This window comes from Geodermatophilus sp. SYSU D00697 (assembly GCF_054050175.1).
In genome coordinates, this window is record NZ_JBJGYV010000008.1 from 57046 (window position 1) to 114716 (window position 57671).

Here is a 57671-nt window from a genome sequence, read left to right on the forward strand (position 1 = left end):
CCTTCGTCAAGCACCGCTACTCGGCCTTCGCCTTCACGCCCCTCGAGCTCGTGCTCAGCGCCCAGGCCCGCCCGACGCTGGTCCTCGTCGGGCTCACCTCCGACGTCTGCGTCCGGGCGACCGGCGTCGACGCGGTGTCCCGCGGCTACCGGCCGGTGCTGGTGGGCGACGCGACCGCGACGGTGGGGGTGGTCCCCCAGGCCACGGCCTGCGCGGAGTTCGCCGCCACGATCGGCCCGGTGGTGACCACCGAGGACCTGCTCTCCTCCTGGGCCGTCCGGACCGGCTGAGCGCCGGCGCTCCCTAGACTCCACCCGTGGCGACCGGCGACGAGACCGTGGCCCAGACCGGGGCCCAGACCGTGGCGCCGCACCTCGCCCGCCTGCCCGGCCACCTCATCCGCCGGGCCGGCCAGGTCCACAACGAGATGTGGACGCGCCACGTCTCGGGCTCGGTGTCGTCGGTCCAGTACGCGGTGCTGTCCACGCTCGGCCGGCACGAGCCGCTCGACCAGGCCAGCGTCGCCCGGCTCGTCGCCCTCGACCCGGCCAGCACGCACGCCGTCGTCCACCGGTTGAAGGCCGCCGGGTACCTGACCATGGATCGGTCGGCCCAGGACGGCCGCCGGGTGGAGCTGCGACTCACCGCGGCCGGCCACGCGCTGCGCGACGACCTCGAGCCGCGGGTCGAGCAGCTGCGCCAGGCCTTCGAGGCGCGCCTCCCGCCGGAGAAGACGACCGTCTTCCTCCGGCTCCTCGAGGAGTTCGTCACCGCCGACTGAGGCCTCTCCCGCCTGCCGGGATGGTTTCTTGACGAACTAACCATCGGCCCTTTCAATGAGGCGGGTCACACCCCGGGTCGCCATCCTGGCGAGCGGAGGTGACCCCGCCCGGGACGTCCGGCCGAGAGCCCACCGCGCCTCGGACCACGCCCGCGGGGCCACGACGCCGCGACGCCCGACGCACAGCCCCGACTCCCTCAGCGACCCGGACCCAGGAGGGCGGATGTCCGCACAGCCGGCCGAGCACGCCACCCCGCACGACCTCGAGTTCGGTCTCTTCGACTGGATCGACGCCACCCCCGGGAGGACGCCGGCCGAGGTCTACGACGCCCGGCTGCGGGTGCTCGCCGAGGCCGACCGGGGCGGGTTCAGCACCTACCACATCGCCGAGCACCACGGCACGCCGCTGGGCCTGTCGCCGTCCCCGTCGGTGTTCATCGCCGCCGCCGCCCGCGAGACCGAGCGGATCCGGCTGGCGCCGACCACGTTCATCGTCCCGCTGTACGACCCGCTGCGGCTGGTGCAGGAGATCTGCATGCTCGACCAGCTCAGCCACGGCCGGCTGGACGTCGGGGTCGGGAAGGGCTCCTCCCCCATCGAGGCGGCCATGTTCGGGCTGACCGCGCCGGAGACCGCGGAGCGCTTCGAGGAGCTGTTCCCGGCCATCGTCGAGGCGATGGAGACCGGCCGGTTCCGCCGTCCCGGCGCCGAGGGGGCCGCGGGCGAGGAGATCCCCCTGCACGTGCCGGTGTACCAGCGCCCGCACCCGCCGCTGTGGTACCCGTCGTCCAACGCCGCCTCGATCCCCCGGCTGGGCGACCAGGGCTACAACGTGCTGTTCGGGTTCGGCTTCGCCTCCCCGCCGCTGGAGGTCGTCCGCGAGCAGAGCCGGGTCTTCTTCACCCACTTCCGGGAGTCCGCCGAGCGCGGCACCGTCCGCTACAGCCTGCCGGGGGTGACGCCGCGCTTCGGCATGCTGCGCCACGTCCTCGTCGCCCCGACCGACGAGGAGGCCGTCGCGATCGCACGGCCGGCGTTCGACGCCCACTACGAGAGCTTCACCCACCTGTGGCGGCTCCACGGCAGCGAGCGGTTCTCCGGCCCGATCGACTTCGACCAGCTGGTCGCCGAGCGCAAGCTGTTCGTCGGGTCGCCGGAGACGGTCGCCGCCCAGGTCACCGAGGCGGTGGCGATCGGGGAGATCAACTACCTCGCCGGCGCGTTCGCGTGGGGCTCCCTCGACGTCGACACGGTCCTCTCCTCGGTGCGGCTGTTCCGCGACGAGGTCGTCCCCGCCGTCCTCTCCCGGACCGCCGGCCGGGCCGCGACCGCGACCCCTGCCTGAGCCCACCCGCCGGTCGGCACGACCGGCGCCCCTGCACCGCGCCATGCGATCCCCCACCCGCGCCATGCGATCCCCCACCCGCGCCATGCGATCCCCCACCGTCGAGAGGCTCTCCATGTCCCGCCTGCGCGTGTCCGTCGTCCTGTCCTGTTCGGTGCTGCTCGCCGCCTGCGGCGGGGGTGGGGGCGACGAGCCGGCCGGCGCCGGCTCGACCGACGCGCCCCGCCAGGTGACCGTCGGCGTCGTCCCGATCGCCGACGTCGCCCCGCTCTACCTCGGCGTCGAGCAGGGCTTCTTCGCCGAGCGCGGCCTCGACGTGGAGGTGGTGACCGGCCAGGGTGGCGCGGCGCTGGTCCCCGCCGTGGTCAGCGGCGAGCAGGACTTCGCCTTCAGCAACACCCTGTCGCTGCTGGTGGCGCAGGAGGCCGGCCTGCCGATCCAGGTCGTCGCGCCGGGGAACTCCTCCACCGGGGACCCCACCGACGACTTCGGCTGCGTGCTGGTCCCCGCGGGCAGCCCGCTGCAGTCGCTCGCCGACCTGGCCGGCAAGCGGGTCAGCACGAACACGCTGAACAACATCAACGTCGCCGTCATCCGCGACGCGGTGGACCGTGCCGGAGGGGACTCCTCGACCATCGAGTTCCTGGAGATCGCCCACCCCGACGTCCCGCAGGCGGTGGCGGGCGGCCAGGTCGACGCCGCGACCGCGGTGGAGCCGTTCAAGACGATCGCGATCCAGCAGGGTGCCCGCTGCCTGTCCAACGTCTTCGCCGAGGCCACGGAGGAACCCCTGCTCATCGGCGCCTACTTCACGACGGCGGAGACCGTGCAGTCCGACCCCGAGCTGGTGGACGCCTTCGTCGCGGGCGTGCAGGAGTCCCTGGCCTACGCCAGCGAGAACCCCGAGGCGGCGCGCGGGATCCTGGGCAGCTTCACCGAGCTCAGCCCGGAGCTCGCCGGCGCGATCACCCTGGCCGGCTGGCCGCAGGAGCTCGAGCGGGGCTCGTTCGAGTACATGTCCGAGGTCGGGGCCCGCTACGGGATCCTCGAGCAGCCCGCGGACCTCGACGCCCTGCTGCCCGATGCCTGAGCGGACACCCGTGGACGTCATCGGCGGAGGTCAGGGCAGCGTCGAGCCGGGGACGGTCGTCCTCGTCACCGGCGCGGCGCACGGCATCGGGGAGTCGGTGAGCCGACACCTGGCGGCGCAGGGAGCGGCCGTCGTCGCGGCGGACGTCGTGGCGGCGGGGTGGGCGGCCGAGGGCGTCACCCACGTCCGGGCCGACGTCAGCGACGAGGCCTCGTGGGCCGACTTCGTCTCCACCACCCTGGAGCGGCACGGCCGCGTCGACGCCCTGGTCAACAACGCGGCGATCTACCAGGGGCTGGGGTCCAAGCGCCCGTTCACCGAGATCACCGTCGAGGAGTGGGACCGCGTCCTGGCGGTCAACACCCGCGGCGTGTGGCTCGGCATGCGCGCCGTGCACCCGGCCATGAAGGAGCAGGGCCACGGCCGGGTGGTGAACATCGCGTCGTCCACGGTGCACATGGGGGTGCCGTACTTCGCCCACTACACCGCCTCCAAGGGGGCGGTCATCGCGCTCACCCGGAGCGTGGCCCGCGAGGTCGGCGCCGACGGCATCACCGTCAACGCGATCGCCCCCGGCCTGGTCGAGACCGAGGCGACGCGCGCGCTCAACGACGACGACTACCTCTCGATCGCCGCCGTGCGGCGAGCGGTGCCCCGCCGGATGGAGCCGACCGACCTCTGCCCGGCCATCTCCTTCCTGTGCTCCCGCAGCAGCGGGTTCATCACCGGCCAGACGCTCATCGTGGACGGCGGCGTCGCGTTCAGCTGACGCCGGCGGACGCGGCCAGGGACCATCGAGGAGAGACATGACCAGTTCGGCAGCCGGAGCACCTCCCGTCGACGACGGGCGGCCCGACGGCGTCACCGTGGTCCGCGACGTGGTCTACGCCGAGGTCGGCGGGACCGACCTGCACCTGGACCTGTACCTGCCGGGGACCCGTCCCGCCCCCCTCACGGTGTGGCTGCACGGCGGCGGGTGGCTGCGCGGGTCACGCGCCGACCGCGCCGCCGAGCGGCTCCTCCCCATGGCCCGCAGCGGCGTGGCGGTGGCCGCCGTCCAGTACCGGCTCAGCGACTCGGCGACGTTCCCCGCGCCGCTCGACGACGTCCGGGCCGCGGTCCGGTGGCTGCGGGCGCACGCCGGCGAGCACGGACTCGACGCGACCCGGATCGGCGCCTGGGGCGCGTCGGCCGGCGGTCACCTCGCCGCGCTGCTGGCGCTGACCAGCGACGAGCGGGACGCCGAGCTGGGCGACTCGTCGGTGCAGGCCGCCGCCACGTGGTTCGCCCCGTCGGACCTGCTCCGGATGGCCAGCGACGTCCCCGAGGGGCCGCGGCCGCCCTTCCTGACCGGGCCGCCGCCCCAGCCGCCGTACGAGGCGCGGCTGCTCGGCGCCGACTCGGCGGCGTCCCGGCCGGACGAGGCGCGCGCCGCCAGCCCGATCGCCCACGTCCACGCCGGAGCGCCGCCGTTCCTGCTGGTGCACGGGGACGGCGACGGGCTCATCCCGTCCGAGCACAGCCGCCGGCTCTTCGACGCGCTGCGTGCGCAGGGCGTGCCGGCGCAACTGTGGCTGCTGCACGGCGCCAACCACGAGGACCCCGGCTTCGACCAGCCGGCCGGCCTGGCCGCGGTCAGCGGCTTCCTGCGGGCCACGCTCCTCGACGATGCCGCCGGCGCGGCCTGGTAGGCCTGACCGACCGGTCCTCCGGCTCGTCCGGCCGGCCGAGGTCGGGGAACGGCCGGGCGGCGCCGTCCCCGCGGGACGGCGCCGCTCGGCGGTGTGCGGCGAGGTCAGTCGTCCGCGGACCCGTCCGGCTCGTCCCGGTCGCCGCGCGGCCCGCGGTCGCCGACGACCGCCTCGACCCGGTCGGTGACGCGCTGCTCCAGGTCCGCCAGCCGCTCGTCGGCCTGCTCCTGGGTGATCCGGCCGTCGGTGACGGCCTGGGCGATCCGCTCCTGCCCCGCCGTCACCAGGGCCTGGACCAGGGTGTCGACCGCCACCCCCTGGTCCTCGGCGACCTGCGCCAGCGTGGCACCGTCGGCCTCGAGGGCGGTGTGCAGGTCGTCCTCGCTCATGCCGAGCGCCTCGGCGGCGGCCGCCAGGCCCATGCCACCGCCGTGGTGCCCGTCGCGGCCGCCGAGGCCCGCCTCGCTCAGCGTGGTGGCGACCTCGTCGGCCTGCTCCTGGGTGATCGAGCCGTCACCGACCAGGCCGGCCAGCGCGTCCCTGATCCGGTCGACCGGGGACGACGTCGCCTCCTCGGTCGTGCCGGTGCCGGCCAGCGCCGGGGCGGCCACGGCCAGGCCGGTGAGGGCCAGCGCACCGGCGGTGGTCGCGATGACGATCTTCTTGCGCACGGGGGCTCCTCGTCCGGGCCGGTGTCTCCGACCCTCCGTCCCACCGTGCGGGGACGGCCTGTGCGGAGGCTGGGACCGTGCGGTGTCGTTCCTGTGACCACCGCGGCGACACGAGCCCGCCCCGCGGCGCGGTGACCTCGGACCCTGGGAGCGCATCGCGACGCCCAAGACCCTGGTCGCCGTGGGCGCTCGGAGGACAGGAGGTCGTCGAGATGACCGAGCAGCCGTCGTCGCTCCCGGGTGCACCGGCGGCCACCGGGCCGGCGGCCACCGTCGTCCCGCTGGACGACCAGCGGGCCACGGAGCTCGCCCGCGCCGGCGGCAAGGGCGTCGGCCTCGCCCGGCTGCGGCGGGCCGGGCTGCCCGTGCCCGACGGCTTCGTCGTCGACGCCGGGGCCTACCGGCGGTTCGTGGCGGTGTCGGGTCTCGCCCCGCTGGTCGAACGGGTGACCGCCGACCTCGACGGGCGGGACGCCGACGCGCTGGCGGCGGCGTCGGCGACGCTGCGCGCGGCCTTCGAGGCCGCGCCGGTGCCCGGGGACCTGGCCGGGCCGGTCGTCGCGGCCTGGCGCCGGCTGGGCGGCGGGCCGGTGGCGGTGCGCTCCTCGGCCACCACGGAGGACCTCCCGGGTGCCAGCTCGGCCGGCCAGCAGGACACGTTCCTCGACGTGACCGGCGCCGAGCAGGTGGTGGACGCCGTCCGGCGCTGCTGGTCCTCGGTGTGGACGGCGCGGGCCCTGGCCTACCGCACCCGGCAGGGGACCCCCTCCTCCGCGGCCGCCGTGGCCGTCGTCGTCCAGCGGATGGTGCCCGCCGAGGTCGCCGGGGTGCTCTTCACCGCCGACCCGCTGACCGGACGCCGCGACCGCGTGGTGGTCGAGGCGGTGCGCGGGCTCGGCGACGCGCTCGTGAGCGGGCGCGCGACCCCGCAGCGGTGGGTCCTGGACGCCGGGACGCGCGCGGTCCTGGACGGCCCCGACGGGGCGGGCCGCCCCCTGCTGGGCGCCGCGCACCTGCGGGAGCTGGCCGACCTGGGACTGCGCGCCGCGACTCTGTCCGGCGGACCCCAGGACCTGGAGTGGGCCGTCGCCGGTGGGCGCTGCTGGCTCCTCCAGTCCCGGCCGGTCACCACCCTGTTCCCGCTGCCGCCCGGCCCGCCGGCCGGACCGGGGCTGCGGGTGTACATCCCGCTGACCCTCGCCGCGCAGGGCGTGGCCGAGCCCATGACCCCCGCGGGCAACGCCGCCTTCGCCGGGCTGGTCGCGGCGATGTCGTCGCTGTGGTCGCTGCGCCGCCGGCCGTCGCGGGAGGTGCCGGCCTGGGTGTCCCAGGTGGCCGGCCGCCTCTTCTACGACATCACCCCGCTGTTGGCCTCCCCCCGGCTGGGCCGCAACCTGGCCGACCGGATGGCGCTGAAGGACCCGGCGACCGCCGCGGCCCTGCGCGAGTGGCTCGACCGGGAGGGACACCGGCTCGTGCGGCCCCGCGGCGTGGCCCTGCCGGCCGGGCTGACCTGGTGGGTGGCCCGGGAGGTCCCCGGGCTCCTCGCCGCGGCCGCCGCCCCGGTCCGGGCACGCCGGCGGCTGCTCGCCCGCGCGGAGGACCAGGTGCGCCGGCTCCGCGACGAGACCGCGGCGCTGACCGGACCCCGCGAGCAGGCGGACCACGTCCTCGGGACCCTGCCGCGGCAGACTCTCGAGGTGGCCTGGGCCCAGCTGCCGCCGGTGTACGTGGGACTGCTGGCCGGCGCGCTCGCCACGGAGCTGTGCGAGCGGTGGCTGGGCAGCTCCGCCGGGATGGAACCGGTGCGCCGCTGGCTCCCCCACGACCCCACACTCGCGATGGGCACCGCCCTGGCCCGGCTCGCGCGCTCCTGCCGCGAGGCGGGCGGGGAACCGTCGGAGACCGCTCCCGGCATGGCGGAGTTCCTGGCGACCTTCGGGCACCGGGCCCCGGACCGGGAGATCGATCTGGGGCTGCCGCGATTCCGCGACGACCCGACCTACGTCGTGGAGCTGGTCCGGGGCTACCTCGCCGCCGGCGACCCGGGCGAGCTGATCGACCGGCAGCGGCGCGGCGCCGAGCAGGCCGAGGCGGCGGCCCGGGACCTGGTCGCCGCCGTCCGCCGGACGCGGGGGCGGCTGCGCGCGCTGGTGCTGCGCGCGGTGCTGAGCCGGTACCGGGCCCTGGCCGGGCTGCGGGAGCGGCCGAAGTTCGACCTCGTCCGCGTGCTCGCCCTCGGCCGCGGCCTGCTGCAGCAGGTCGGTGCCGCCCTCGTCGCGGAGGGCCGGCTCGACGACCCCGACGACGTCTTCTTCCTCGACCCCGCCGACCTGCGCGCGGCCGTGGAGGGCACGGTGCCCGACCTGCGTGAGCGCGCGGGCCGCCGGCGTCAGGAGTACGAGCGGGAGCTCGGCCGGCGGGTCGTCCCCCTGCTGCTCACCAGCGACGGCGAGGCGGTGTACGGCCCGGCCGCCCCCGTGGCGAGCGCGCCGGGCACCCTGGTGGGCACCGGCGTGTCGCCCGGGGTCCACGAGGGCGTCGTCCGGGTCCTCGACTCCCCCGTCGGCGCCGCGCTGGCGGCCGGGGAGGTGCTCGTCGCCGCGAGCACCGACCCGGGCTGGACGCCGCTGTTCCAGCTCGCCGGGGCGCTGGTGATGGAGGTCGGCGGGGTGGTCTCCCACGGGGCGATCGTGGCCCGGGAGTACGGCATCCCCGCCGTGGCCACGGTGCCCGACGCGACCCGGCGGCTGCGCACCGGTCAGCGGGTGCGCGTGGACGGCGGCGCCGGGACCGTCACCGTCCTGGCCGACCCGGCCGGCCGGCTGCCCGAACAGCGCACGCGGGACGCGGTGGCCGCGCCGTCGCCTCCCCCCGCGCGGCAGGGCACGCGCTGACCACCGTCCCACCGGCTCCGCGGTCGATCATCGCCGCTCCCCCGCCAGGTCGCCGTCCACCGCACCGGCCGACGGCGCCGTGTGGTGCCGGCCGATGGGCAGCATCAGGGGCTTGCCCGACGTCGGGTCGACGATGATCCGGCTGTCCAGGCCGAACACGGCGCGCACGCTCTCGGCGGTGAGCACCTGCGCGGGGTCCCCGGCCACGTGGACGCCCCCGTCGGCCAGGGCGACCAGGTGGTCGGCGTAGCGGGCCGCCATGTTGAGGTCGTGCAGGACCATGACGATGGTCGTACCCCGCGTCCGGTTGAGGTCGGTGAGCAGGTCCAGGACCTCGATCTGGTGGCTCACGTCGAGGAACGTGGTGGGTTCGTCGAGCAGGAGCACGTCGGTCTGCTGGGCGAGCGCCATGGCGATCCACACCCGCTGGCGCTGCCCCCCGGAGAGCTCGTCCACGGCGCGGTCGGCCAGGGCGGTCGTCCGCGTCGCCTCCAGCGCCACGGCCACCGCGGCGTCGTCCTCCGCGCTCCACCGGGAGACGAGGCCCTGGTGCGGATGGCGACCGCGGCCGACCAGGTCGGCGACCGTGATCCCCTCCGGCGCGATCGGGGACTGCGGGAGCAGGCCGAGCGTGCGGGCCAGCTCCTTGGCGGGCAGCCGGTGCACCACCTTGCCGTCGAGGACCACCCGTCCGCTGCGCGGCGCGAGCAGGCGCGACATCGACCGCAGCAGGGTCGACTTGCCGCAGGCATTGGCGCCCACGATCGCCGTGATCCTCCCGGAGGGCACCACCAGGTCGAGGTCCTCGATGACCGTGCGCTCGCCGTAGCCCAGGGTCAGGTCCTCGGCCGCCAGCGAGTGGTCCGTGGTCACGACGCCCCTCCGTTCGGTCCCGCGGGACGCTGCGCTCACAGTGAGCCTCCGACACGGTTGGTGCGGACGATCAGGTGGATGAGGTAGGGCGCGCCGAGAACGCCGGTGACGACACCGACGGGGAAGCGCGTCCCGAACGCGAACTGGCCGACGAGGTCGGCGACCAGCACCAGCAGCGCCCCGACGAGGGCGGCGGGCGCCAGCGGGGACCCGTTGGGCCCCACGATCCGTGCCGCGATCGGCCCGGAGAGGAACGCGACGAACGCGATCGGGCCGCAGGCCGACGTGGAGAAGGCGATCAGCCCGACGGCGGCGACGATCGCGACCACGCGCGTCCGCTCGACCCGGATGCCGAGCGCGGAGGCGGTGTCGTCGCCCAGCCGCAGCGCGGACAGTTCCCGCGTCCGGGCCAGCAGGACCGGGGCGAGCACGGCGAGCGCGACGACGGCCGGCAGCGCCCGCTCCCAGGTGACGCCGTTGAGGCTGCCGTTCAGCCAGCGCGTCGCCTCCTGCCACTCCCACGACCCGGCCCGGGAGAGCACGTAGGCGATGACGCTGTGCAGCATCGCCGCGGTGCCGATGCCGATGAGGACGAACCGGGTCCCCGCGCCGCCGTCCTTGTAGGCCAGCAGGTAGATCACCAGCGCCACGACCAGGCCGGCGGCGATGGCGAAGGCCGACACCGCCGTCCCACCCAGTCCGAACACCACGATCGCGACGGCGGCGGCCGCGCTCGCCCCCGTGCTGATGCCGATGACGTCCGGGCTGGCGAGCGGGTTGCGCAGCATCGTCTGGAAGGTGCAGCCGGCCAGACCGAAGCTGAGGCCGGCGACCACCGCGAGGACCCCCCGGGGCAGCCGCAGCCGCCCCACGGTGAAGGACGCCCCCTGCACCTGCTCGCCGAGGGCCACCCGGAGCACGTCCCCCGGCGGGTAGGACGTCCGCCCCACCATGAGCGTCACGGCGAAGACGACGACGACCGACACGGCGAGCACGGTCACGACCAGTCGCCAGCGGGCGGCACGGCGGGTGCGGTTGCCGACGACGACCTCGACGGCCGACGAAGCCGGCGCGATCCCGGCGCTCACAGCTCGCGCACCTTCTGCCGGCGGACGACGGAGATGAAGAACGGCGCCCCGATGAGCGCGGTGACGATGCCGACGTCGAGCTCGCTGGGCCGGGCGACGATCCGGCCGAGGACGTCGGCGGCGGTGAGCAGACAGGCGCCGGTCAGCGCGGAGAACGGCAGCAGCCACCGGTGGTCCACGCCCACCAGCAGCCGGCACAGGTGCGGGACGACGAGCCCCACGAACCCGATGGGCCCCGCGACGGCGGTGGCGGCGCCGCACAGCAGGACCGAGCCGCACGCCGCGAGGCCGCGCGCCAGGGCCACCCGCTCGCCGAGACCGGCGGCGAGCTCGTCGCCGAGGGCGAGGGAGTTGAGGCTGCGGGCCGACAGCAGGCTGACGACGAACCCCGCGGCCAGGAACGGCAGCGCGGGCCCGACGGTGTCGTAGGTGGCGCCGCCCACGCCGCCGATCAGCCAGGACTGGACGTCGGCGGCGATGTCGCCGCGCGGCAGGGCCACGGCCGTGACGAAGGAGGCCAGCGCGGCCGAGGTCGCGGCGCCGGCCAGCGCGAGCTTGAGCGGCGTCGCGCCGCCGCGCCCGAGCGACCCGACGGCGTAGACGAACACCGCCGAGAGGGCGGCGCCGAGGATGGCCACCGACACCCTGCTGGACGCCGAGAACAGCCCGAACCAGGCCAGGCCGCAGACCACGGCGAGCGAGGCGCCCATGTTGATGCCGAGGACGCCCGGGTCGGCCAGCGGGTTGCGCGTGACACCCTGCATGACCGCGCCGGCCAGGCCGAGCGCCCCGCCGATCACCACGGCGAGCACCGTGCGGGGCAGGCGCTTGGTGACCGCCGCCTGACCGAGGTTCTCCGACGACCCGCCCAGGGCGGCCACGATGTCCGACCAGCCGACCTCCCGGGACCCGACGGTGACCGAGGCGGCCACCACCAGGGCGAGGACCCCGAGCACGAGCAGCAGCCACAGGAGCCGGACCGACCCCGGGCGCCGCGCGACGGCGGCGTCCGGGGTCGGACCGGGGTGGAGCTCGGTCACTGCGCCTTGTCGGCTGCCTCGGCGAGCATGGACACGTAGTCCTCGAGCACCCAGGGGATCGCCAGCGGGGTCGGGTTCGCCGCGGTGCCCAGCGGGGTGTCCGGCAGCAGCACGAGCGCCCCGTTCCGGACGGCGGGGATCTGCGAGAGCAGCGGGTCGGCGTTCAGGGCGTCCACCAGGGCCTGGTCCCCGTAGGTCACGATGACGTCGACGTCGTCGAAGACGTCGACCTGCTCGGCGCTCACGGTGCCCGAGAACTGGGTGCTGTCGGTCGAGGCCTCCGCGATGCTGGCCGGCGTGGTGAGGCCGAGGTCCTCGAAGAAGGCGCTGCGGGTGTCGAACGGGGTGTAGTAGCTGACCTCGCTCAGGTCGGTCGTGTCGACGTGGGTGAGGAACATGGTCGCCTTGCCCTCGAGCTGCGGGTGCTCGCCGACCGTCCGGGCGATCTGCTGCTCGATGTCGGCGACGAGCTGCTCGCCCTCCTCGGCCATGCCCATCCCGGCCGAGTTGACCTCGACCATCTCGCGCCACGGCGTCGCCCACGGCCCCTCGGGGTAGGCCACGACCGGGGCGATGTCGCTCAGCGTGTCGTAGTCCTCCTGGGTCAGCCCCGAGTACCCGGCGAGGATCACGTCGGGAGCGGTGTCGGCGACCGCCTCGAAGTCGATGCCGTCGGTCTCGTCGAACAGCACCGGCGTCTCGGCGCCGAGCTCCTCGAGCCGCTCGCTCACCCACGGGAGCAGACCGTCGCCGTCGTCGTCGCCGAAGTTGGCGGCGGCCATGCCGACGGGCACGACGCCGAGGGCCAGCGGCACCTCGTGGTTGGCCCAGTTCACGGTGGCCACCCGCTCGGGCTTCGACTCGATCGTGGTGGTGCCGAGCGCGTGCTCGATGGTGACCGGGGTGGAGTCCCCCGAGCCCTCCGCCGCGGCGCCGTCGTCGGCCGACGACGACGAGCAGGCGGCGAGCCCGCCGGCGAGGAGCGAGGCGGCGGCCAGGGCCACCAGTCTGGGTGCGCGGTGCATGGCGTCCTTCCAGTCGTGCCGGCCGGGCCGTCGCAGGACGGCCCGGCCGAGGTCCGGTCCTCGGCGCGCGGCCCTGTGCGGGCGCGCGACACCGAGCGACCGGCCGGCACACACGCCCGGGGGACACGGGGACACACGTTCCCGTGCCGGTCTCTCGATGTGAGCTGAGGCTATCCTTACCTACACCGAGATCCAATGGGTGGGATCCCGCGCCGTGGCTGGTCAACGCCTCGACTGCTCCTCCCGGGACCGCAGGCGGGCGTCGCGCGCCGAGCCGCTCGGACGAGGCGGCTCACGTCAGGGCCTCCCTCCGGACGGCGCGGCGCTGGAGCCGGGCGATGGAGATGGTGGGGACGAGGGTCAGCACCGCGAGGCCCGCCCCCACCACGGTGGGGCCGGTCGCCCCGAGTCCGGAGTCGAGGGCGCGACCGGCGATCCCGGAGCCGACCGCGGTGCCGAGGTTGTACGCCGAGACCGACATCGCCACGCCCAGCGTGGGTGCCGCACCGGCGAAGCGGACCGCGAGCGCGGACAGCACCGGGTTGGCACTGAGCCCGAGCAGACCGAGCAGGACCACCAGCAGCACCGTGGGCACCGGCTGGGCCGACAGCAGGCAGATCGCCAGCAGCACGGCCGTGGTCGACGCCGCGACCGCGATGGTCGTCGTGTGCGGGTGCCGGTCGCCGAGGCGGCCGCCCACCACCGTCCCGATGAGCGAACCGACGCCGAAGCCGACGAGCGCCAACGGCACCCACCCGGCGCCGATGCCGGCCCGGTCGGTCAGCAGCGGGGAGATGTAGGAGTAGGCCGACAGCACACCGCCGGTGGTGGTCGCGCAGGCGGCCAGCACCAGCCACAGCCGGCCGGACCGCAGCGCACCCAGTTCCGACCGCAGCGACGCCGACCGCCGGTCGTCGTCCTCGCGGGGGACCTGCCGGGCGATGAGCGGCACGGCGGCCAGCGCGAGGGCGGCCAGGACCCAGAACGGCCCCCGCCAGCCCGACAGCTGACCGGCGAACGCGCCCAGCGGCACGCCGAGGACGTTGGCCAGCATGCCGCCCGCGCCGACCAGTCCCAGGGCGCGGGAGCGGGCGGCGGGACCGGCGGCCCGGGTCGCGACGACCGAGGCCACCGACCAGAACGCGCCGGTCGCCCACGCGGTGACGAACCGGGCGCCCAGCAGGAGCGGGACGCTGGAGCCGAGGGCGACGACGACGTGCCCGGCGGCGAACACCACCAGGGCGAGCACGAGCGTCGTCCGTCGCGGCATCCGCCGGGTCAGCAGCGCCATGGCCGGTGCGCCGACGATCATCCCGGCCGCGAACACCGTGATCAGCAGTCCGGCCTGGGCCACGGTCACCTGCAGGTCGCCGGCGATCTCCGGCAGCAGGCCGGCCACGACGAACTCGGTGGTGAGCATGAGGAACGTGCCGACGGCCAGCACGTACACGACGAACGGGAGCCGAACCGGTCCCCCGCCGTCGCCGGCCGGGCCGACGGCCGGTGCCGTCGGCCCGGCCGGGCGGGTCAGGTGAGCCGAGGTCACCGCAGGGTGGCGGCGTCGATGACGAACCGGTAGCGGACGTCGGAGGCGAGCACGCGCTCGTAGGCGGCGTTGACCTGGTCGGCGGCGATGAGCTCGACCTCGGCGCCGATGCGCTGCTCGGCGCAGAAGTCGAGCATCTCCTGGGTCTCGGCGATGCCGCCGATCATGGAGCCCGCGTAGGTGCGGCGGCCCCCGATCAGCGACATCGCGTTGAGGCTGAGCGGCTCGCCCGGGGCCCCGACGTTGACCAGCGCGCCGTCGACCGCCAGCAGGGACAGGTACGCGTCGACGTCGATGACCGCGCTGACGGTGTTGACGATCAGGTCGAATCGGTCGGCCAGCTGGGTGAACGTGGCCGCGTCGCTCGTGGCGAAGTACTCGGTGGCGCCCAGCCGCAGGCCGTCCTCCTGCTTCTTCAGCGACTGGGAGAGGACCGTGACCTCGGCGCCCATGGCGGCGGCGAGCTTGACGGCCATGTGGCCCAGCCCGCCGAGACCGACGACGGCTACCTTCTTGCCGGGGCCGGCGCCCCAGCGGCGCAGCGGGGAGTACGTGGTGATGCCGGCGCACAGCAGCGGCGCGGCGGCCGCCGGGTCGATGCCGCCGGGCACGCGGAGGGCGAAGTCGGCGTCCACCACGACATGGGTGGAGTAGCCGCCCTGGGTGGTGCTGCCGTCGCGGTCGGTGCCGGCGTAGGTGGGGACCATGCCGTTCAGGCAGTACTGCTCGTCGCCGTTGCGGCAGTTGGCGCACTCGCGGCAGGAGTCCACCATGCAGCCGACGCCGACCCGGTCGCCGACGCGGTGCTTCGTGACGTCCGGCCCGACCTCGGTGACGACGCCGACGATCTCGTGGCCGGGGACGACGGGGAAGGGCTGCGAGCCCCAGTCGCCGTTGACGGTGTGGATGTCGGAGTGGCAGATGCCGGCGTACTCGATCTCGATGAGGACGTCGCTCGGGCCGACGTCCCGGCGCTCGATGGTGGTGGGGGCCAGCGGGAGTCCGGCGGCGGGGGCGGCGTAGGCGTGGACGCGCAAGGGAAGTGCTCCTCGTTCAGGGGGTGGGTGGAGAGGTCAGTCGACGGCGGGGGTGGCGGCGTACTCCTCGTCGGTGACGGGGGTCAGCCAGTGGACGACGGCGTGGTCGGCGTCGGCCTCGTTGACGGCCAGGTGGACCATCAGCCGGTTGGGTGCTGCGCCGTGCCAGTGCTCCTCGTCGGCCTCGAACAGGACGCGGTCGCCGGGGCGGATGACCTCGACCGGGCCGCCGCGGCGCTGGCACAGGCCGACGCCCTCGGTGACGAAGACAGTCTGGCTCAGCGGGTGACGGTGCCAGTGGGTGCGCGCGCCGGGCGTGAAGTGCACCAGGTTGGCGGTGACCCGGGACGGCGGGGGCGCGGCGGCGACGGCGTCGATGTACACGTCCCCGGTGAACCAGTCGGCGGGACCCTTGACGGTGTCGATCGAGCTGCGGGTGATCTGCACGGTTCTCCTCGGGTGGTGGGTCAGGGGCGCAGCAGGGCCTTGATCGCGCGGCGCTCGTCCATCGCCCGGTAGGCCTCGGCGGCCTGGTCGAGGGGCAGGTGGAGGTCGAAGACGCGGCCGGGGTCGATCTCGCGCCGCCAGATCAGGTCGACCAGCTCCGGCAGGAAGCGGCGCACCGGGGCGGGGCCGCCGTGCAGGTGCACGCCGGAGGAGAACAGCTCCTCACCGGGCAGCATCACGTCGTGGGAGACGCCGACGTAACCGACGTGCCCACCGGCGCGGGTCGAGCGGATCGCCTGCACCATCGACTGCTGGGTGCCCACGGCCTCGATGACCGAGTGGGCGCCGAGGCCGCCGGTGAGCTCCTTGACGCGGGCCACACCGGCGTCGCCGCGCTCCTCGACGACGTCGGTGGCTCCGAACTCCCGGGCGAGCTCCTGCCGGGACCGGTGCCGGCTGAAGACGACGACCCGCTCGGCACCCAGCCGCTTGGCGGCGAGCACGCCGAGCAGGCCGACCGCGCCGTCACCGACGACGGCGACGGTCTTCCCGGGTCCGACCTCGGCGGCGACCGCGGCGAACCAGCCGGTGCCCAGCACGTCGGAGGCGGCGAGCAGGCTGGGGACCAGGTCGTCCGACGGCATGCCCGGCGTGGCGACGAGGGTGCCGTCGGCCAGCGGGACCCGCGTGTACTCGGCCTGCGCGCCGGTGGCGGCGCCGGGCTGCCGGTTGACGCAGTGGGTCTGGTAGCCGGCGCGGCAGATCTCGCAGGTGTTGTCGGAGGCGAAGAAGGAGCCCACGACGAACTGGCCGGGCTCGACGGTGGTGACCTCGCTGCCCACCTCCTCGACGACGCCGACGTACTCGTGGCCCATCGGGGACGGCCCGTCCACGGCCTCGACGCCGCGGTAGGGCCACAGGTCCGAGCCGCAGACGCAGGCGGCGGCCAGCCGGATGACCGCGTCGGTGGGCTCCTCGATCCTCGGCATGGCGCGCTCCTCGACGCGGACGTCGCCGGGGGCGTACAGGACCGTGCTCCGCATGGCGGTGCTCCCTCGTGAGTGGACGGACGGTGGACTCCACGGAACGCCTCTCGTCGCGGGCGTGGGAGGTCGGGTTTGTGGGGGGTAGAAGCTCGACCTCCCTCCACCGGCGGGGCGACGTAGCGTCGACGGCGTGGACAACCGCGCCGACATCCGCGACTTCCTCGCCAGCCGGCGCGCCCGGATCACGCCGGAGCAGGCCGGGCTGCTGCCCGGCGGCGGCCGGCGGCGGGTGCCCGGCCTGCGCCGGGAGGAGGTCGCCGTCCTGGCCGGGGTGAGCACCGACTGGTACACCCGGCTGGAGAAGGGCCACATCGCCGGTGTCTCCGCGGACGTCCTCGAGGCCGTCGCCCGGGCGCTGCAGCTGGACGAGGCCGAGCGCACCTACCTGTTCGACCTGGCCCGCGCCGCCACCACGCCGAGCCGCACGCCCCAGCGCCGCAGCAGGGCGCAGCTCCCGCCGCGCGTGCAGTGGATGCTGGACTCGATGACGGGATCGGCCGCGTTCGTCGCCAACGGCCGCCTGGACGTCCTCGCCACCAACACCCTCGGGTGGGCACTGCACTCACCGCTGTTCGACGACCCGCGGCGGCCGGCGAACTTCGCCCGGTTCCAGTTCCTCGACCCGCAGGCGCACGACTACCACTCCGACTGGGAGGGCGCGGCCAACATCACCGTCGCCCTGCTCCGTGCCGAGGCCGGCCGCCGTCCGCACGACACGCAGCTGCGTGAACTCGTCGGGGAGCTGTCCACGGTCAGCGAGGAGTTCCGCGCCCGCTGGGCCGCCCACGACGTCCGCATCCACCACGACGGGGCCAAGCAGTTCCACCACCCCGTGGTCGGCGCCCTCGACCTCAGCTACTGCACGCTGGACCTGCCCACCGAGGACCGCTCGCACCTCCGCCTGACCATCTACACCGCCGAGCCCGGGTCGGCGTCCGAGGACGCCCTCAAGCTGCTGGCCAGCTGGGCGGCGACCAGCGCCGACGCGACGGTCCCCGCCACGTCCGACTGACCGAGGACGCCTCCCGCCGCCCCTGACCTGCTCCGCCGGCGGCGCTGACCGCGACGGTCGTCGACGACCTCGCGGGAGACCTCCGAGCCGCGCCCCACCGCGGCGCGTCCACCGGCACGCTGCCGTCCGCGGCCCCGCCGGCCCGACCACCGCCATGCTCTCCGCGGCTCGACCACGGCTCCGCCCGCCCCGGGTGGGACGGTGGTGTGCGGTGGCGACGCACCCCGACGCACCCCGCGGGAATGCTCCGCACCCTGCGTCCGTTGCGACCGGCATATACCCCCCGGGGTATCATCGACGGAGAGTGGGAGGAGCCCCCGTGATCTCCGAGATCGACCAGACCGCCTCCGCCGCCCGGCTCGCGGAGGGTGCCGCCCTCGTCGTCGACGTCCGCGAGCCAGACGGGCACCGCCTCGGTCACGTGCCGGGTGCCCACGACCTGCCGCTGAGCGTGCCGGCGGACCTGCTGCCGCAGCTGCCGAAGAGGCAGCCGGTCGACGTCACCTGCCGCACCGGCGGGCGCAGCGGCCGGGCCACCGCACTCGTGCGTGCGGCCGGCATCGACGCGACCGACGTCGCCGGCGGCACCGACGCCTGGATCCCGTCCGGCCGCCCCGTCCACACCGTCGCCTGACCCCTACGAGACGCCAGCCCCGAGAGGAAGCCCCATGACGATCACCGTGCTCCCCCTGGACACGCCCGGCCTGGGCGACCGCACGTACCTCGCCCACGACGGTGAGGTCGCGCTCGTGGTCGATCCGCAGCGCGACCACGACCGCGTGCTCGGCCTGGCCCGGGCCGCCGGTGTGCGGATCACGCACGTGTTCGAGTCGCACATCCACAACGACTACGTGACCGGCGGCTACGAGCTCGCCCGCGAGGTCGGCGCACAGTACCTGCTCAACGCCGACGACCCGGTCGCCTTCCACCGCGTCGGCATCCGCGACGGCGACGCGGTCGCGGTCGGCGACCGGATGCGGGTGCGGGTGCTCCTCACCCCCGGGCACACCCACACCCACCTGTCCTTCGCGCTCTCCGAGGGCCCCGACGACGACGCCGAGCCGGTGGCCGTCTTCACCGGAGGCTCACTGCTCCACGGCTCCACCGGTCGCCCCGACCTGCTCGGCCCCGACTCCACCGAGGCGCTGGCGCACGCCCAGTGGCACTCCGCCCGCCGCCTGGCCACCGAGCTGCCCGACGCCACCGCGGTCTACCCGACGCACGGCTTCGGCAGTTTCTGCTCGGCCACCCAGTCCAGCGGCATCGCCAGCACCATCGGCCAGGAGAAGCTCTCCAACCCGGCTCTGACCAGCGACGAGGAGCGCTACGTCGCCGACCTGCTGGCCGGCCTGGACGCCTTCCCCGCGTACTACGCGCACATGGCGCCGGCCAACGCCGCCGGCCCGGCCGACATCGACCTCTCGCCACCCGCGGTCGCCGATGCCGCCGAGCTCCGCCGCCGGATCGAGGCCGGCGAGTGGGTCGTCGACCTGCGCAACCGGACGGCCTTCGCCGCCGGGCACGTCGCGGGCACGCTGAACTTCGGTCTCGACGGCCAGTTCGTCACCTACCTGGCCTGGCTGCTGCCGTGGGGCACCCCCATCACGCTGCTGGGCGAGTCCGCCGAGGACGTGGCCGAGGCCCAGCGCGAGCTGGCCCGCGTCGGCATCGACCGCCCGGCCGCGATGGCCACCGGGGGACCCGACGACTGGGCCGGGGGCGCGCCGCTGCGCAGCTACCGGACGGCGACCTTCGCCGACCTCGCCGCCCAGTCGGCCCACGACCCGGGGACCGCCGTCCTCGACGTGCGCCGGGACCAGGAGCGCGCCGGGGGCTTCATCGACGGGTCGGTGCACATCCCGATCCACGAGGTGCTGCACCGCCTCGACGAGGTCCCGGACGGCCCGGTCTGGGTGCACTGCGCCGGCGGCTACCGCGCCGGCATCGTCGCCGCGCTGCTCGACGCCCACGGGGTCGACGTCGTGGCCATCGACGACTCCTTCGACAACGCCGGCCCCGCCGGTCTGCCCCTCGTCACCCCGACCCGCCAGGAGGTCTCCGCATGAGCCGCACCGTCCACGCCTCCGCCCTCGCCGAGCGTCTCGGCGACACGACCGGTCCGGACCCGACGCTGATCGACGTCCGCACGCCGGCCGAGTTCCGGGCCGGCCACATCCCCGGCGCGGTCAACGTCCCGCTCGACGAGCTGCGCGGCTCGCTCGACCAGCTCCGCCAGGTGCTCGAGACCCACCACGACGTCGTCCTCGTCTGCCGCTCCGGCCAGCGCGCCGGGAAGGCCCAGGAGGCGCTCGCCGCGGCCGGACACGACCGGAGCGCGGTGCTGCACGGCGGCATCGCCGACTGGGAGGCCACCGGCGGCGCGGTCGACCGCGGCCGCCAGGTGTGGGACCTCGAGCGCCAGGTGCGCCTGGCCGCGGGGTCGCTGGTACTCGGCGGCATCCTCGCCAGCACGGTGGCCCCCAGGGCCAAGTGGCTGTCGGGGATCGTCGGCGGCGGGCTGGTCCTCGCCGCCCTCTCCGACACCTGCGCGATGGGCATGGCCCTGGCACGGATGCCGTGGAACCGCCGCGGCGCCCGGCCGACCGGTTCGGCCCTGGACCAGCTGACCGCGAGGCGGTGACCCGGTGCTGATCGCCGTCACGGTCACGCTGGCCGTCGTCGTCGGGCTGACCCTCGGTCTGCTCGGCGGCGGCGGGTCGATCCTGATGGTCCCGCTGCTGGTCTACGTGGCCGGCATGGACGCCAAGGAGGCGATCGCCGCCTCCCTCGTGGTCGTCGGTGTGACCGCGGCGATCAGCGTCGTCGGGCACGCCCGCGCAGGCCGTGTGCGCTGGCGCACCGGGCTGCTGTTCGGCCTGGCCGGCATGGCCGGCGCCTTCACCGGCGGACCCCTCGGCGGGCACCTGCCCGGGCAACTGCTCATGGCGACCTTCGCGGTCGTGATGGTCGCCACCGCGGTGGCCATGCTGCGCGGCCGCAGGGACGTCGACCCCGCCCGGGCACACACCGAACTGCCGGTGCTCCACGTGCTGCTGGACGGCCTCGCCGTCGGCCTGGTCACCGGGCTCGTGGGCGCGGGCGGCGGCTTCCTCGTCGTCCCCGCACTGGCCCTGCTCGGCGGCCTGCCGATGGGCGTGGCCGTCGGCACCTCGTTGCTGGTCATCGCCATGAAGTCCCTCGCCGGCCTGGCCGGCTACCTGACCACCGTGCCGATCGACTGGGCGCTCACCGGGGCCGTCACCGCCGCCGCCGTCGTCGGCAGCCTGTTCGGCGCCCGCCTGGTCGACCGGATCCCCGCCGAGGCGCTGCGCCGCGGCTTCGGCTGGTTCGTCCTGGCGATGGGCTCCGTCGTCCTCGTCCAGCAGGCACCGGGAGGACTCCGACTGCCGGCACTGGCGACCCTGGCCGGTGTCGCCCTGGTGGTCGGCGGCTGCGCGGCCCTCGTCCCCCGGTGCCCGCTGCGGCACGCCGCCGCGAGGGGCTGAGCGGAATGCACCCGCCCTTCCCGGTGCTACAACGGACGAGTACCCGGTGGGGTGTCCATCCCGCCGGCGGGGAGAGGACGGGGACGTGCAGCTGGAGAACACCGAGGTCGTCGGTGACGTCATCAAGCGGCTGCGCCGCGCCGAGGGACAGCTCGCCGGCGTGATCCGGATGCTCCAGACCGGCCGCGACTGCGAGGACGTCGTCACCCAGCTCGCCGCCGTCTCCCGCGCACTGGACAAGGCCGGCTTCGCGATCATCGCCACCGGCCTGGAGCAGTGCATCACCAGCCCGGACGGGAGCGGCGTCGACCGCGCCCGGCTGGAGAAGCTCTTCCTCTCCCTGGCCTGAGCGGAGGGCCCGGACGGCGGCCGGCGCTCGCGAGCCGACCGCCGGTCGTGCGTGTCGCGGCGTGCCCCCGGTCCGGTCGGGTGGCAGCGCCGCGTCAGGCGGTCGCCGGGGCCGGCGCCCCCGACGTCTCCAGGAGCCGCTCGAGCCCCTCCCAGCAGGCGCGCTCCTCGCGCCTGCCGGCGAGGCCGACGACCGGGCTCAGCACCCTCGCCGGCCCTCGCAGGTGCACGTCCCAGTCCCACCGCATCCGGGTGGCCGACCCGGCACCCTCGAAGGTGACCGCCCCGCTGATCTCCCCCACGGGGGTCCGGGTGGTCGAGGCGATGCGGTGCGGGCGGTCGAACGCGGTGACCTCGGCCTCCGTCTCCACCGGTCCACGGCCCGTCTCGTGCACCGCGCGGAACCTCGTCCCCACCCCCAGAGGGCCGTCGGTGAGCTTCTCGACGTCTCGGACCGCGGGGTTGTACCGCGGCTCGTTGCGCTGGTCCGCGACGAGGTCGAAGACCACGTCCACCGGACGGTCGATGACGATCTCACCGACGACGCGCGGCGCCAGCGCGGCGGTCGGCCAGGAACGGCGGGCCAGGTGCAGGGCACCGGCGGCCAGGACCGGGTTGGCCAGGGTGTAGGTCCCCAGAGGGGCCGTGCCGAGGCAGAAGGCCGCGACGCCGAGCAACCCGAGTCGCGCCGCCCGGCCCCGGCTCAGCACGGCGACGGCCAGGGCCGACTCGCCGACGGTCATGGCGACACCGAACGCCCGCGGCGCCGGCTGGGTGAGCGCCACGCCGATCCGCCGGTACCACGGCCAGGGGGCGCGCCGGGCCAGCTCGCTGAACTGCTCGGGCGCCAGCACCGTGAGGGTGCCGTTCACCCCGACGCCCATGGCGGCGAAGAGGAGCCCGATCGCCCGTCGTCCTCCGGCCGGCCGCAGCCAGGCCAGCGCGGTGAGGCCGGCGTAGACCAGGGCCGCCACGGTCAGCTGTCCGACGTCCTCGGCCGCCCGGTCCCCTCCGCGGGCCACGCCGCGCCTGAGCGCCGTCGTCCTCCGTCGTCCCATGCGGGTGTGCCTCCGGGGGTCGTGGTCCTCGTCGTCCGGTGGTGGTCAGTGCGCGGCGGTCGCCGGCTGCGGCCGGTCCGTCCCCCCCGTCGGACGGTCGGCCGTCGGGTGCACCACCATCACCGGGCAGGGCGCGTGCATCGCGCAGTGCAGCGCCACCGACCCGAGCAGCAGGCTGCGCAGCTCGCCTCGTCCCGAGCTGCCGACGACGAGCAGCGCCGCACCGCGCGCCCGGCTCACCAGCACGTCGTGGGGCGCGCCCTCGACCACCCGGACGTGGACGTGCGGCTGGTCGCCCCGCGAGGCAGCGAGCCCGTCGCGCACCTCCCGCGCGGACCTCGTGGCCTCCTCCTCGACGCCCGCACGGATCTGGTCGGCCGACGGGAGGAGGGTCGAGTACATGTCGGTCCAGTGGTCGGCGAGCTCGTAGGCGGCCACGGCCTCCACCTCCCCACCGCGCTGCGCGGCCTCGGCCATGGCGTGGACCAACGCCGTCCGGGAGCGCTCGGAGCCGTCGATGCCGACGACGACGCGGGCCGGCGCAACGGGTTCGGTGGTCATCGGGTGCACCACGGTGACCGGACACCGGGCGTGCGTGACGCAGTGCAGGGCGACCGAGCCGAGCATCGCGCTGCGGACCCCGCCTCTCCCCCGGCTGCCGACCACGAGCAGGTCCGCGTCGGCGGAGCGGCGCAGCAGTTCCTGGGCCGCGGGGCCCTCGGCCGCGACGGTGCGGACGGCGACGTCCGCGGCGCCCGACACCGCGGGGTCCCGGCGGACCTCCTCGAGGAGGGCGGCGACCCGCTCCTCGGTCGGCGCCCGGAGCGCCTCGACCAGCGACGGGTCCCAGACGTCCGGGTCGGTCCAGTAGGGGCTGAGCGCGTAGGCGCTGACGACCTCGAGATCCGCGCGCCGGGCGGCCGCGGCGGCCAGCGCGTACACCAGGGCGGCCCGCGATCCTGGCGACCCGTCGACCCCCACCACCACGCGCGCTCGCCGGTCCTCCGCGGCGGGCCGGGCGCTGGGTACGGCCCCGCCGTGCGGCTGCTCCGGTCCGGTCATGGGAACTCCTCGATCCCGGCCCGGTCCGTTCCCGAGCTCCGCGTCGAGGATCGGGGAGGGGGAGCGGCCTGTCCGGGGTCGATGGTCACCGACCCCGGGACCTCCGGTCCCCGGCGGGCGGCCTCGCGGCGAGAGCCCCTCACCAGTGGGGTCGAAGGGCACGAGCCCGGAGGACCTCCGCACGGTGCGCCGGCCCGCGCCCACGGCGCACGCTCGACCGTCTCGGTGCACTGCGGAGTGCGCCTGGGTGGAGGAGCGCACCACGATGATGGGCTGGTACGGCTGGAACCACATGGGCGGCTGGGGCTGGTTCGCGATGATCGCCAGCAGCCTCCTGCTGGCCGCGCTCGTCGTGGTCGGCATCGTCGTGCTGGCCCGGCTCGGGAAGCGGCCGCCGGATGTCCCGCCGGCGCCACCGCGGTCGCCCGAGGAGCTGCTCGCCGAGCGCCTGGCCCGCGGCGAGATCGGCGAGGACGAGTACCGCAGCAGGCTGGCGGCGCTGAGCGGGACCGGCCACCGCCCCGGGGCTCCCTGACCCACTCGTCGCGTCCGGGACACGCCGGTACGCACTCAGGCCCTCTTGCGCCTCCTATACCGTAGGGGGGTACCCTAGTGCCGGTCGTCGAGCCGGACGTGAGGGAGCAGCAGCGATGGGCACGGGACAGCAGACGGTCGTGCTGGAAGTCGCCGGGGTGCACTGGGCGTCGGAGAAGGCGGTCGTCGAGGCGGTGCTCGGCCGGCGGCCCGGGGTGCTGTCGGTGGCGGCCAACCCGGTCGGGCAGACGGCGGTGGTGACCTACGACCCGCAGCGGACCTCGGTCGCCGAGCTGTCGGCCTGGGTGCGCGAGTGCGGCTACCACTGCGCTGGGCGATCGGTCCCGCAGCACGTGTGCGACCCGGCGGTCGAGCCCCCGGACGACGGCGCGACGGTCCACGACGACCGGCGCGCGGCGGGGACGTCCGCGGGGGTGAGCCAGGAACACGCTGGTCCGGCCGACCACGCCGCGGGCCATGGCGGGCACACGCGGACGACCCCGCAGGAGGCGATGGGCCACGGCGGGCACCACGCCGGCATGTCGATGGACGACATGGCCAGGGACATGCGCAACCGGTTCCTGGTCGCGGCGCTGCTGTCGATCCCGATCCTGCTGTGGTCACCGATCGGCCGGGAGGTCATCGGCTTCACCGCGGCGGCGCCGCTCGGGCTGAGGGACGACGTCTTCTCGCTGGTCCTCTCGCTGCCGGTGGTCTCCTACTCGGCCTGGATCTTCTTCGACGGCGCCTGGCGGACGCTGCGCGCGCGGACGCTGGACATGATGGTGCTGGTCGCCGTCGCGGTCGGCGCCGGCTGGGTCTACAGCCTGGTCATCACCCTCAACGGCGGCGGCGAGGTCTTCTACGAGGCCGCCACGGTGCTCACCGCGTTCGTGCTGCTCGGGCACTGGTTCGAGATGCGCGCCCGGGGTGGTGCCAACGACGCCATCCGGACGCTGCTGGAGCTGGCGCCGCCGCGTGCAGTGGTGGTCCGGGACGGGCAGCCGGTGGAGGTGCCCACGTCCGAGGTCGTCGTCGGAGACCTGCTCCTGGTCCGCCCGGGCGCCAAGGTCCCCGTCGACGGGACGGTGGAGGACGGCGACTCGGAGGTCGACGAGTCGATGGTCACCGGCGAGAGCCTGCCGGTGCACAAGGCGCCCGGCGACGAGGTCATCGGCGCCTCGGTCAACACCACCGGCACGCTGCGGGTGCGCGCGACGAAGGTCGGCGCCGACACCGCGCTGGCGCAGATCGTGCAGATGGTTCAGGAGGCGCAGAACTCGAAGGCGCCGGGGCAGCGGCTGGCCGACCGGGCCGCGTCCTGGCTGGTGCTCGTGGCCCTGATCGGAGGCGGCCTGACCCTGGTGGTGTGGCTGCTGGCCGGGGCCTCGGTGGCCACGGCCATGCTCTTCGCGATCACCGTCGTGGTCATCACCTGCCCGGACGCCCTCGGCCTCGCCACGCCGACGGCGATCATGGTCGGCACCGGCCTGGGCGCCCGGCGCGGCGTGCTGTTCAAGAACGCCGGCGCGCTGGAGACCGCCGCCCGGATCGACACGGTGGTGATGGACAAGACCGGCACGCTGACGAGGGGCGAGCCGGAGGTCACCGACGTCCTCGTCGACGGGGTGGCGCCGGAGGACGTCATGGCGCTGGCCGCGGCCGTGGAGCGCGAGTCGGAGCACCCGCTGGCCGCCGCGGTGGCCCGGCACGCCGACACCCTCGGCGTGCCGCCGCTGAGCGCCACCGGGTTCCGCAACGTCCCCGGCCACGGGGCGTCCGCCGAGGTCGCCGGCCACCGGGTGCTGGTGGGCAACGCCCGGCTGATGGCCGACGAGGGGATCGACCTCGGCACGCTGGGCGCGCGCCGGGACGAGCTGGCCGACAGCGGCCGCACCGCCGTCCTGGTCGCCGTCGACGGGCGGGCCGCCGGGGTGATCGCCCTGGCCGACGCCCCGCGGGAGACCTCGGCCGCCGCGGTGGCCGCGCTGCACGAGGCCGGCGTCGACGTCGTCATGCTCAGCGGCGACAACGAGGCCACCGCCCGGCGGATCGCCGGCCGGCTGGGCATCGACACCGTCATCGCCGAGGTCCTGCCCGGCGACAAGGCCGCGGTGATCACCGGGCTGCAGCGCGCCGGCAGACGGGTGGCGATGGTCGGCGACGGCGTCAACGACGCCCCGGCGCTGGCCCAGGCCGACCTCGGCATCGCCATCGGCGCCGGCACCGACGTCGCCATCGAGACCGCCGACGTGGTCCTCATGCGCTCCGACCCGCTCGACGTCCCCACCGCCTTGACCATCGGCCGCGGGACGCTGCGCAAGATGCGGCAGAACCTCGGGTGGGCGATCGGCTACAACGCCATCGCCCTGCCCATCGCCGCCGGGGTGTTCGAGCCGGCCTTCGGCCTGGTGCTGCGCCCGGAGATCGCCGCCCTGTCGATGTCGGGGTCGTCGTTCCTCGTCGCGGTCAACGCGCTGCTGCTCAAGCGGCTGCGGCTGCCCGCCACGCCGGAGGCGCCCACGGCCGAGACGGCCACGGCGCCCGAACCGGAGCCGGTGCCCCGCTGAGCCGGCACCGAGCCCTTCCCGGAGGGCCGCACGGGGAGGCTCACCGCCGCCGCGTCGGCGGGTGCCGCCTGGCGGTCGGCGCGGAGCCGGTGCCGGCCAGGCGCGCGGCGATCTCGACGAGCACGACCCCTGCGACGCCCGTACAACCGGCCACCAGCAGCCCCGTGGGCGTGAGCTCGAGGAGGAGGACGTCCGTGCGGACGGCGGGGACCGCGATGGCGCCGGCGGCGACCGCGCCCATGCCGGCGACGAGGGCCACCCGCCACGCCGTGAGGGGGCGCGCCAGGACGGCGAGGGTCCACAGCGCCACGAGCAGCACGACCAGGGTCGCGGTCGTCCGCGCGGCCGCGACGCCGACACCGGGCTCGAGCCACCGCGTGAGGCCGTGGCCCGCGTAGGCGGCGACCCCCGTGACCGCACCGACCGGGAGGGAGAACCGGAGGACCCGGCGCAGGTACCCGGGCACGTAGCGCCGGCGGTTGGGGGCCAGGGCGAGGACGAAGCCGGGCACGCCGATCGTGACGGTCGAGATCAGCGTGAGCTGCACCGGTGCCAGCGGATAGGCCACGAGGGTCACGGTCGTGATGAGGGCCAGGACCAGGCTGTACACGTTCTTGACCAGGAACAGGTTGGCCGCCCGCTCGATGTTGGCGATCACCCGCCTGCCCTCGGCCACCGCCTGCGGGAGGTGGGCGAAGCGGCCGTCGAGGAGGACCAGTTGCGCGACCGCGCGGCTGGCCGGCGAGCCGCTGCCCATCGCGACCCCGATGTCGGCGTCCTTGAGGGCGAGGGCGTCGTTGACGCCGTCACCGGTCATGGCGACCACGTGACCGCGGCTCTGCAGCGCGCCGACCATGGCCCGCTTCTGGTGCGGGGTGACCCGGCCGAAGGCGCTGTGCTCCTCGAGCGCGTCGGCCAGTGCGCCGGCGTCCTCCGGCAGGGTCCGGGCGTCGACGGCGTCCGCGGCGCTGCTGACGCCCGGGACGCCCACCGCCGCCGCGACGGCACCGACCGTCCGCGGGTTGTCGCCCGAGAGCACCTTGAGGGCCACCCCCTGCTCGGTGAAGAAGCGGAGCACCTCCGCGGCGTCCGCACGGACCCGCTCGGCGAGCACCACGAGAGCGACCGGCTCCGCCGTCGGCGGCAGCTCGGCGCCGCCGTCCCCCGGCCGCCACGGGTCGGCGGACACGGCGAGCAGCAGCACCCGGCGCCCCTCGGCGGCCAGCGCGTCGGCCTGTGCCCGGGCGGCGGCCTGCCGCGGTGTGGCCGCGGCCGGCAGGACCATCTCGGGTGCACCGAGCAGCCAGGTCCGGCCGGCCGCGGTGCGCACCGCCGACCACTTCCGCGCGGAGTCGAAGGGCACGGCCTCCACGGCGGTCTCCGGTCCCGGGTCGGGGAAGGCCGCGGCGATGGCGGCCGCGGTCGCGTTGCCGCCGTCGCGGGCGCTCAGGAGGGCCAGCGCCTGCTCGGCACCGGCGTCGGCCCGGAGCACGACCAGCCGGTCGAAGGCGACGTCTCCGTGGGTGAGCGTGCCGGTCTTGTCCAGGCAGACCACGTCCACCCGGGCGAGGCCCTCCACCGCGGGCAGCTCCTGGACGAGGGTCTGCCGGCGCGCGAGCCCGACCGTGGCCACCAGGAAGGCGAGGGTGGTGAGGAGGACCAGGCCCTCGGGAACCATGCCGACCAGCGCGCCGACCGTCCCGGTGACGGCGTCCCTCCAGTCGACGTTGTCCGCCGAGCGGAACTGGCTCCAGAGCACGACCGGGCCGACGAGCACCAGGCCGACGGCGATCCACCGCAGGATCCGGTCGGTCCCGGCGACCAGCTCGGAGAACGTCCGGGTGAACCGGCGGGCCTCGGTGGCCAGCCGGACGGCGTAGGCGTCCTCGCCGACGGCCGTGGCCTGCGCGGAGCCGCTGCCCGCGACGACGATCGAGCCGGACAGCACCCGGTCCCCGACGGCCTTCGCGACGGCCTCGGACTCGCCGGTCAGCAGCGACTCGTCGACCGCCAGACCGGCGGAGGACCGGACGACGCCGTCCACGGGGACCTGGTCCCCGGCCGCGAGCAGGAGCAGGTCGTCGAGCACCACCTGCTCGACCGGGAGCTCCCGCTCGACGCCGCCCCGCAGCGCCCGGGCCCGGGGCGCGGTGAGCACCGCCAGGCGGTCGAGGGTCCGCTTGGCCCGCAGCTCCTGCACGATGCCGATCAGCGCGTTGGCGACCACCACGCCGCCGAAGAGGGCGTTCTGCCAGCGACCGGCCGCCACGGCCAGCACGAAGAGGCCGGCGAGCAGGCCGTTGAAGACGGTGAACACGTTCGCCCGGACGATCTGGCCGGTGGTGCGGCTCGTGCGCACGGTGGCGGTGTTGCTCTGTCCGGCGGCGACCCGAGCGGTCACCTCGGCGCTGCTGAGGCCGGCCGGCGGGGTGGGCCTGGTGCGACTGACCGGTCCGGCGGACGTCACGGCAGCGCCGGCCCTGCCCCTGCGATGGCGATCGACACGCAGCCCCCCTCCGGTGAGGAGTCGACCCTCGCCCGTGCGAGGTCCCGCGCCCCAGGGACCGAAGGCCCTCGGGACGGAGCCCTCGGACGTACAGGGGCCGCTCGGGCGTCCTCGGGTCCGCCCCGCCGCGGCGCGGACCCGAGGACCCACGGACACGGGTCCTCCGACCCGGTGCGGCGGACCGGTGGCGCCGTGGGATGGAGCCGGAGCCCGTCGGCAGGGAGGAGTCCGCCGTGCGCGACGACACCCACCCGAGGACCCGGAGTGGCGACCGTGCGGCCCACGTCGGTGACTGGCTGGCCGTCTACGGCAGGACCCTGGACGCCCCGGTACGGCACGGACAGATCGTCGAGGTCCCGCATGCCGACGGGTCACCCCCGTACCTGGTGCACTGGCTCGACGACGAGCGCCGCAGCCTCGTGTTCCCCGGCCCGGATGCGGTGGTCACCTCCCAGGCCCCCCACGCCGCGGCCGCGCGACGTCCCTGAGGCCCCGGCGGCACGGGGCCGCACGCCTCCGGGACGACGGGACCTCGGGCACTGCGGCCCCGCGGCGGGCCGTCGCCAGGGTGGAGGCCTCACGACGAGCCGAGGAGGCCCCGATGACCAGCAACGTGCAGCGCCGCGACAAGGGTGCCGCCACGTCCCCGTTCGCGCGCCTGGACCGCATGTTCGAGGAGTGGCTTCGCAGCGGTCCCATGCGCCGGACCTCCTCCGTGTTCGAGGGACTCGGCGAGGACGTCATCAGCGTCGACGAGTACCGGGACGGTGACACCCAGGTCATCCGCGCGGAACTGGCCGGGATCGACCCCGACCGGGACGTCCGGCTGACCGTCCTCGAGGGCACGCTGCGCATCGACGCCGAGCGGCGCATCGAGCAGGACACCGAGGACAAGGGGTACACGCGCCACGAGCTGCGGTACGGGCGCTTCACCCGGACCCTGCCACTGCCCCCGGGCGCCACCGAGTCGGACATCACCGCCACCTACCGGGACGGGATCCTCGAGATCCGGATCCCGATCGCCGAGGCGCCCGTGGAGCCGACGCCGACCCGGATCCCCATCAGCAAGGGGTGACCACCGCCCTCGGCGCCGGGGCCCCGGTCCCTCACCGGCGCGGGCGCCGGGGCCCCGGCACACCGAGACCGCCGGCCCGGTGGACGAGGGGACGTTCGCCGTCCCGGAGGGGACCGCCGCCCTCGGGCGCGCGGCGCCCCCGGCGCCGAGCCTGGGGACGCACCACCCCGACGAGGAGCCCCCATGACGAGCCCGACCTCCCCGCACCGGCCGACGCCGCTGGACCGCGGACCCGCCACCGCGTACCGAGAGCTGGAGGAGGCCGTCGATGCGGCGGTCCTGGCCCCGTCGGTCCACAACACCCAGCCCTGGCACCTGGTGCTGCGCCCCGGCTCCCTGGAGTTGCGGGCCGACCGCTCGCGCCAGTTGACCACCATCGACCCCGTCGGCCGGGAGCTGGTGCAGAGCGTCGGCGCCGCACTGTTCAACGCGCGGGTGGCGCTCGCCTCCGCCGGTCGCGCGGTGGCGGTGGACCGGCTGCCCGACCCGGACGACCCCGACCTGCTGGCCGTCGTCCGGCCCGTCGACGGCGTGCCCGACCCCGCCCTCGCGACCCTCGCGCCCGCCCTCCGGCGACGGCGGACCAACCGGCGGCGGTTCGCCGACGAGCGGCTGCCCGACCACCTCCTGCGCGTCCTGGGCCGGAGCCTGGCGGCCGAGGACACCGACCTGGTGCCCGTGGTGGCCGACGACCACCTGCGGCTGCTGGCCCGCCTGACCCAGCAGGCCGACCAGCTGCAGAACGCCGACGCCGCCTACCGCGCCGAGCTCCGCCAGTGGACCAACCGCCGCCCCGCCGACGGCGACGGGGTGCCCGCCACCGCCGTCCCCCACGTCGACGGCCGGCAGCACGACGACCTGCCCCTGCGGGACTTCGACACCGCCGGCTCCGGCAGCCTCCCCGCGGACACGCACTCGGGCACCGAGCAGACGCTCGTGCTGCTGGCGACCCGGGACGACGACCCGCACGCCTGGCTGCGGTCCGGGGAGGCCCTCGAACGCCTCCTGCTCGAGGTCACCGGCGTCGGCTGGGCCGCCAGCCCCATGACGCAGGTCATCGAGGTGCCGCTGACCCGGACCCAGCTCCGATCGGCTCTCGCGTGGAACGCCCACCCGCAGTTCCTGGTGCGCATCGGCCGCGCCGGTCCCACCGCCCGGACGCCGCGCCGGCCCCGGCACACCGTGGTGGAGAACAGCGGCCGGCCCCCCGAGCTCCCGGCCGACGCGCGGGTGCCGACCTCCACCGGTTGGCCGGTCAGCCCTCCGCCGGGCCCGTCCGGACGGCGTCCGGTCTCCGACGGCCGCGGCGGGACGACGTGGGTGTGACCGCGGCCCTGCGGCCCGTCGTCGTCGGGGTCGACGGCTCCCCCGCCGCCCGGGACGCCGCCACGACCGCCGCCCGGCAGGCGCGTCGGGCACTGCGCCCGCTGCGACTGGTCCGGGCGGTCCCCGGCACGGCCTCTCGCGAGACGGAGCGCCGGGTGGGCGACGAGCTCGACGCCCTCCGCGCCGACCTCCGCAGCGAGGCCCCGGCGATCCCCCTCCGGGCCGCCGTCCGCGAGGGACCCGCCGACCTCGTGCTCCTCGACGAGTCCCGGACCGCGGCGCAGCTGGTGCTGGGGGCCGGCCCGCCGGGTGGACCGGTCCTGGGCCCGGTGGCCCGCGTCGTCACGGCACGGGCGAGCTGTCCCGTGCTCGTCGACCGGCCGGTCCCGCCAGGGGCGGCGGGCGTGGTGGTCGGGGTGGACGGCGGTCCCGGCACCGGGGCCCTGCTCGCGGCCGCCACCACGGAGGCCTGCCTGCGCAGCACCTCCCTGCTCGTGGTGCACGCCTGGCGCCGCCCGCGGGAGACCGAGGCGGACCCACGGCACGAGGTGGCCGTGACCGACTCCGAGCGGCGGTGGGTCGAGCAGTACGTCCAGCCCCTGAGGGAGACCCATCCGGGCGTCCCCATGGCGGTCCGTGTCGTCCACGGGGAGGCGCGGCGGGCCCTCGTCGCCGCCTCAGCCGACGCCGAGCTCGTCGTCCTCGGCCGCCGGGTCGGGCGAGGAGCGCCGGGCGCGACCGGCCCGGCCACCGCCGCCGCTGCCGCCGCGCCGGTGCTCGTCGTGCCGCTGACCCCCGTCCCGGCGGTCCCGGACCCCCGGCGGGCCAGGCGCAGCGCCGTCGCACTCAGCCGCTGACGAGCCGGTCCCCACGCCGACGGCCGGTCAGCGGTGCAGCACCGCGGCCCCGCCGAAGCGCCCGTGGGCGAGGTCGGACAGGGCCCGGGGCGCGTCGTCCATCGCGTAGGGCACCGTCGTCGCCCGGACGCCGAGCCGGCCGGCGAGCTGCAGGAACTCCTCGCCGTCGCGCCGGGTGTTGGCCGTGACGCTGCGCAGCCGGCGCTCGCCGAACAGCTCGGCGGTGTGGTCGAGGGCCGGGATGCGGGAGAGCCAGATGCCCGCGACGGCCAGGGTCGCGCCGCGGTCCAGGGCGCGCAGGGCGACCGGCACCAGCTCGCCGGCGGGGGCGAAGAGGACCGCCCCGTCGAGCGGCTCGGGAGGTGGGTCCGTCGCCGCTCCCACGGAGTCCACGCCGAGCTCCTCCGCGAGCCGGCGGTTGTGCTCGCCCCGCGTGAGGACGTGCACGCGCAGGCCCTGCGCCAGCGCCACCTGGGCGGTGAGGTGCGCGCTGCCCCCGAAGCCGTAGATGCCCAGCCGGCCGGCGGGTGGGACGTCGGCCAGGCGCAGGGCCCGGTAGCCGATGATCCCGGCGCACAGCAGCGGCGCGGCCTGCTCGTCGTCGAGACCGTCGGGCAGCGGGTAGGCGAACCGCTCGTCGACGAGGCAGGCGTCGGCGTAGCCGCCGTCGAGGTCCCAGCCGGTGAACAGCGGCGCGGTGCAGAGGTTCTCCTCGCCCCGTCGGCAGAACCGGCACCGGCCGTCGGTGCGCGCCAGCCACGGCACCCCGACGCGGTCCCCGACGGCGAACCGCGCGGCGCCCGGGCCGGCCGCCGCCACGCGTCCGACCACCTCGTGGCCCGGCGTCACCCCGGAGCGGCGTGGCGGCAGGTCCCCCTCCGCGAGGTGCAGGTCGGTGCGGCAGACGCCGCAGCAGCTCACCTCGATCCGCACCTCTCCCGGCCCTGGCTCCGGCTCGGGTCGCTCGACCCGCCGGAGCGGCCCGGCGTCGATCGGTGCCGGGCGGTCGACCACCCAGGCGCGCACCGCACCGCCTCGCGGGTCAGGCGTGCACGGACTCGGGCGCCACCGCGCGGGGCTCCGCGGGAGCCCCGCGGGACGGTTCCGGGCGGACCACCATCACCGGGCAGGAGGCGTGCACCACGCAGTGCAGGGCCACCGACCCGAGCACCATCCCGGCCAGCCGACTGCGGCTGCGGCTGGCGACCACGAGCAGTTCGGCCCCCTCGGCCCGGCGCACCAGCACCTCCCCCGGCGTCCCGACCTCCACCACCACGTCGACGCCGGCGGGACGGTCCTCGCCCAGCGCCGCGATGACCACGGCCTCGGCGCGACGCCGCGCCTCCTCGACCGTCTCGCCGACCGGGGGTGCGACGACCGCGACGTCGCTCCAGAGGTCGATCGGCTGGACCACCACGACGACCTCGACCACGGCGCCGACCCGCCGGGCCTCCTCCACCGCCCGGACCAGGGCGGCCTTCGACATGGCCGACTCGTCGATCCCCACGACCACCCGCGCGGCGGCCGGCTGCAGGGGCGCGTGCACGACGACGACCGGGCACGGGGCGTGCGCGGAGCAGTGCAGGGCCACCGACCCCAGGAGGGTGCTCCGGACCGCACCCCGACCGCGGCTGCCCACGACCAGCAGGCGGGCGCCCTGGGCGCGCTGCACGAGGTGCTCGGCCGCGGCACCGGCCACCACCACGACGTGCACCGGGATGGCCGCCGTGCGCGGGACCGCGGTCACCCACGGGTCGCTCATCGCCTCGGCGACGAAGGCCCGCGCCCGGGCCTCGGTGTCCGACCGGACGGTCTCGATGCGCCGGGTGTCGATCAGGTAGGGGTCGGCCCAGTAGTCGTCCACCGGGAACGCGCTGACCACCTCGACGGCATCGCCGGTGCGGGCCGCCGCCGCCAGCGCCCAGACCAGTGCGGCCCGGGCTCCGGGCGACCCGTCCACGCCGACGACGATCCGGCCCGGGACGGGTCCTCCGGGTCGTCCGGCGGCGCTGCCCGCCGGATCGGTCGCCATCCGCTCACTGGTCACCGCGATCACCCCGCTCCCTGCCCGGGACCGTCCCGGGCAGGTCGAGCCTCCGCTGCCGCACCGCCCGGGGACGCTGGCCGACGTCCTGCCGGCGGAGGACCATCGTCCCGGGAGATGGCCAGCAGTTCGTCGACCTCGTGGGGGCCGTGGCCGGGTGCCGGAGGGGACGGTGCTCGGACCCCGCGGAGTGGTCGTGGCGGCCGACCTGGGTGCGAAGAAGGCGCCGCGGGCGACAGCGCGCCCAGCACGGCCAGGGAGAGGACCCGGTCCTGGAACTCCCCACGTCGACCAGCGACGCGGCACTTCGCCTGTCTCCGCATCGCGGCCCGAGGGACCTCACGGACCGCGGGGCGGTGCGGCGTGGTCGGTCGTGTCGGGGTCCGGCGCGCCCAGGTGCCGGTGCACGGAGCGGATCAGCGCTCGGACCTCGGCGACCATCTCCTCACTCCGCACGTCCGCCGCGTAGTCGTGCACGGCCAGTTCGGAGGAGATCTGATCGGCGCGCTCGGCCGCGATCAGCAGGATCGCGCCCTGCAGCGCGGCCAGGCAGCTCAGCACCAGGTTGAGCAGGATGAACGGGTACGGGTCGAAGCCGCCGCCGCCGTTGCCGGCCATCCACCCGGCGAGGAAGAGCAGGGCGCCGAACACGAAGGTCCAGGGACCCATGCCGTTGCGCAGCCGGTCGGCAGCCCGCTCCCCCAGGGTCAGCTGGTCCCCGGTGCGGACGGCGGGGTGCCGCTGCCAGACGCTGGGCAGGGTGCGGTGCGAGCGGGAGAGGGTGGTCGCGTCCGCACCGGGGCGGGTCATCGCGCCCCGCCCCGGCGTCGGCCGGGGGCGGGGACGGCGACGTCGGCAGGCACGTCAGGCCGTCCCGTGCGCGGCCCGCCCGGTCTCCGGCTCGCCGTGCTCGGCAGCCGGGTGGACGACCATCACCGGGCACGGTGCGTACATGGCGCAGTGGAGGGCGACCGAGCCGAGCAGGATGCCGCGCAGCGGACCGCGTCCACGGCTGCCCACGACGAGCAGTTCCGCGCCGCGGGCCGCCTCGACCAGCACGGCGGACGGGGCGCCCTCGACGACGTCGACCCGGACGGTGGGCGCGGCCGATCCCCCGGGCCGCGCGGCGAGCACGGCCTCGACCATCGCCGCGGCGGCGCCGCGGACGTCGGCACGGATCTCCTCCGCCGGCGGGATGACCACCGGGTACAGCTCGGTCCAGTGGTCCGCGGGGGTGTAGGCGGCGACGACCTCGACGACCGCGCCCGTGCCGGCCGCCTCCTCGACGGCCGCGGCCAGGGCGGCACGGGCGCCGTCCAACACGTCCAGGCCGACCACGACGCGCGGGGGCCGCGCCGGCTGCTCGACCGGCGGGTGCACCACGACCACCGGGCACCGGGCGGAGGTCACGCAGTGCAGGGCGACCGAGCCCAGCAGGACGCTGGCGGCCGCGCCGCGCCCCCTGCTGCCCACGACGAGCAGCTCGGCGCCGGCGGAACGGTGCAGCAGTTCCACGACGGCCGGCTCGCCGGAGACCACCATCCGCGTCCGCACCGCGCCGCCGCCCGCACCCACCGGGATCCCGAGCTCGGCGGCGACCTCGTGCAGCAGGTCCACGGCGCGCTTCTCGGTGCCCTCGCGCAGCGCGGACACGTCCGGGACGGCGACCGGGGCGCCGCTCATCCAGTACAGCTCGGGGGCGTAGCCGGCCACCACCTCGAGCTCCGCCCCCCGGCGCTGCGCCGTCACGAGGGCGTGGCGGAGTGCCGCGCGGGAGCCGCGCGACCCGTCCACCCCGACGACGACCCTGCCGGGGTCTGCCGAGCCGGCCGCGTGCGCGCCGATGTCCATGGGCTCCTCCTCGGCCGTCCGTCCGGGCGCCGGTCGCCGGGACGTCCGCCCGACCGTCGGTCCCGGCCGAGGGCTGCGTCCTGGGCCGACGGTCCCGGGCCCCAGGGACCTGCGTCCCGGCGGTCCCGCGCCGCGGGACTCGGTGGTCCGAGCAGGGACGGAGGTCCCGCACGCCGGCGTCCGGCGACCCTGGGGTGGGTCCCGCCCACCTGCCTAGCGTCCGGCCCAGCACCCCGTCCCGGAGGAGGAGCCGTGCAGGCCAGAGACGTCATGACCCGCCAGGTCGTCACCGTGGGACCGGAGACGTCGGCCAAGTACGCGGCGGAGGTCATGGCCGAGCGCGGCTTCGCGGCCCTGCCCGTCGTGGACGACGACGACGACCGGGTCGTCGGCATCGTCGCCGAGGCCGACGTCCTCCGTGACCGCATGCCGCAGGACCCCAGGCTCCACCTGCGCCGTGACGGGGAGAGGCCCGAGGCTCCCCCGTCGCTGCTGGTGCACGGCGTGATGACCCGCCACGTCCGCACGGTCGACGCCACGGCGGACGTCGCGGACATCGCCCGGCTCTTCGTCGACGACAGGCTGCGCAGCGTCCCCGTGGTGGACGGGCACCGGCTGGTGGGCATCGTCAGCCGACGGGACCTCCTGCGCACGCTGGTCCGCCCGGACGAGGAGATCCGGCACGACGTGCTCCGGCTGGTGGAGGGCTACACCGGCGAGCTCGACGCGTGGTCGGTGACCGTCGTCGACGGCCTGGCCACCATCCAGCGTTCCCGTGGCGTCCCCCAGCCGTCGGCAGCGGTGGAGGAGCGGGCCCTGACCGCGCTCGCGACGACGGTGGGCGGCGTCGTCGGGGTCCGCGTCCTCCCCTCGCCGGACCGTGCGGCACCTGCTCCGGCCCAGCCCTCACCCGCAGACGCCTGAGGAGGCGGTCATGACACGGTCCAGCTCCGTCCGCCCCGTGGCCGTCGGGATCGACGGCTCGGACGCGGCCCGCGCGGCCGCGTCGTTCGCGACCACCGAGGCCCGGCTGCGGCAGGCCCCGCTGCGCCTGGTGCACGGGCTGTCCTGGCCGCTGGGCGGCATCACCGCCGACACCGACCCCGGCTCGGAGCTGCAGACGATGGTCGAGTCCGGCGCGGAGACGGTCCTCCGGGAGGTCGCGGCCGAGGCCGCCGACGTCCTCGGCGCCGACCGGGTCGGCTGGTCGGTCGTCCCCGGCGACCCGGTGGCGGCCCTGCGCCGCGCGTCCGAGGAGGCCCAGTTGCTGGTCGTCGGCAGCCGGGGTGTCGGTGGCGTCGCGGGCCTGCTGATGGGCTCCACGGCCAGCGGGGTCGTCGCGGAGGCCGCCTGCCCGGTCGTCGTCCTGCCCGACGAGACGTCGGTCGTCGTCTCGCAGCGGACGTCCGTGGTCGTCGGCGTGGAGGGTCGCCGGGGGGATGACGCCGTCCTCGGCTTCGCCTTCGCCGAGGCCGCCGTCCGTGGCACGGACCTGGTCGCGGTCCACGCCTGGCAGGACGCCGCGCTGGAGACCTCGTTCCAGACGATGAGCCCGCTCGTCGACTGGGCCGGCGTGCTCGCCGACGAGCAGCGGGTGCTCGCCGAGGCGCTGGCCGGGTGGCGCGCGAAGGAGCCCGACGTGCCCGTCCGCGAGGTGGTCCTGCGCGAGCGCACCGCACGGGCGCTCGTCGCCGCCGGCCTGACCGCACAGCTGCTGGTCGTCGGCCATCGGCACCGCAGGCCCTTCGCCCGCCTGGGCTCGACGACCCACGGCGTGCTGCACCGCGCCGGCTGCCCCGTCGCGGTCGTCCCCGTCCCGCTCGACGGTGCCCGGTGAGCACCGACGCCCTCCGGGTGCTGGTGAGCGCGGCCAGCCGCCACGGGGCCACCCACGAGATCGCCGACGCGCTGGCCCGCGCCATCACGGGGAGCGGGGCGGGAGGTGGCAGGGAGGTGGTCGCCTCGTCGGTGCCGGCCGAGCACCGCCCCGACCCCTCCGCGTTCGACGCGGTGGTCCTCGGCAGCGCGGTCTACGCCGGACGCTGGCTGGAGCCGGCCCGTGAGCTGGCGACGGCGCACGCGGTGGCGCTGCGGGACCGCCCGGTGTGGCTGTTCTCCAGCGGCCCGATCGGCGAACCGCCGTTCCCCCCGGAGGAGCCGCACGACGCCGGCACGCTCGCCGCGATGCTCCGTCCCCGCGGCCACCGGGTCTTCCCGGGCCGCCTCGAGAAGTCGCTGCTGTCCTTCGGGGAACGGGCCATGGTGACGGCCATGCGGGCACCTGTCGGCGACTTCCGCGACTGGGCGTCGGTCGGTTCCTGGGCCGAGGAGATCGCCGCCGCCCTGAGCAGCCGCCCGGTCCCGGCTCCCGCGGCCGGGTCCGCCCCGTGACCGTGCGGAGCCGTCCGGGGCCGGGAGGGGAGACGTGCCGACCACGCATGAGGACCCGGTGCTCGAGGTCCTCGGTCACGACGAGTGCCACGGGCTGTTGACGACGGCCCGGACCGGCCGGCTGGGCTTCACGCGGAACGCGCTCCCCGCCATCCAGCCGGTCGCCTATCGCCTCCACGACGGGGCGGTCGTCATCCCCGCGCACGCGGACAGCGACCTCGTCGCCGGGGCCAGGGGGACGATCGTCGCCTTCGAGACCGGCTGCTACGACGAGCTCGGGAGGGGCTGGAGCGTCTCGGTGGTGGGGCCGGCCCGGCTCGTCACCGACCCCACCGGGATCGCCGCCCTCGACGCCCTCCCCTGGACACGCCCGGCGACCGCGCCGGACCGCTGCTACGTCGCGGTGCTGGTGCGCCTCCTGCACGGCTGGCGCGCGGTCCCTGCCGGCCGGCTGGGTCCCTCCGGGCCCTCGACCGGCCCGGCGACCACGTGACCGGCGCCGCGGGCCCCGGCGGGACCGACGGGTTCCACCGCCGGGAGCGTCGTGCCAGGCTGGGGCCGGCGAGAGGAGGTGGCACGGTGATGCGCCCTCAGCCACTGGGCTCCCCGTCGGAACCGGGCGCCGGGTCGTTGGGCGGGATGCGCCTCACCGAACTCCTGGACGAGGTGCAGGACCGCCTCGCCGCCGTGGCCCGCAACCAGGCCCGGATCCAGCACCTCCTCGACGCCTTCCTCACCGTCTCCACGGGGCTGGATCTGGAGACCACGCTGCGGCGGATCGTCGAGGCCGCGGCCGACCTGGTCGACGCCCGCTACGGGGCGCTGGGGGTGCTCGCCCCCGGTGGCGGGCTGGCCGCCTTCATCCACGTGGGGATCGACGACGACCTCGCGGCCCGGATGGGATCGCTGCCGGAGGGCAAGGGCGTGCTCGGGCAGCTGATCACCGAGCCGTACCCGCTGCGCATCCCCGACCTCAGCCGGCACCCGGCCTCGGTGGGCTTCCCGCCCCACCACCCGGAGATGCACACGTTCCTCGGCGTCCCCGTGCTCGTCCGTGGCGAGGTCTTCGGCAACCTCTACATGACGGAGAAGCGGACCGGCGAGTTCACCGCGGAGGACGAGGCCGTCCTCACCGCACTCGCCGGTGCCGCCGGCATCGCCGTGGACAACGCCCGCCTCTACGAGGAGGCCGACGAGCGACGGCGCTGGACGACCGCGGTCTCCGACGTCCGGGCCAGCCTGCTCGAGGCCGCCTCCCCCGACGACGCGTTGCGGCTGATCGCCACGCGGATCGCGGAGCTGACCGGCGCCCACGGCGCCTGGGTCATGGTCGGCCCCTCCCCCGACGACGGCACCTTCGACGTCCGGGTGCAGGTCGGGAACGGGCTCGACGACCTCACCGGGCAGCGACTGTCGACCGCGGGCAACCCGGTGCTCGAGGCGGTGGCGTCCGCCGAGGGCGTGGTCACCGTGGACATGCGCGGGGTCGACTACGAGGGCCCCAACGCCGACGTCGACTGGGGTCCCTGCATCGCCGTCCCCCTGCGTGGAGCGCACACCGAGGACGCGGTGCTCGTCGCGGCGCGGCGCGCGGCGGCTCCCGACTTCGCCCCCGGCACCGCCCCGCTGATCGCCTCCTTCGCCGACCAGGTCGCCGCCGCGCTCGACCTCGCCGCCCGGCAACAGGTGGCGCGCCGGCTGGACGTGTACGAGGACCGCGACCGCATCGCGCAGGACCTGCACGACCACGTCATCCAGCGCGTCTTCGCGGCGGGCCTGACCCTGCAGTCGGTGCTGCCCCGGGTGCAGGACGGCCAGGTCCGGCGCCGGATCGCAGAGGTCATCGACCAGCTCGACGGGACCGTCCGCGACATCCGGACGACGATCTTCGACCTGCACACGACCGATGACGTCGACCAGTCGACCAGCCTGCGCCGCCGTGTGCTCGACGTCGTCACCGAGACTGCCGGGCCGGACCTGCACCCGACGGTCCGCATGTCCGGAGCCGTGGACAGCCTGGTCACCGGAGCCCTGGCCGCCGACGTCGAGGCCGTGACCCGGGAGGCGGTCAGCAACGCGGCCCGGCACTCGGGCGCGGCCCACGTCACGGTGACCCTCGACGTCACCGACGAGGTCGTGCTGGAGGTGGTCGACGACGGCCGCGGGATCGATCCCCGCGCCGCCCGCAGCGGCCTGCGCAACCTCGAGGACCGCGCCGCCCGTCGCGGCGGCGGGGCGACCGTGGAACCGGTGCCGGAGGGCGGTACCCGGCTGCGCTGGTGGGCGCCCCTGGCCTGACCCGCCCCGGGGTCGTCAGTCGCGGCGGGAGCCCGTCGGGGAGGCGCGCAGCTCCGTCGCGAGCACGGCCGCCTGGGTCCGGCGCTCGAGGCCCAGCTTGGCCAGCAGGTGGGAGACGTAGTTCTTGACCGTCTTCTCGGCGAGGAACATCCGCTCGCCGATCTGGCGGTTGGTGAGCCCCTCGCCGATCAGCTCCAGGACGGTGCGCTCCTGGTCGCTGAGCTTGGCCAGCGGGCCGGCCGGCTCGGCGGCGCGCCGCAGCCGCTCCAGCACGGCGGTCGTGGCAGCCGGGTCCAGCAGGGAACCGCCGGCCGCCACCGTGCGCACCGCGCTCACGAGGTCCTGGCCGAGGATCTGCTTGAGCAGGTAGCCCGAGGCGCCGGCCATGATGGCCTCGAACAGCGCCTCGTCGTCGCTGTAGCTGGTCAGCATGATCACCTTGAGATCCGGCATCCGGGACCGCAGCTCGCGGCACACCGAGACGCCGTCCCCGTCGGGCAGCCGGACGTCGAGGACGGCCACGTCCGGGCGCAGGGCGGGGATGCGGGCCAGCGCCTCGGCGGCGTTCTTGCCCTCGCCCACCACCGTGATCGACGGCTCGTTCCCCAGGACGTCGGCCACGCCGCGGCGGACCACCTCGTGGTCGTCGAGGAGGAAGACCGTGATCGTGCCGTTCCCGTTCGCGTCCACCTGCCGCCTCCTCGGTGTCACTGCCGGCGGGCAGCGCTCCACCGCCGGTCCTCCGACGGTACGAGCGCCGAGGCTAGGTCCTGGACGGGCCGGGCGGCGCAGGACCAAGGTCCCGGGAGCCCGGGGCCTCCTCCCGTACCTGCACGGGTCCCCGGAGGAGCTCCGGAGCGAAGGGCACGTCGATCCGGGACCTTGGCCCCCACCACGCCGCGGCGGCGGACCGGAGCATCGGTGCCATCCCCGACCCCCCGGAGACCCTGGACGATGACCGCAGTCGAGGCCGCCACGGCCGGCACGGACGCGTACCCCGACGACGACCTGGACCTGGACCTCCGGTGGTGGAACGCGGCGAACCACCTCACCGCCGGCCAGATCTACCTCCGGGACAACCCCCTGCTCCGGGAGCCCCTGCGCCCCGACCACGTCAAGCCGCGGTTGCTCGGCCACTGGGGCACGAGCCCCGGCCTGACGATGCTCTACGCGCTGCTCAACCGGTTGATCCGGCGGACCGGGCAGCAGGCGCTCCTCGTGACCGGTCCCGGGCACGGCGGCCCGGCGGTGCTGGCCGGCGCCTACCTGGACGGCACCTACAGCGAGGTCCACCCCGAGGTCTCGACCGACCTGGCCGGCCTCGTCCGCCTGGTCCGCCAGTTCTCCACCCCGGGTGGGGTGAGCAGCCACGCCGGCGTCCACGTCCCCGGCAGCATCCACGAGGGCGGCGAACTGGGGTACGCGCTGCTGCACGCGGCCGGGGCCGCGTTCGACGACCCGCACCTGCTGGTCGCCTGCGTCATCGGGGACGGCGAGGCGGAGACCGGGCCCCTCGCGGCCTCGTGGCGGTTGCCGGCCTTCCTCAACCCGCGTCGGGACGGCGCGGTCCTGCCGATCCTGCACGTGAACGGCTACAAGATCTCCGGCCCGACCGTGCTCGGCCGCACGGACGACGAGGAGGTCTGCGGCTACCTGCACAGCCAGGGCTGGGACCCGGTGGTGGTCGCCGGCGACGACCCGCGCCGCGTGTTCCGCGACCTCGACGCCGCACTGTCCACCGCGCACTCCACGATCCGGGCGATCCAGGCCGAGGCGCGCTCGGGCACCGGACGGGGACGGGTGCGCTGGCCGGCCGTCGTGCTGCGGACGCCGAAGGGGTGGACCGGTCCCCGCCGCGTGGACGGCGTCGCGGTGGAGGGGACCCACCGGGCCCACCAGGTGCCGCTGTCCCGGGTCCGGGAGGACCCCGCGCACCTGGCCCAGTTGTCGGACTGGCTGCGCTCCTACCGTCCCGAGGAGTGCTTCGACGCCGCCGGACGGCTGGTGCCGGAGCTGGCGGCGCTGACCCCCGAGGGCGACCTGCGGCTCTCGGCGACCCCCCGGGCCGGCGGTCCCCGCTTCCGCGTGCGGCCCCTCCCGCTGCCCGACCTCGACGACCACGCCCTCCCCGTCACCGCGCCCGGGGTGCTGCAGCACGAGACCACCCGGCCGCTCGGCGAGTACCTGCGCGACGTCCTCGTCCGCAGCGGGCGCGCCGACGGCGGTGGGGACTTCCGGCTGTTCTCGCCCGACGAGACCAACAGCAACCGGCTCGGCGCCGTCTTCGAGGTGACCGACCGCTGCTCGATGCTGCCGGTCCTCCCCGGGGACGAGTCGCTCGGCCCCGACGGCCGGGTCATGGAGGTCCTCAGCGAGCACCTGTGCGAGGGCTGGCTCGAGGGCTACACCCTCACCGGCCGGCACGGCCTGTTCGCCACCTACGAGGCCTTCGCCATGGTCAGCGCCTCGATGATCGTCCAGCACGCCAAGTGGCTGCAGCAGGCCGCGACCGAGCCAGGCCGCAGCCCGGTCCCCTCGCTGAACGTGCTCCTGACCAGCACCACGTGGCGGAACGACCACAACGGCTTCTCCCACCAGGGGCCCGGCCTGATCGACACCGTCGCGCCGCTGTCGCCGGACGTCACCCGCATCTGGTTCCCGCCGGACGCCAACAGCACGCTGGTCGTCGCCGAGGAGTGCCTGCGCAGCCGCGGGCTGGTCAACCTCGTCGTCGTCGACAAGCAGCGGCACCTGCAGTACCTCGACCTGGAGGCCGCGCGCACCCTGGTGTCCGCCGGCGGCGCGGTGTGGGAGTGGGCCGGCACCGAGGAGCCCGACCGGTCCCGCACCGACCGGCCCGACGTCGTCCTCGCCGCGGCCGGCGACGTGCCCACGATGGAGGTGCTGGCCGCCGCCCAGCTGCTGCGGGCGCACGTCCCCCACCTGCGGCTGCGCGTGGTGGCCATCGTCGACCTGATGGGGCTGCTGCCGCCCGGCGAGCACCCGGCGGCCTTCTCCCCGGAACGCTTCTCCGACCTGTTCACCGACTCCGTCGACGTCGTCTTCGCCTTCCACGGCCACCCGCGGGCCATCCACCCCCTGATCCACGGCCGGCCCGACATCGACCGCTTCCACGTCCGCGGCTTCACCGAGCACGGCACCACCACGACGCCCTTCGACATGGTCGTGCTCAACCGGATGAGCCGCTACGACCTGGTGCTGGAGGCGCTGCGCCGGTCCCGGCGGATCCCGGAGGGCGGCGACACGCTGGCCCGGCTGTGCCGGGAGCAGCTGCGGCGGCACCGTGAGCACGTCGTGGAGGCGCTCGAGGACCTGCCCGAGGTCCGCGACTGGACGTGGGAGGCGGATCCGCGATGACCGACACCCCGGACACGCCCTCGACCGAGATCCCCGTCGACGAGTGCTACCGGCTGCTGCGGACCCAGCAGGTGGGCCGCCTCGGGGTGAACGCCGAGCACTACCCGCTCATCTTCCCGGTCAACTACGGCATGGACCACGACACGATCGTCATCCGCACCTCCCCCGGCACGAAGCTGGCCGCCGCCGACCACGCCAACGTGACCTTCGAGGTCGACGCGATCGACCCGGTCCACCGCAGCGGGTGGAGCGTGCTGGTGCGCGGGCTCGCCGAGGAGGTCACCGACGCCCACGGCGCGGAGCTGGTCCAGCGCACCCACGACGTCGGGGTCCGCCCCTGGGCGCCCGGGGAGCACGGCCACTGGCTCCGGCTGATCCCCCACCACGTCACCGGGCGCCGCGTCGTGCCGGGTGAGCTGCCCCCGGCCGTGGACCCCCGCGCCTACCTCTGAACGGACACCCCGGCGCCGGGTCAGACGGGGAGCAACCTGATCCGCACGTCGACGGCCGCGCTGCTGTGCGGACCCACGACCAGCGGGTTGACCTCGAGTTCGGCGACCTCGGGGACGGCGTCGGCGAGCCACGCCACCCGCCGCAGGCAGTCCGCGACACCCGCCCGGTCCAGCGTCCGCCCGTGCGCGGTCGCGAACAGCCCGGTGGCGGCCAGCACCTCCTCGGCCTCGGCGTCGCCCAGCGGAGCCAGCCGGTGCGCGCGGTGGCCGAGCGCGTCCGCGGCGCGGCCTCCCGGGCCCAGGGCGACCACCGCCCCGGCAGCCGGGTCCCGGACGGCGCCGACGAGGACCTCGTCGCCCGGCGGCACCACCGGCTGGACGACGGCCCCCACCCAGTCCGCGCCGGCGCGTGCGGACCACTCCGCCACGACGGCGGCCGCCTCGTGCGGGTCGGTCACCGGGAGCCGCAGGAACCCGGCGTCGCCCTTGTGCACCACCCCGCGGACGACGGCCTTCACCGCGACCGCGCCGCGCACGGACGCCGCCGCGGCCGTGGCCTCGGCCGGGGTGGTCGCCCAGAGCAGCGGCACGACCGGCAGGCCCGCCGACCCGCACAGCGCCGTCACCTCCGGGGGCAGCAGCCAGTCCCCCTCCGGAGCCCGCCGCAGCACGCCGGTGGCCACGTCCCGGGCCGCGCGCACGTCCACGCCCGCCGGCGCCGACACCACGCCCGCGGGCCGGGACAGCCAGGCCCGGCGCCGCGCCGCGGCGCCGAGCGCGCGAGCGGCGACCACCGGCTCGGCGACGGAGACGAGGAAGCGGCCGGCCGGGTCGCCGGGGAGCTCGATCCGCTCCACCGACGTGGCCCGGCCCAGACGGACGTCGACGACGGGCGTGTCCCCGGAGTGCTGCTGCACCGCCGCGGCCACCGCCGGGGCCGGGTCGCTCACCCCGGTGGGCGCGGTGACGGTGACGACGGCCGCGACCTCGGGCGCGTCGAGCAGGCAGCCCAGCGCCGCGGCGAACGACCCGACGCCGACCGCGGCCCCCGCGTCCACGGGGTTGCCGGTCGCGGCCAGGGGCGGGAGCAGCGCACGCAGCCGCGCCTGGAGCAGATCCGGGAGCGGGTCCACCGGGAGCCCGGCGGCGACCAGGGCGTCGGCGGTCAGCACCCCTCCGCCGCCCACGTTCGTGAGGACGGCGACCGTCCCCGCCCCCGGCAGGGGCTGCGCGCGCGACAGCGCCACCGTGGCCGCGAGCGTGGTCAGGTCCGGCACCGTCTGGATGCCCGCGGAGGCGTACGCGGCCTCCCGGACGGCGCCGGGCGTCGCGGCGCGCGCCGTGTGGGAGGCCGCGGCACGGGCACCGGCACGCGAGGTGCCCGACTCCACGGCCAGCACCGGCACGCGGGCACTCAGCCGGGCGGCGGTCCGGGCCAGGCCCCGCAGGTCGGGTTCCGACTCGGCGTAGAGGGCCACCGCCCCGGTCCGGTCGTCCTCGTCGAACCAGGCCAGCAGGTCACGGGCGCCGACGTCGTAGGCGTCCCCGATCGCCGCCATGGCCGACACGCCCAGCCCCAGCCGCTGCCAGGCCCCGACGGTGGCGATCACGATGCCGCCCGACTGGGCGACCAGGCCGATGTCGCCGGCCGGGCACGCGGCGCCGGCGAAGGTGGCGTCCAGCCAGGCCGGAGGGCCCGGCGCGGCCACACCGACGCTGTTGGGCCCGACGAGGCGCATGCCTGCGCGGGTCGCGACGTCCACGAGCCGGTCGAGCAGGCCGGGGATGCGCTCGATGCCGCCGCTGAGGACCAGGACCACGCGGACCCCGGCCCGGCCGCAGTCCTCCACGACCTCCTCGACGGCGGCGGCGGGCACGGCGACGACCGCCAGGTCGACCCGGTCCTCGAGCGCCGCCACCGAGGGCCGGCACGGGACGCCGTCCACCTCGCCGGCCGCCGGGTTGACCGGGAACACCTCGCCGCGGAAGCCCGACGAGCGCAGGCTGCGCAGCACCGCCCGGCCGACCGACGTCTCCGACCGGCCGGCGCCGACGACCGCGACCGTCCGCGGCCGGAACAGGGCCGAGAGGCTCGCGGCCGCGGCGCGACGGTGTCGCTCCTCACTGGCGGCCTCGTACCGGCCGTCGGGGTGGAGGGCGACCTCCACGCTCAGCTCGGCACCGTCGCGGGTGACGTCCAGCGGGAGGCCGAGGTCGGTCAGCACCCGGATCATGGCCCCGTTCTCGGCCAGCACGAGCGCCTGGAACCGCTCGATCCCCAGCCGCCGAGCGCTCGCGGCGAGTTCCTCGAGCAGCACGGTGGCCACTCCCTCGGAGCGCCACCGCGCGTCCACGACCGCCGCCACCTCACCGGCGGCAGCACCGGTGGGCAGCAGCTGCACCACCCCGATCAGGCGCCCGCGCACCCGGGCGCCGAGGTTGACCGCCCCGGCGGCCGGGTCGAGCGTCTGCCGCACGTGGTCGTCGAGGTCGGCAGGGTGCAGCGTCGCGAACCGCAGGTGGCGGTCGTGGTCCGGCAGCCGCTCGTGCAGGGCGAGGACCTCGTCCACGGAGTCGGGGCCCAGCCGCTCCAGCAGCGCCGGCGTCCCGTCCCGCAGGAGCGCACGGGCCGGGCGGGCGGGACGGGCGACCCCGGCGCCGAGCAGGGCCGGGGACGGGGGCGCGCCGGTGGTCACGCCAGCCCGGCCAGGGACGGGGCGGCCAGCTCGGCGCCGATGGCGGCGCCCCACTCGTCCACGGCCCGCAGGTCGCGGAAGTCGCCCTCGGCGGCCCGCAGCGCGGTGACGACGGCGCGCTCCCCGACGTCCAGCACGGACCGGTCGAGCCGCCCCGGGAACACGCGGTGCTCACGGCACCGGGTCTGGGTCTCCATCTCACCGACGTCGAGGTAGGCCTCGGATGGCCGGGGAGGCACTCCCAGGGGTCCGCTGGAGAACGCCCAGACGGGCCGATCCCACAGGTCGATGGCCGACCGCAGGACGAAGTCGCGGGCCTCCTCCAGCCAGTGCCCGCCGTAGACGGCGCTGCCGACCACCACGGCGCCGTACCCGGCCACGGAGCGCACGTCCCCGGCCGGGCGGACGTCGACCGCCCGGCCGGCTGCGCGGCGGATGCCGACGGCCAGCGCCTCGGCGATCTCCCGGGTCGCGCCGTGCCGGCTGGCCACGGCCACGAGGACCGGGGGTGCGTCCGGGGCCCCGCTCGGGTGCACCGGTCGCTGCGCCGGAGCCGGGTCAGCCGCGACCGGGCCGTCCTCCCGGGTCGGGGCCAGCGCGGCGCGGGCCAACCGGTCCATCACGGCCTCCTCGTCCACGGGGAGGGCGAGCACCCGCAGGCCGGACGCCACCAGCCGCTCGCTGGGTCGGCCCGCCAGTCGTGCGGTCCCCACCCGCAGCGGGAGCAGCCGGCTGCACACCAGCTCCCGGACCTCGGCCGAGTTGGCCCCGATCCCACCGGTGAAGACCAGGCAGTCCCATCCGTCGAGCGTCGTGACGGCCCCGGCGACGGCCATCGCGACGTCCCGCACGAAGACCCGCAGGGCCAGGTCGGCCTCCTCGTCCTGCGCCGCGAGCAGGGCGCGGACGTCGGTCCGGCCGCCGGAGAGCCCGGCGACCCCGGACCGCCGGTTGAGCAGCTCGCGGGCCGCCGCGACCGATCCGGCGCGGTCGACCAGCCGCAGCACCACCTCCGGGTCCAGGTCGCCGCTGCGGGTCAGCGACGGCACGCCGCCCGCGGGGCTCAGCGCCATGCTGGTGTGCCGGGGCACCCCGTGGTCGACCGCCGTCACGCTGCAACCGCTGCCCAGGTGCACCACGACGGCGCCGCCCAGCCCGGGCACCAGGTCGACCACGCTCTGGACCGCCAGGCCGTGGAAGCCCCACCGGCGCAGTCCCGAGGCCCGGGCGTCGGCCGGCAGCGGCAGGGTGACCGCCTCGTCGGTCAGGCGCTGGTGGAAGCCGGTGTCGGGCACCAGGAGCGTCCGGGCGTGCGGCCACTGCAGGCGGGCCGCCTGCACCACGTCCAGCTGCCGGGGCAGGTGGAGCGGGTCGAGGTCGGCCTCGGCCCGCAACCGCTCCAGCAGGTCGTCGTCGGCCGGGCAGGCGCGCAGCAGCAGGTGGCTGCCGTGGACCACGCGGTGGGCGACGGCGTCGGGCGGCGGTCCGTGGCGGTCGAGGACCGCGGCGACGGCGGGCAGCGCGGCCTCCCAGCCGCCGTCCAGCGGCGAGGTCTCCGTCCCCGACCACGGCGCTCCGGCCGTGATCCGTGGGGCGCCCCCGCCGAGACCGGCGATCTCCACGTGCACCCGCAGGGCGGGGTCCCGCAGCGCCGCCTTCAGGGAGCTGGAGCCGACGTTGAGGGAGAGGACCGCGGCCCGACCGGGGTCGGCCCCCGGGGAGGGCGGGGGCGCTGGCATGACCGTCACGCTGGCCGACCGGGTCGGCCGGGAGCAGGGTCCAGGGTCCCGCTCGGGACGGACTCCGGCCCCGTCCCGGCCGTCCACGGGGCCAAGGTCCGTCCACCCGCCGACCATCTCCACCGCCGCTCGGGACGCCCGCCCCTGCTCGGCGTCCCGACCGGGGACGACCGTGGGCACCGCACGGGCGGGCACACAGGAGGGCTGATCGGCATGGAGATCGCGGTGGTGTTCGAGAGCATGTACGGCGCGACGCACGAGATCGCCGACGCGATCGCCGCGGGCGCGTCCGAGGCCCAGCCCGGCGCGACCGTCGTGTGCCTCCGGGTGGGCGAGGCCGACCCGGGCCGGGTGGTCTCCGCGGACCTGCTCGTCGTGGGCGGTCCCACCCACATGCGCGGCATGTCCTCGGGGATGACGCGGCGGATGGCCGTCCGGATCGAGGAGGAGAAGGAGCGCGACGGGGGCACGACCATGGGCCACGGCCTGGAGCCCGGCGCCGAGGGAGCGGGCCTCCGGAACTGGTTCCACCGGCTGCCGGAGGCGTCGGGCGGCCGGCGCGCGGCCGCGTTCGACACCCGCGGCGAGGGTCCGATGGTCGGCGGGGCGGCCAGGGGCATCGCCCACCGCCTCGACGGACACGGCTACGAGCTGGTCGCCGAGCCGGAGGGCTTCGTCGTCGAGGGGGACGCCGGGTTGCTCAAGGCGGGCGAGCGGGACCGGGCACGGGCCTGGGGGGCCGACCTGGCCCGCCGGGCGGCGTCGGTCGGCCTGTCGCGCTGAACCGGGGAGACGACCATGGGCAGGCTCGACGGCAGGGTGGTCCTGGTGAGCGGCGGCGCCCGCGGCATCGGCGCGGCGATCGCCCGGACGGTCGTCGGTGAGGGCGGCCGCGTCCTCGTCGGTGACCTGCTCGACGACGACGCGGCCAAGGTCGTCGCCGAGCTCGGCGAGGAGCGGGCGCGCTCGGTGCACCTGGACGTGACCGACCGCACCCAGTGGCGCGCGGCGGTCTCGGCCGCCGAGGCCGCGTTCGGGCGCCTCGACGTGCTCGTCAACAACGCCGGGATCGTCCGCTGGGGGCCGATCGCAGACCTGGACCCCGGGGACTGGCAGGCCGTGCTCGACGTCGACCTCACCGGGGTCTTCCTCGGCACGCAGGCGGCGATCCCCGCCCTCCGCCGGTCCGGCGGTGGCGCCATCGTCAACATCTCCTCCACCGCCGGCCTGGAGGCCTACGCCGGCCTGTCGGCCTACGTGGCCAGCAAGTGGGGCGTGCGCGGGCTCACCAAGGCCGCCGCCCTCGAGCTGGCCCGCGACGGCATCCGGGTCAACTCCGTGCACCCGGGGCCCATCCGCACGCCGATGACCGAGTCCGACGACCCGGCGCAGAACGCGGTGCGCGACCGGATGCTCGCCGTCCAGCCGATCCCGCGCATGGGCGAGCCGGAGGAGGTCGCCCGGCTGGTGCTCTTCCTCGCCAGCGACGACAGCAGCTTCTCGACCGGGTCGGAGTTCGTGGTGGACGGCGGCCTGGTGACCGGGCCGGTCCCGCCGGCGGTGCCCGACGTCCCGACCGCGGAGCCGGGGCGAGGGTGACCCTGAACCTGGCCATGACGCTGCGCGAGGCGGCGCGGGCCCACCCGGAGAAGCCGGTGGCGCTGTTCGACGGCGGGGCGCTGTCCTACGTCGAGCTGGACGCGGCGTCCGACCGGTTCGCCGCCGGCCTGGCCGCACGGGGGCTGTCCCCGGGCGACGCGGTGGCGCTGCAGCTGCCCAACGTGCCGCAGTTCCTCGCCGCCTACTTCGGCATCCTCAAGGCCGGCTGCGTGGTCGTGCCGCTCGACGTGCTTTCGGAGGCGGCCGGGGTCGGCTCCGTCCTGCGGGACTCCGGCGCCCGTCTGCTGGTCACCTGGGGCGGCGCCGCGGAGGAGGCGGCCGAGGGCGCCGCGGACGCCGGCGTCCACGACGTCGTCGTCCTCAACGCGCCCGGCGTCGGGCACTGCCCGATCGGCCGGCCGTTCGAGCAGGTCCTCGAGACCGCGGTGCTGGGACCGCCGCCCCTGCACCAGACCGACCCGGGTGACGTGGCGGTGATCGGCTACCCGGCCGGCACCACCGGCCGGCCCGCGGGCGCCGAGCTCACGCACTTCCAGCTGTTCATGAGCGCGGACACCGTCGGACGGCTGTACGGCATCCGGGACGACGACGTCGTGCTGTGCGTGCTGCCGCTGTCCCACGTCCTGGGGCTCTCGAGCATCCTGGGCGTCTGCGTGCGCTTCGCCGCGACGATGGCGCTGCTGCCCCGGTTCGACCCGGCGCAGGTCCTGGCCACCATCGAGCGTCATCGGGTGACCGTCCTCGACGGCCTGCCGACGATGTACGCCGCGCTGCTCGACCACCCCGGCCGCGACCGCGCCGACACCTCGTCGCTGCGGCTGGGGGTGTCCGGGGCCGCCCCGCTCCCACGCGAGGTGATCGAGGCCTTCGAGCGGGAGTTCGGGATCGTCGTCCTCGAGGGCCACGGGCTGTCCGAGACCGCCGGGACGACGACGTCCAACGTCAGCGCCTGGGACCGCCGGGTCCACAGCGTCGGCCGACCGGTCTACGGCGTCGAGGTGCAGGTGTGGGACGACGACGGGCGCATCCTCCCGCCCGGCCGCCGGCACGTCGGCGAGCTCGTGGTCCGCGGCGTCACCGTCATGCGTGGGTACCACGGCCGGCCGGAGGCGACGGCGGAGGCGATGGCCGGCGGCTGGTTGCACACCGGCGACCTCGGCTACGTCGACGAGGACGGGTTCTTCTTCGTCGTCGACCGGGAGGAGGACCTCGTCACCCGCGGCGAGGACCGGACGCGCACGCGGTCGCCCGACGGCTCCCCGCAGGGGTGAGCGTGTCCGCTCCGCACGACGCCGCAGCGACGGTCGTCGAGCCACGCACCGCGGCAGCCGTCATCGACGTCTTCGCCTACGTCGTGGTCCTGAACCTCTTCGTGGAGTACCTCCCGCAGGTCCTCAGCGAGACCTTCACGCTCTCGCTCCTGACCGCGGTCCTGCTCAAGGGCGTGCTCGAGGTGGTCGTCGCCGCCAAGAACAGGGTCAGGGACCGGTTCCGCGCGGCATCGTCGCCCGGGGGCAAGGTGGTGGCCGCGCTCCTGCTCTGGGCGGTGCTCGTCGGGAGCAAGTTCGTCGTCCTGGCGGTCGTCGACCTCGTCTTCGGCGCCCGCGTCAGCCTCGGTGGGTTCTTCTCGGTGACGCTGCTGATCCTCACCCTGGTGCTGTCGAGAGCCGGCGTGCGCCGCCTGCTGTCCGGCGGCCGGGCCGGTGCATGACCTCCGCCGGGTCAGGCGGTCCCGTCGGCACGCCGTCCGCGGCCGGGTGTCCGTGACCGCCGGCGCCCGGGACGCCGGAGAGCCGAACGTCCCGGGTCCGAGGGCCGGTCAGCCGCCGCCGGACCGGGCCGTCCGGGGGCAGGCTCGGCCGCGTGGACGGTTGGCTGCTGCGCTACGAGGACTTCGACCCGGCCGGCGAGCGGTTGCGGGAGACCCTGTGCGCCCTCGGCAACGGCCGCTTCGTCACCCGTGCCGCCGCGCCGGAGTCACGGGCCGACGACGTCCACCACCCCGGGACGTACGCCGCGGGCGTCTACAACCGGCTGAACGACACCGTCGAGGGCCGGCGCGTCGACAACGAGAGCATGGTCAACCTGCCCGACTGGCAGTCGCTGGCGTTCCGGCTCGAGGACGGCGACTGGGTCGACCTCGCCACGGCCCGGGTGACCGGCCACGTGCAGGAGCTCGACCTCCGGCGCGGTGTCCTGACCCGGCGCTTCCGCGTGGAGGACGGTCAGGGCCGGCGGACACGGGTGACCCAGCGGCGGCTGGTGTCCATGGCCGAGCCCTTCCTGGCCGCCCTGGACTGCACGTTCGTCGCGGAGAACTGGTCGGGGACGGTCACCGTCCGGTCCGGCCTCGACGGGCGGGTGGCCAACGACGGTGTGGCCCGCTACCGCGGGCTGAGCTCCGTGCACCTGGTGCCGGAGGGCACCGACGCGACCGACGACGGTCTGCTCACCCTCACCACGACGACCAGCCAGTCCCGGATCCGGGTCGGCCTGGCCGCGTGGCACCGGGTCCTCCGCGGCGGCGAGCCGCGACCCCCCGGCGGGACGACGGTGACCGAACCGGCGTACGCGGCGGTGGACCTGACCCTCGAGGTGACCCCGGACACGCCGGCCGGCGTGGAGAAGCTGGCCGCGCTGTGCACCTCCCGCGACCGCGGGATCGGCGAACCGGGCGAGGCCGCCGTCGACGCACTGTCCCGTGCAGGGACGTTCGCCGACGTCCTCGCCCGCCACGAGCTGGCGTGGGACCACCTGTGGTCGCGCTGCGACGTGGAGGTCGACGGACCGGACCGGGCCGCGCTGGTCCTGCGGCTGCACGTCTTCCACCTGCTGCAGACCGTCTCGCCGCACAGCGTGGACCTCGACGTCGGCGTCCCCGCCCGGGGGCTGCACGGCGAGGCCTACCGGGGCCACGTCTTCTGGGACGAGGTCTTCGTCCTGCCCTTCTACAACCTCCGGCTCCCCGAGGTGGCCCGGGCGATGCTGCTGTACCGGTGGCGCCGGCTGCCGCAGGCGCGGGCCGCCGCCCGGGCGGCCGGGCACCGCGGCGCGCTGTTCCCGTGGCAGAGCGGGGCCACCGGCCGCGAGGAGTCGCAGACGCTGCACCTCAACCCGCGGTCGGGGCACTGGCTGCCGGACAACTCCGCGCTGCAGCGGCACATCGGCCTGGCCGTGGCCTACAACACCTGGCGCCACTACGAGGCGACCGGGGACGCCGGCTTCCTCGCTGCCCACGGAGCGGAGGTCATCCTGTCGGTCGCGGAGTTCTTCGCCGACCTGGCGACCTACGACCCGGTCGACGACCGGTTCGACATCTGCGGCGTGATGGGTCCCGACGAGTACCACGACGCCCTGCCCGGTCGCGACGAGCCCGGCCTCGACGACAACGCCTACACCAACGTCATGGCCGCCTGGACCCTGCAGCGGGCCCTCGGCTGCCTCGACGAGCTGCCCGCCGGCCGGCGCCAGGAGCTGCTGGACACCCTCGACCTGCGGCGCGCCGACCTCGAGCACTGGGACCACGTCAGCCGCAAGCTGCGGCTGTGCTGGCACGCCGACGGCGTGCTCAGCCAGTTCCGCGGCTACGAGGACCTGGCGGAGCTGGACTGGGCGGCCTACCGGCACCGGTACGGCGACATCAGCCGGCTCGACCGCATCCTGGAGGCGGAGGGTGACTCGCCCAACCGGTACAAGGTGAGCAAGCAGGCTGACGTCCTCATGCTCTTCCAGCTGCTGACCGCCGACGAGCTCTACGGCCTGCTCGACCGGCTGGGCTACCGGTACGACCGGCAGACCATCCCCCGCACCGTCGGCTACTACCTCGACCGCACCTGCCACGGGTCGACGCTGTCGCGGGTCGTCCACTCCTGGGTGCTCGCCCGCGGCGCCCGGCGCAAGGCCTGGGGCTGGTTCCTCGAGGCCCTGGAGAGCGACATCGCCGACGTCCAGGGCGGCACGACCGGCGAGGGCGTCCACCTGGGCGCCATGGCCGGGACCGTCGACCTCGTGCAGCGGTGCTTCACCGGGATGGAGACCCGCGACGACGCGCTGGGCTTCGACCCGGCCCTGCCCGACGCGCTCCACTCGCTGCGGTTCCGGGTGCGCTACCGCCGGCACCCGGAGGTCGAGGTGCGCATCAGCCACGCCAGCCTGACCGTCGGCGGGGCCGGACGGTCGGCCGCCGCCCTGCCGCTGCGCGTCCGGGACGCCGAGTACCGGCTCGATCCCCGGGGCGCCCTGGAGGTGCCGCTGCAGCGGCACCACGGCTGACCTGTCCGGTCAGAGGAGGCCGCCGGCCCGCAGGTTGACGGCGAGCAGGACCGCGGCCAGGCCCGCCCCGCCGACGGTGGCCACCGCCAGGAGCACGCGGCGCATGCTCCAGCGCTGCACCCGGACCCGCGGCCACGGCGGCAGCAGGGCACGGAACTCCGCCAGCAGGTCGCCGTCGGCCTCGGCCACCCGGCGGGCCAGCTGGCGCGGCATGGTCAGCGAGCTCGTGCCGGCGAGGGCCTCGGCCAGCTCCGCCGGCTCGAAGAACGCCAGCGCGCGATCGGTGACCCGCCGGGGACCGGCGACGAGGGCCAGGGTCAGCATCATGTTCGCCAGGTCCGCCGCCTGCCGCCAGCGTGAGGGGCGCAGCTCGCCGAAGGAGACGTCGACGAGGTAGACGCGGGAGCCGCGGACCAGCACGTTGGAGGGCTTGACGTCGCGGTGCGCCGCGCCCGCGGCCCACAGCCGGCGGACCTGCCGCAGCGCGTCGTCCACGACGGCGTCCTCCACGCCGGAGTCGAGGACCTCGACCGCGTCGGGGACCAGCTCGGTCACCAGGAGGTACTCGCGGCCGGGCACCACCTCGACCACGCCCACCGGTTCGGGCACCTGCACACCGCCGTCGCGGAGCAGGCGGATCATGTAGTCCTCGTGCTCGACCAGGCGCCGGACGGAGGCGAACGGTGCCTCGTCCTCCAGCCGGCCGTACCGGAGCACCCGGGCCCACTTGTACGAGCGGTCCGAGCGCAGGTGCGTGGTCGCGTAGAGCTTGCCGAAGAGGTACCGCGGGGGGCCGTCGGCCAGGCGCAGCCGGCACGGGGTGGACCCCGCCGAGCCGGCCAGCCGGTACGGCCTGATCTCGTCGAGCTCGATGCCCAGCTGGTCCCGGACGGCGGACACGACCCGCCGGATGCGGTCGGCGTCCAGCCGCAGGTGCGCCTTCACCTGGCGGCGGTAGGTGACCGGGAACTCCCGTTCGGGAGCCAGGAGGGTGGACGCCAGGGCTGCGGCGCTGCACCCCAGGACGGCGCTGACGACGGCGGTGCTCGCGGCGTCCAGGCCCAGGGCGACCCGGTCGACGGCCAGCGTGCCGACCCCGGCGGCGACTCCCACCCACCCCCACCCTCGTGCCCTCCCCGAGGGGGTGAGCGCGAACAGGCTCCCGGTGGCCACGGTGGCCAGGACGACGACCGGCCACGCGGGCAGGCTCAGCTCCCCGGGCGACCCGACGACCCCCTCGCGCACGATCCGGACCAGCCGGGCGTCACCCGCGGCCACCACCGCCGTCGTGGCCACCAGCGAGACGCTGGCGACGTAGACGAGCAGGTGGCGCCACCGCGCGGTCCAGGCCAGCACGACCACCGTCGGTATCCAGATCACCCGGTAGCCCAGGGCGGACCCGGCCCGGGCGAGGTCCTCGGCCCAGCCCGGTCGGGTGCCCGAGGGGGCGAGGACGTCGTGGACGGCGCGGTCGACGACCGGCACGCCGCCCGGCCGGCCGGACCAGAGCGCCAGGAGGACGACGGCGGTGAGCCCCGCCGCGGCGCAGATCCAGACGGTGCGGGGCACCGGTCCGGAGACGGCGTCCTGGCCCGACGGGCGGCGCCGCCCGGCACCGGCCGGCCACACCGGTCGGCGCACGGTGCCGACGGGGACGACCGGCTGCGGACGGGCCGGGGCGTCCGCGGTCCACAGCCCGCCGCCCTGCGCCTCGTCCCCGGTCACCCGGTCATGCTCCCCCGCCGTCCGCCCCCGGTCCTGGGGCCGGCGGCACGGCTGACCGGGTCCTAGGTCCCGGGTCCGACCGCGGTCGGCCCCCCGGGCCCAGACACCCTGCCCGTCGGGACCTCCGGCCCCTCGGCGGCGGCCCGCGCACCGCCGACGGTGGGACGCACCCCGACGCCCGTACCGAGGAGCCACCCATGACGACGACCCCCGTCCGCACGCCCCGGCGCCGAACGCCGCACACCCGCGCCCGGACCGCTGCGGGGCCGCTGCTGGTGCTGGCGGGTGCAGCGGTGCTCCTGGCGGTCATCACCGCGGAGGCGCTCTACCCCGCGGCCTACGACAGCACCACCAACACGGTCAGCGACCTCGCCGCCATGCGTCCCGAGAACGTGGTCCAGCAGCCCTCGGCGGCGATCTTCAACGTCACGATGATCGCGGCCGGTCTGGCCATCGCCGCGGCGATCGCGCTCCTCGGCCGGGCGCTCCCCCTGTCCGCCGCCCTCCCGCTGGGCGGCCTGGCCCTCGGGATGGTCGGCGTGGGGGTGTTCCCCGGCAACACCGTGATGGCCGTCCACCAGCTGGTGTCCCTCCTGGCCTTCGTCAGCGGCGCACTGGCCGCGATCCTGACCGCTCGGCTGCTGCCGCGGCCGCTGCGCCCGGTCCAGCTGCTCTTCGGCGTGGTCGCGCTGGCCGTCCTCCTCGGCTACGAGGTGCTGGGTGACCTGGCCGTCTTCGCATCGCTGGGTGAGGGCGGGACCGAGCGCTGGATCG

52 protein-coding genes (2 of these 52 only partly in view) are annotated in these 57671 nt (G+C 75.9%); 32 read left to right on the forward strand and 20 right to left on the reverse strand.

Annotated elements, in window-relative coordinates:
- From ACI79C_RS09315 to ACI79C_RS09340, 6 genes are all read left to right on the forward strand, one after another.
- Window positions 1-290 carry the 3' end of a cysteine hydrolase family protein gene (locus ACI79C_RS09315; RefSeq protein ID WP_456945359.1) on the forward strand. It extends 340 nt beyond the left edge of the window, so only the last 290 of its 630 coding nucleotides appear in the window; its start codon lies beyond the left edge, outside the window; its stop codon occupies window positions 288-290.
- A gap of 26 nt (window positions 291-316) precedes the next feature.
- The gene (locus tag ACI79C_RS09320; RefSeq protein WP_456945360.1) at window positions 317-781 is read left to right on the forward strand and encodes a MarR family winged helix-turn-helix transcriptional regulator; all 465 of its coding nucleotides are present in this window, start codon (window positions 317-319) and stop codon (window positions 779-781) included.
- A 223-nt stretch (window positions 782-1004) separates the two neighbouring features.
- The gene (locus ACI79C_RS09325; protein ID WP_456945361.1) at window positions 1005-2126 is read left to right on the forward strand and encodes an LLM class flavin-dependent oxidoreductase; all 1122 of its coding nucleotides are present in this window, start codon (window positions 1005-1007) and stop codon (window positions 2124-2126) included.
- A 115-nt stretch (window positions 2127-2241) separates the two neighbouring features.
- Window positions 2242-3216 (forward strand): ABC transporter substrate-binding protein, encoded by a 975-nt coding sequence (locus tag ACI79C_RS09330; RefSeq protein WP_456945362.1) that lies wholly within the window; start codon window positions 2242-2244, stop codon window positions 3214-3216.
- Window positions 3209-3985 (forward strand): SDR family NAD(P)-dependent oxidoreductase, encoded by a 777-nt coding sequence (locus ACI79C_RS09335; protein ID WP_456945363.1) that lies wholly within the window; start codon window positions 3209-3211, stop codon window positions 3983-3985. The genes ACI79C_RS09330 and ACI79C_RS09335 overlap by 8 nt, the downstream gene beginning before the upstream one ends.
- Window positions 3986-4022: 37 nt before the next feature.
- On the forward strand, window positions 4023-4907 hold the full coding sequence (locus ACI79C_RS09340; RefSeq protein WP_456945364.1) for an alpha/beta hydrolase fold domain-containing protein: 885 nt from the start codon (window positions 4023-4025) through the stop codon (window positions 4905-4907).
- A 104-nt stretch (window positions 4908-5011) separates the two neighbouring features.
- On the opposite strand, the gene ACI79C_RS09345 is transcribed toward ACI79C_RS09340, so the two are convergent.
- Complete coding sequence (locus ACI79C_RS09345; protein WP_456945365.1) at window positions 5012-5578, reverse strand: hypothetical protein; 567 nt, start codon at window positions 5576-5578, stop codon at window positions 5012-5014.
- Window positions 5579-5790: 212 nt separating this feature from the next.
- On the opposite strand from ACI79C_RS09345, the gene ACI79C_RS09350 reads away from it, so the two are divergent.
- The gene (locus tag ACI79C_RS09350) at window positions 5791-8475 is read left to right on the forward strand and encodes a PEP/pyruvate-binding domain-containing protein (protein ID WP_456945366.1); all 2685 of its coding nucleotides are present in this window, start codon (window positions 5791-5793) and stop codon (window positions 8473-8475) included.
- Between the two features lie 27 nt (window positions 8476-8502).
- On the opposite strand, the gene ACI79C_RS09355 is transcribed toward ACI79C_RS09350, so the two are convergent.
- The 8 genes from ACI79C_RS09355 to ACI79C_RS09390 form a co-directional block, all read right to left on the reverse strand.
- Window positions 8503-9348: an ABC transporter ATP-binding protein gene (locus ACI79C_RS09355; protein WP_456945367.1), complete on the reverse strand. Its 846-nt coding sequence runs from the start codon at window positions 9346-9348 to the stop codon at window positions 8503-8505.
- A gap of 35 nt (window positions 9349-9383) precedes the next feature.
- Window positions 9384-10436, reverse strand: coding sequence for a FecCD family ABC transporter permease (locus ACI79C_RS09360; RefSeq protein ID WP_456945368.1), 1053 nt, complete (start codon window positions 10434-10436; stop codon window positions 9384-9386).
- Window positions 10433-11476, reverse strand: coding sequence for a FecCD family ABC transporter permease (locus ACI79C_RS09365; protein ID WP_456945369.1), 1044 nt, complete (start codon window positions 11474-11476; stop codon window positions 10433-10435). The genes ACI79C_RS09360 and ACI79C_RS09365 overlap by 4 nt, the downstream gene beginning before the upstream one ends.
- On the reverse strand, window positions 11473-12501 hold the full coding sequence (locus ACI79C_RS09370) for an iron-siderophore ABC transporter substrate-binding protein (RefSeq protein WP_456945370.1): 1029 nt from the start codon (window positions 12499-12501) through the stop codon (window positions 11473-11475). Before ACI79C_RS09370 ends, ACI79C_RS09365 begins: the two co-directional genes overlap by 4 nt.
- A gap of 292 nt (window positions 12502-12793) precedes the next feature.
- Window positions 12794-14047, reverse strand: a complete 1254-nt coding sequence (locus ACI79C_RS09375; protein WP_456945371.1) for an MFS transporter — start codon at window positions 14045-14047, stop codon at window positions 12794-12796.
- The gene (locus ACI79C_RS09380) at window positions 14044-15084 is read right to left on the reverse strand and encodes an NAD(P)-dependent alcohol dehydrogenase (RefSeq protein ID WP_456945372.1); all 1041 of its coding nucleotides are present in this window, start codon (window positions 15082-15084) and stop codon (window positions 14044-14046) included. The genes ACI79C_RS09375 and ACI79C_RS09380 overlap by 4 nt, the downstream gene beginning before the upstream one ends.
- Window positions 15085-15120: 36 nt before the next feature.
- Entirely contained in the window at window positions 15121-15531 is a 411-nt protein-coding gene (locus tag ACI79C_RS09385; RefSeq protein ID WP_456945373.1) for a (R)-mandelonitrile lyase, read from the reverse strand.
- Window positions 15532-15551: 20 nt separating this feature from the next.
- On the reverse strand, window positions 15552-16574 hold the full coding sequence (locus tag ACI79C_RS09390) for a zinc-dependent alcohol dehydrogenase family protein (RefSeq protein WP_456945374.1): 1023 nt from the start codon (window positions 16572-16574) through the stop codon (window positions 15552-15554).
- 133 nt (window positions 16575-16707) lie between these two features.
- Here ACI79C_RS09390 and ACI79C_RS09395 point away from each other — a divergent pair, with 133 nt between their 5' ends.
- The 6 genes from ACI79C_RS09395 (at window position 16708) to ACI79C_RS09420 (ending at window position 21444) form a co-directional block, all read left to right on the forward strand.
- A complete protein-coding gene (locus tag ACI79C_RS09395) occupies window positions 16708-17589 on the forward strand; it encodes a helix-turn-helix transcriptional regulator (protein ID WP_456945375.1) in 882 nt (293 codons plus the stop codon).
- Between the two features lie 319 nt (window positions 17590-17908).
- The gene (locus tag ACI79C_RS09400) at window positions 17909-18223 is read left to right on the forward strand and encodes a rhodanese-like domain-containing protein (protein WP_456945376.1); all 315 of its coding nucleotides are present in this window, start codon (window positions 17909-17911) and stop codon (window positions 18221-18223) included.
- Between the two features lie 34 nt (window positions 18224-18257).
- Complete coding sequence (locus ACI79C_RS09405) at window positions 18258-19655, forward strand: MBL fold metallo-hydrolase (RefSeq protein ID WP_456945377.1); 1398 nt, start codon at window positions 18258-18260, stop codon at window positions 19653-19655.
- A complete protein-coding gene (locus tag ACI79C_RS09410) occupies window positions 19652-20230 on the forward strand; it encodes a rhodanese-like domain-containing protein (RefSeq protein WP_456945378.1) in 579 nt (192 codons plus the stop codon). The genes ACI79C_RS09405 and ACI79C_RS09410 overlap by 4 nt, the downstream gene beginning before the upstream one ends.
- Before the next feature lie 4 nt (window positions 20231-20234).
- The gene (locus tag ACI79C_RS09415; RefSeq protein WP_456945379.1) at window positions 20235-21095 is read left to right on the forward strand and encodes a sulfite exporter TauE/SafE family protein; all 861 of its coding nucleotides are present in this window, start codon (window positions 20235-20237) and stop codon (window positions 21093-21095) included.
- An 85-nt stretch (window positions 21096-21180) separates the two neighbouring features.
- Complete coding sequence (locus tag ACI79C_RS09420) at window positions 21181-21444, forward strand: metal-sensitive transcriptional regulator (protein ID WP_456945380.1); 264 nt, start codon at window positions 21181-21183, stop codon at window positions 21442-21444.
- 94 nt (window positions 21445-21538) lie between these two features.
- Here ACI79C_RS09420 and ACI79C_RS09425 read toward each other — a convergent pair whose 3' ends face one another.
- The gene (locus ACI79C_RS09425; protein ID WP_456945381.1) at window positions 21539-22465 is read right to left on the reverse strand and encodes an SRPBCC family protein; all 927 of its coding nucleotides are present in this window, start codon (window positions 22463-22465) and stop codon (window positions 21539-21541) included.
- A gap of 81 nt (window positions 22466-22546) precedes the next feature.
- Window positions 22547-23563 carry a universal stress protein gene (locus tag ACI79C_RS09430; RefSeq protein WP_456945382.1) on the reverse strand — a complete coding sequence of 339 codons (1017 nt, stop codon included), beginning with the start codon at window positions 23561-23563 and terminating at the stop codon, window positions 22547-22549.
- Between the two features lie 247 nt (window positions 23564-23810).
- Here ACI79C_RS09430 and ACI79C_RS09435 point away from each other — a divergent pair, with 247 nt between their 5' ends.
- Together ACI79C_RS09435 and ACI79C_RS09440 are read left to right on the forward strand one after the other, a co-directional pair.
- Window positions 23811-24098 carry an SHOCT domain-containing protein gene (locus ACI79C_RS09435; RefSeq protein ID WP_456945383.1) on the forward strand — a complete coding sequence of 96 codons (288 nt, stop codon included), beginning with the start codon at window positions 23811-23813 and terminating at the stop codon, window positions 24096-24098.
- Window positions 24099-24213: 115 nt separating this feature from the next.
- Window positions 24214-26667, forward strand: a complete 2454-nt coding sequence (locus tag ACI79C_RS09440; RefSeq protein ID WP_456945384.1) for a heavy metal translocating P-type ATPase — start codon at window positions 24214-24216, stop codon at window positions 26665-26667.
- A 40-nt stretch (window positions 26668-26707) separates the two neighbouring features.
- Here ACI79C_RS09440 and ACI79C_RS09445 read toward each other — a convergent pair whose 3' ends face one another.
- Entirely contained in the window at window positions 26708-29068 is a 2361-nt protein-coding gene (locus ACI79C_RS09445; RefSeq protein WP_456945385.1) for an HAD-IC family P-type ATPase, read from the reverse strand.
- Window positions 29069-29406: 338 nt separating this feature from the next.
- Here ACI79C_RS09445 and ACI79C_RS09450 point away from each other — a divergent pair, with 338 nt between their 5' ends.
- The 4 genes from ACI79C_RS09450 to ACI79C_RS09465 all read left to right on the forward strand — a co-directional run bounded on the left by ACI79C_RS09450 (window position 29407) and on the right by ACI79C_RS09465 (window position 32431).
- Window positions 29407-29661 (forward strand): DUF1918 domain-containing protein, encoded by a 255-nt coding sequence (locus ACI79C_RS09450; protein ID WP_456945386.1) that lies wholly within the window; start codon window positions 29407-29409, stop codon window positions 29659-29661.
- A gap of 113 nt (window positions 29662-29774) precedes the next feature.
- On the forward strand, window positions 29775-30248 hold the full coding sequence (locus ACI79C_RS09455; protein WP_456945387.1) for an Hsp20/alpha crystallin family protein: 474 nt from the start codon (window positions 29775-29777) through the stop codon (window positions 30246-30248).
- A 183-nt stretch (window positions 30249-30431) separates the two neighbouring features.
- Window positions 30432-31574, forward strand: a complete 1143-nt coding sequence (locus tag ACI79C_RS09460) for an Acg family FMN-binding oxidoreductase (RefSeq protein WP_456945388.1) — start codon at window positions 30432-30434, stop codon at window positions 31572-31574.
- Window positions 31571-32431: a universal stress protein gene (locus ACI79C_RS09465; protein WP_456945389.1), complete on the forward strand. Its 861-nt coding sequence runs from the start codon at window positions 31571-31573 to the stop codon at window positions 32429-32431. The genes ACI79C_RS09460 and ACI79C_RS09465 overlap by 4 nt, the downstream gene beginning before the upstream one ends.
- Before the next feature lie 27 nt (window positions 32432-32458).
- Here the strand turns inward: ACI79C_RS09465 and ACI79C_RS09470 are convergent, their stop codons facing one another.
- From ACI79C_RS09470 to ACI79C_RS09485, 4 genes are all read right to left on the reverse strand, one after another.
- Window positions 32459-33457, reverse strand: coding sequence for a zinc-dependent alcohol dehydrogenase family protein (locus tag ACI79C_RS09470; RefSeq protein ID WP_456945390.1), 999 nt, complete (start codon window positions 33455-33457; stop codon window positions 32459-32461).
- A 16-nt stretch (window positions 33458-33473) separates the two neighbouring features.
- Window positions 33474-34478, reverse strand: coding sequence for a universal stress protein (locus ACI79C_RS09475; RefSeq protein ID WP_456945391.1), 1005 nt, complete (start codon window positions 34476-34478; stop codon window positions 33474-33476).
- Between the two features lie 336 nt (window positions 34479-34814).
- Window positions 34815-35285, reverse strand: coding sequence for a DUF1003 domain-containing protein (locus ACI79C_RS09480; RefSeq protein WP_456945392.1), 471 nt, complete (start codon window positions 35283-35285; stop codon window positions 34815-34817).
- 54 nt (window positions 35286-35339) lie between these two features.
- Window positions 35340-36326 carry a universal stress protein gene (locus tag ACI79C_RS09485; RefSeq protein WP_456945393.1) on the reverse strand — a complete coding sequence of 329 codons (987 nt, stop codon included), beginning with the start codon at window positions 36324-36326 and terminating at the stop codon, window positions 35340-35342.
- Window positions 36327-36578: 252 nt separating this feature from the next.
- Here ACI79C_RS09485 and ACI79C_RS09490 point away from each other — a divergent pair, with 252 nt between their 5' ends.
- The 5 genes from ACI79C_RS09490 to ACI79C_RS09510 all read left to right on the forward strand — a co-directional run bounded on the left by ACI79C_RS09490 (window position 36579) and on the right by ACI79C_RS09510 (window position 41015).
- A complete protein-coding gene (locus ACI79C_RS09490; RefSeq protein ID WP_456945394.1) occupies window positions 36579-37250 on the forward strand; it encodes a CBS domain-containing protein in 672 nt (223 codons plus the stop codon).
- A 10-nt stretch (window positions 37251-37260) separates the two neighbouring features.
- Window positions 37261-38163 (forward strand): universal stress protein, encoded by a 903-nt coding sequence (locus ACI79C_RS09495; protein ID WP_456945395.1) that lies wholly within the window; start codon window positions 37261-37263, stop codon window positions 38161-38163.
- Window positions 38160-38717: a flavodoxin domain-containing protein gene (locus ACI79C_RS09500; protein ID WP_456945396.1), complete on the forward strand. Its 558-nt coding sequence runs from the start codon at window positions 38160-38162 to the stop codon at window positions 38715-38717. Before ACI79C_RS09495 ends, ACI79C_RS09500 begins: the two co-directional genes overlap by 4 nt.
- 34 nt (window positions 38718-38751) lie before the next feature.
- Window positions 38752-39210, forward strand: coding sequence for a pyridoxamine 5'-phosphate oxidase family protein (locus ACI79C_RS09505; protein ID WP_456945397.1), 459 nt, complete (start codon window positions 38752-38754; stop codon window positions 39208-39210).
- Window positions 39211-39299: 89 nt separating this feature from the next.
- Window positions 39300-41015: a GAF domain-containing sensor histidine kinase gene (locus ACI79C_RS09510; RefSeq protein ID WP_456945398.1), complete on the forward strand. Its 1716-nt coding sequence runs from the start codon at window positions 39300-39302 to the stop codon at window positions 41013-41015.
- Window positions 41016-41030: 15 nt separating this feature from the next.
- On the opposite strand, the gene ACI79C_RS09515 is transcribed toward ACI79C_RS09510, so the two are convergent.
- Window positions 41031-41705: a response regulator gene (locus tag ACI79C_RS09515; RefSeq protein ID WP_456945399.1), complete on the reverse strand. Its 675-nt coding sequence runs from the start codon at window positions 41703-41705 to the stop codon at window positions 41031-41033.
- Window positions 41706-41969: 264 nt separating this feature from the next.
- Here ACI79C_RS09515 and ACI79C_RS09520 point away from each other — a divergent pair, with 264 nt between their 5' ends.
- A complete protein-coding gene (locus ACI79C_RS09520; RefSeq protein WP_456945400.1) occupies window positions 41970-44393 on the forward strand; it encodes a phosphoketolase family protein in 2424 nt (807 codons plus the stop codon).
- Window positions 44390-44845, forward strand: coding sequence for a pyridoxamine 5'-phosphate oxidase family protein (locus tag ACI79C_RS09525; protein ID WP_456945401.1), 456 nt, complete (start codon window positions 44390-44392; stop codon window positions 44843-44845). The genes ACI79C_RS09520 and ACI79C_RS09525 overlap by 4 nt, the downstream gene beginning before the upstream one ends.
- Before the next feature lie 20 nt (window positions 44846-44865).
- Here ACI79C_RS09525 and ACI79C_RS09530 read toward each other — a convergent pair whose 3' ends face one another.
- Window positions 44866-47541: a GNAT family N-acetyltransferase gene (locus tag ACI79C_RS09530; RefSeq protein ID WP_456945402.1), complete on the reverse strand. Its 2676-nt coding sequence runs from the start codon at window positions 47539-47541 to the stop codon at window positions 44866-44868.
- Window positions 47538-49280 carry a flavodoxin domain-containing protein gene (locus ACI79C_RS09535; protein ID WP_456945403.1) on the reverse strand — a complete coding sequence of 581 codons (1743 nt, stop codon included), beginning with the start codon at window positions 49278-49280 and terminating at the stop codon, window positions 47538-47540. The genes ACI79C_RS09530 and ACI79C_RS09535 overlap by 4 nt, the downstream gene beginning before the upstream one ends.
- A 213-nt stretch (window positions 49281-49493) precedes the next feature.
- Between ACI79C_RS09535 and ACI79C_RS09540 the strand changes: the two genes are divergently transcribed.
- From ACI79C_RS09540 to ACI79C_RS09560, 5 genes are all read left to right on the forward strand, one after another.
- The gene (locus tag ACI79C_RS09540; RefSeq protein WP_456945404.1) at window positions 49494-50063 is read left to right on the forward strand and encodes a flavodoxin family protein; all 570 of its coding nucleotides are present in this window, start codon (window positions 49494-49496) and stop codon (window positions 50061-50063) included.
- Window positions 50064-50078: 15 nt separating this feature from the next.
- Entirely contained in the window at window positions 50079-50879 is an 801-nt protein-coding gene (locus ACI79C_RS09545) for an SDR family NAD(P)-dependent oxidoreductase (RefSeq protein ID WP_456945405.1), read from the forward strand.
- The gene (locus ACI79C_RS09550) at window positions 50876-52171 is read left to right on the forward strand and encodes an AMP-binding protein (protein ID WP_456945406.1); all 1296 of its coding nucleotides are present in this window, start codon (window positions 50876-50878) and stop codon (window positions 52169-52171) included. The genes ACI79C_RS09545 and ACI79C_RS09550 overlap by 4 nt, the downstream gene beginning before the upstream one ends.
- A gap of 2 nt (window positions 52172-52173) precedes the next feature.
- Complete coding sequence (locus ACI79C_RS09555) at window positions 52174-52611, forward strand: hypothetical protein (protein ID WP_456945407.1); 438 nt, start codon at window positions 52174-52176, stop codon at window positions 52609-52611.
- Between the two features lie 152 nt (window positions 52612-52763).
- On the forward strand, window positions 52764-55172 hold the full coding sequence (locus ACI79C_RS09560; protein WP_456945408.1) for a glycoside hydrolase family 65 protein: 2409 nt from the start codon (window positions 52764-52766) through the stop codon (window positions 55170-55172).
- 9 nt (window positions 55173-55181) lie between these two features.
- Here ACI79C_RS09560 and ACI79C_RS09565 read toward each other — a convergent pair whose 3' ends face one another.
- The gene (locus ACI79C_RS09565) at window positions 55182-56897 is read right to left on the reverse strand and encodes an RIO1 family regulatory kinase/ATPase domain-containing protein (protein WP_456945409.1); all 1716 of its coding nucleotides are present in this window, start codon (window positions 56895-56897) and stop codon (window positions 55182-55184) included.
- A 197-nt stretch (window positions 56898-57094) separates the two neighbouring features.
- On the opposite strand from ACI79C_RS09565, the gene ACI79C_RS09570 reads away from it, so the two are divergent.
- Window positions 57095-57671 carry the 5' portion of a DUF998 domain-containing protein gene (locus ACI79C_RS09570; protein WP_456945410.1) on the forward strand. Its footprint extends 86 nt past the window's final position, so only the first 577 of its 663 coding nucleotides appear in the window; its start codon is at window positions 57095-57097; its stop codon lies off the right edge, out of view.

Coding starts and splice junctions, on each gene's coding strand:
- ACI79C_RS09545 (WP_456945405.1), top strand. CDS start 50,079: ATGGGCAGGCTCGACGGCAGGGTGGTCCTGGTGAGCGGCGGCGCCCGC.
- ACI79C_RS09325 (WP_456945361.1), top strand. CDS start 1,005: ATGTCCGCACAGCCGGCCGAGCACGCCACCCCGCACGACCTCGAGTTC.
- ACI79C_RS09405 (WP_456945377.1), top strand. CDS start 18,258: ATGACGATCACCGTGCTCCCCCTGGACACGCCCGGCCTGGGCGACCGC.
- ACI79C_RS09480 (WP_456945392.1), bottom strand. CDS start 35,285: ATGACCCGCCCCGGTGCGGACGCGACCACCCTCTCCCGCTCGCACCGC.
- ACI79C_RS09335 (WP_456945363.1), top strand. CDS start 3,209: ATGCCTGAGCGGACACCCGTGGACGTCATCGGCGGAGGTCAGGGCAGC.
- ACI79C_RS09520 (WP_456945400.1), top strand. CDS start 41,970: ATGACCGCAGTCGAGGCCGCCACGGCCGGCACGGACGCGTACCCCGAC.
- ACI79C_RS09510 (WP_456945398.1), top strand. CDS start 39,300: ATGCGCCCTCAGCCACTGGGCTCCCCGTCGGAACCGGGCGCCGGGTCG.
- ACI79C_RS09370 (WP_456945370.1), bottom strand. CDS start 12,501: ATGCACCGCGCACCCAGACTGGTGGCCCTGGCCGCCGCCTCGCTCCTC.
- ACI79C_RS09350 (WP_456945366.1), top strand. CDS start 5,791: ATGACCGAGCAGCCGTCGTCGCTCCCGGGTGCACCGGCGGCCACCGGG.
- ACI79C_RS09535 (WP_456945403.1), bottom strand. CDS start 49,280: ATGCCAGCGCCCCCGCCCTCCCCGGGGGCCGACCCCGGTCGGGCCGCG.
- ACI79C_RS09390 (WP_456945374.1), bottom strand. CDS start 16,574: ATGCGGAGCACGGTCCTGTACGCCCCCGGCGACGTCCGCGTCGAGGAG.
- ACI79C_RS09495 (WP_456945395.1), top strand. CDS start 37,261: ATGACACGGTCCAGCTCCGTCCGCCCCGTGGCCGTCGGGATCGACGGC.
- ACI79C_RS09485 (WP_456945393.1), bottom strand. CDS start 36,326: ATGGACATCGGCGCGCACGCGGCCGGCTCGGCAGACCCCGGCAGGGTC.
- ACI79C_RS09330 (WP_456945362.1), top strand. CDS start 2,242: ATGTCCCGCCTGCGCGTGTCCGTCGTCCTGTCCTGTTCGGTGCTGCTC.
- ACI79C_RS09540 (WP_456945404.1), top strand. CDS start 49,494: ATGGAGATCGCGGTGGTGTTCGAGAGCATGTACGGCGCGACGCACGAG.
- ACI79C_RS09440 (WP_456945384.1), top strand. CDS start 24,214: ATGGGCACGGGACAGCAGACGGTCGTGCTGGAAGTCGCCGGGGTGCAC.
- ACI79C_RS09460 (WP_456945388.1), top strand. CDS start 30,432: ATGACGAGCCCGACCTCCCCGCACCGGCCGACGCCGCTGGACCGCGGA.
- ACI79C_RS09525 (WP_456945401.1), top strand. CDS start 44,390: ATGACCGACACCCCGGACACGCCCTCGACCGAGATCCCCGTCGACGAG.
- ACI79C_RS09455 (WP_456945387.1), top strand. CDS start 29,775: ATGACCAGCAACGTGCAGCGCCGCGACAAGGGTGCCGCCACGTCCCCG.
- ACI79C_RS09410 (WP_456945378.1), top strand. CDS start 19,652: ATGAGCCGCACCGTCCACGCCTCCGCCCTCGCCGAGCGTCTCGGCGAC.
- ACI79C_RS09340 (WP_456945364.1), top strand. CDS start 4,023: ATGACCAGTTCGGCAGCCGGAGCACCTCCCGTCGACGACGGGCGGCCC.
- ACI79C_RS09430 (WP_456945382.1), bottom strand. CDS start 23,563: ATGACCGGACCGGAGCAGCCGCACGGCGGGGCCGTACCCAGCGCCCGG.